The sequence below is a fragment of the Brachybacterium sp. sponge genome (assembly GCF_001613775.1).
Taxonomy (GTDB): domain Bacteria; phylum Actinomycetota; class Actinomycetes; order Actinomycetales; family Dermabacteraceae; genus Brachybacterium; species Brachybacterium conglomeratum.
This window is the reverse complement of the sequence record NZ_LRMP01000005.1, coordinates 1-55712: the sequence shown is the minus strand read 5'-3', so window position 1 is coordinate 55712 and position 55712 is coordinate 1. Positions and strand designations below refer to the sequence as shown.

The window sequence follows — 55712 nt, the reverse complement described above, 5'->3', positions numbered from 1 at the left end:
TCGACGCGAAGTCCGAGCGGCTCGAGGCCACCTCCGAGGCGCGCCATGCTGCGGCGCACCAGATCGCCGACGCCATCCCGTTCGGCCAGCCGATCCTGGTCGGCCACCACTCCGAGCGCCGAGCGCGACGGGACGCCGAGCGGATCCACAGCAACATGCGCGCCGCGATCGACGCGGACGCCGCCGCCCGCGAGACCTCGCGGCGGGCCGAGTCCGCACGGGCCAACACCCGCCCGGAGTCACCCGCCACGACCGCCAACCGGCTCGATAAGCTCCGAGCGGACCTCCGCCGCATCCAGCGTCACCGGGACGGGTACACGGTCGTCCAGGGCCGCACCGTGGTCGCCGAGGTCACCGGCGCCACCGGAGACCAGCACGACCGCTACGCCGCCGAGGCCGCCCACCTCGAGGAACAGATCGCCTACTGGGAACAGGTCCGCGAACAGCAGATCGCCGACGGCCGCACCGTCGACACCTCCACCGCCCGCGCCGGGGACCTCGTCCAGGTCCACGGCTCCGGCTGGTGGCGGATCAAGCGGGTCAACCCCAAGACCTTCACGGTCACCTCCGGCCACAGCGAGGTCCGCGTGCCCCACCACAACGTGACCGCCCTGCGAACCGCAGACAGCCCCCAGAACGACCGCTGACCACTCCCCCGGGGGTGAGCCCCACCGGCTCCCCCCGGGGCCCTCACAGCCCCCCAGGAGACCCCCATGGACGGATTCCTCGTCAAGATCACCCCCGACCGCTGCGCACACCTCGTCTCGTGCTCCGAGGTCCCCATCACCTTCACCCACCACGCCCGCCTACTCGGTGAGGACTTCGGCTGGATCGACCACCACCGCGGCGACGGACTCTCCGTCCTCGCCGACACCGCCGCCGACGAGCCCCGCAACGAATGGGCCAGCGCGTACACCGGCCGCACCGTCCACGGAGACGCCATCGTCACCGCTGAGGAGATGGGCGAGGACGTCCCCCTCGACCTCACCCAGGCCACCGCCGTCCTCTCCGAGGTTTTCCTGATCGGCGGGATCGCCACCGCCCTCCACTCAGCCGCGGCCATCGCCGCCCACCACCGACCCCAGGAGCACTCATGACCGGCTGCGCCGGCTGCTGCACCTGAGCGCCTCCCCACCCTGCGCCCCGGGCCCCCCGGGGCGCTTCCTTTTTATGTTGACAGTCTGGCCCATGTCTGGAATGCTCATAAGTGTCAGAGCGAAAGACCGAGAGAAGGAGCATCCATGACCGGCCACATCCTCACCATCACCCCCGACGGCGTGATCACCCCCGCCCGCTACAACCCCGCCGATCCCGACCAAATCGCGAACCTCATCGGCACCGACGTCACGCACCACAGCGGACATCCCCGCGGGATCGAGGAGATCGAGATCATCACCGACGACATGGGGCACCTGCACGACCGCAACAGCGCACCCAACCCCATCGCCACCCTCTACAGCGGCCACCCCGTCACGGGCCGCGCCGTCATCGCCGCCCACAACCCCGACACCGCCGAGAACACCGGCATGTCTCGCGAGGTCCTCGCCGCCGTGGGCCGCGAGATCGAGGCCCTCATCGACCTGCACGCCCACACCGGCCCGGGGGCCACCTGCACCGGCTGCACCTCCTGCTACACCTGACCCCTCCGCCAGCGCCCCGGACACTCCGTCCGGGGCGCTTCCTTGTGTGTGTTGACACTGCGGCTCATGTCTGGAATACTCATAAGCGTCAGGACGAAAGACCGAGAGAAGGAGAATCCCATGGTCACCATCACCACCACCGCCGACCGGCTGCGCCGGGCCCTCGAGGGCACGATCCCGTTCGCGAGCGCGGACACCACGCTGCCCGTGCTGAACACCGTGCACGTCAAGGCCGAGGGGGACCGCGTCCAGTTCGCGGCGACCGACCGCTACACGCTGGGCACCTACCGCCTCCACCGCGGCGAGCGGGCCGAGGTCGAGGGCGAGGACGAGTTCACCGGACCCGACGAGCTCGAGGAGGGCGCACAGGCCGCCATGGTCCTCGCCGACGCGAAGGAGGTGCTCCGCACCGCGAAGCGGTACAAGAAGCGGGAGGCCCTGCTCGAGGTCAAGATCGAGATCCCCGCCGAGCCCGAGCGCGGCATCGCCTTCACCTTCCCGGACGGCTCGACCCTCAACGCCCGGTGCACGGACGGCGAGTACCCGCCCGTGGAGCGGCTCTTCCCCGCGGGGGAGCGCCTCGCCGGGAGTGATCAGTCCGAGGTGATCTTCAACGCGACCTTCGCCGCGAAGGTGAACAAGGCCGCCCACGCGATCACCGGCGACCGGCACGCGGGCGTGCACCTCCGCCTGAACACCGACGCCGTCAAGCCCGCCGTGTTCCGCACCGACGAGGACGACCGCTGGCGCTGCCTGCTCATGCCGATGCGCGGCCTCTGACCCCCACCGGCCGGGCACCCCGCGTGCCCGGCCCCACCCCCTACCTCCACGGAGGAACGATGACCCTGAACCTGTACGAAGCCGAGACCATGGGCGACCTCTCCCGCCAGTGCGACGCCCGCACCATCGCCCACCTCGCCCGCCTCACGCTGCGCACGTTCGCCACGCTGGGCGCTACCGCGGAATGGGGCGACCTGCCCGACCTCGCCGAGTCCCTCGCCCTCAGCGCCTCCAGGGTCGGCCTCACGGTCGACCAGCAGGACCAGGACTCCCTGGACCGCTGGCAGGCGATCAGCGAGACCTCATGGGACCCGCTGCCGGTGCTGCCCGCCCAGGACACCTTCGCCGTCACGGTCGCCGCGCTCAGAGTCGCGGACATCTTCCGTGACGGGATGCTCGGATACGACATCGGCCCGCGCCTGAACTGCGACGAGTCCGACGCGCTGGTCGCCCTGCTCGACGCCACCGGCGCTCACGACGCCGCGCAGCACCTGCGCCGCGGCCACGCCGAGAGTGACGAGGAGGGGGACGTGCACTACATGCCCACCGCCTGACCTCACCCCGGGACCGGCCACCATGTTTCCTCTTTGAGTGTTGACATGGTGGCTCGGGTCCCGTAGACTCAAGGCGTAGCAGGAAGGAGGAAGCGACCACCACCCACCCGCGGCAGCGCCGCCGCCCAAAACAACAGCACAAGTGTCCTGTAGCAGGACATGGGGGAGTCTGCCCCCCCCCACCCCCCCCCGCTTCCTCTTTAGTGTTGACACCATGGCTCATGTCTGGAATACTCATAAGTGTCAGGACGAAAGCTCACCACTAGGAGGAACCATGAGCCACCTGCTCAAGATCACCGCCGACCGCAAGGTCGAGGCCATCGCGTGGAACAACGAGGAGGACTCGCTCCCCCAGCTGTATCGGGCGCTGAGCACCGACTCCACCATCGTCAACATGGTCGAGCCCGCTCCCCACGACCGCGGTAACCACATCACGGTCTGGGCCGACGAGGACGGCTGGAGCCACAACTCCCCGCCGAACCTCTACGGCACCGCCTACACCGGCGGACTGCTGCGAGGCACCATCGCCGTCACCGCGTGGAACCCGCGCACCGGCGAGACCTTCGGCCTCACCGATGAGCAGCTCCGCAAGGAGGAGGACCACCTCATTTGGGCGGTCACCATGTTCATCGCCCGCTACCACGCGGCGTGACCTACCGGGCGGGCCCGACACCGGGCCCGCCCACCCTTCCCCCTCGACCTCAGGAGAATCTGATGCGCGCCGACTGCACCTACTGCGGCCACCATGAACCCCGCTGCCTCGCACTCAACACTGACCACGGCGAGCACCACTGCACCCGCCCGGACGGACACGACGGACTCCACATCGCATGCGGCAGCCGGCACGAGGCCTACGCGTGGGCCCCCGGCCTCGCCGACGCCGTCCTCGACCTCACCCTCCACGCCGCCCGCCTCCAGGCCGCGATCACCCGCTGCCGGGCGCGACTCACGGCCTACGCCCGACAGCCCCACGAGGATCACTGCGACGGCGACACCCCCTGCACCCGAGACGTCGCCGAGGAGGCCCTCGCCGCCCTCGTGACCCCCTGACCATCACGCCGGAAGGGCCGGCCATCATGTTTCCTCTTTGAGTGTTGACATGGTGGCTCGGGTCCCGTAGACTCAAGGCGTAGCAGGAAGGAGGAAGCGACCACCACCCACCCGCGGCAGCGCCGCCGCCCAAAACAACAGCACAAGTGTCCTGTAGCAGGACATGGGGGAGTCTGCCCCCACCCCCCCCCCCGATTGTCTCTTGAGGCTTGTTTTACAGATCGTCCGGTTGTAAGTTGGCGTCACGTACTCATTCGCGACTCTCGGAGGTCCCCATGTCCGATCCCGATGCCCGCTATCCGCTGTCGATCCACGCAGTGGTCGCCCAATGCCACACCCGGAAGTTCCCCCTCACCGAGACGACGCTGCGCGCCTACGTCTCGAAGGGCCAGTTCCCGCAGCCCCGTCTCCACGTCGAGCGGCAACCGCTCTGGGATCGCGAAGAGGTCGAGCGGTTCCTCGCTCAGGACGAGCTGCCGATCGGACGGCGCCCTCGACGAGTCCGGCACCCCCGGGCCCTCGAGCTCCAGACGGAGTTCGAGCTGTCTGCCGGAGGCACGGATCAGCAGCGGGCCCTCTACGCGATCCAGAACCTCCCCGGCGAGATCGCCTATTTCGAAGGTCTCGCCGGGGACGCCCGCTCCGCTGCGCGCGCCGGGGAGGAAGAGCTCGCCGGCCTCCCGCCGGCGGACCCCGGAGCCTTCGCACGGCTGCTCAGCGCCTTCTCGAGCACCGAGCGGTTCCGGCGCGCCCGCGAACGGAGCCGCGAGGAGGCGCTACAGGCTGCCGCCGTGGCGGAGGCTGCTCGCGCCATTCGCCAGGCCGACCTCGAGGCGGCCCGCGCCTGGATGGAAGAGTTCCTGGCCTGGGCTCAGTGGGCTGACGCCGACCTCGAGCAGACCAAGGAATCCGCCGCATCCGCGCGCTGGCGGGACGAGGTCGACGAAGAGGCATCGAGGCTCGCGGGTGAGCGCGTCGATGCCCTGGCCTGGGTCGTCGATGATCCGCGCCGCGTCGCCTTCGTGCACCCCGGAGGCGGCCTCAAGGGGGCAGCGTGGGAGGATCTGACCCGGAGTGAGCGAGAGGGCCTGAGCGCGGACGAGGTCACCCTCGCCGGGCTCGACCTCGGCTATCACTGGGAGGTCCCGGGCACTCCCGGTCAGTGGCGGATGAGCTGGGTCGAGTCGACCGGCGATCTGTACCTCGAGCACCGGACCCGTGCAGCCGGCGTCGACCGGCTGAACCTTCCTCGTACGGTCATCCCGCTCGCCAAGACCACCCCTCGCCTCTTCCCGAAGCAGCTCATCGCGTGGGCTCGCCCCTTCGAGGCCTGTGCCGACGCCGAGATCCGCGGCGCCCTCGGACTCCTGGTCCGCGAGATCCGCCTCCAGGAGCGGATCTCATGGCACTCCCTGAGCCCGCTCGAGGCCGTCCCGTCGACCTGACCCTCACCGCGCAGCCCACGAGGGCCGGCGCGGCGCTAGACGGTCGTCGCGCCGGCCTGCACAGACTTCTGCCGCTTCGACGAGGCTGCCTTCTTCGCCTGACCCGTTCCCCGGGAGCCGGCCTTCGTCGGCTTCTGCTGCCGCGGTGCGGCCACCTTCTTGACCCGGACCACGACCAGGGAGCCGACCACGGACGTACCCGCGCGCAGCGGGATATCCGCAAGCGACTTCTTCAAACGGTTGTTGAGCTCGTAGGCGAGGTTCTGCGCCACCGCTTTCCGATCCGACGTGTACAGGGCCACGTCCCGTCTCGCTCCGACGGGGAGGCTTCGCAGCAGCTCTCTCACCTCTCCGCCGGCGACCGGCCTGTCGCCGGCGGCAGTGAGGAGGCCGAGCTCGGCGTTGGTGAGCTTGTCCTCGACCGGCTGCGCCTTGAGGTCACGCAGGTATCGCCCGCTGTGCCCACGGCCGTCCATCTTCTTCACCGCCGCGATGAGGGCCGGCACGTCCTCAACGGGGACTTCGGTCGCCGTCCAGTCCGCGTCGTTGGTGTCGAGCTGGATCTCGAGCCGGGCGCTGTGGTGCCAGAGCTTCGTGTTGGCGACGAAGAAGTACACCCGATCCTGATGATCGACAGCCACGACTGGCGAGCCCTGCGGGTCGCTGTCCTTGGTGAACGTGTAGAACGTGGTCATCATGTACCTCCTTCGCTTCTAGTATACGCCTTTTTCCTGATCGGAACACCCCTCACCTGTCCTTTCGCTCCACCATCGTCCTCACTGCCCGCCGGGAAGTACCTCGCCAGCCCCGGCGGGGTGCCCACGGCCTTGGAAGCCTCGATGCATCGCCGGCCGGCAGCGCGGCGCTCGGCGCGAGATCGAGACTGGTCCCGCGCGATCTCGTAGTCGACGTGGATCTCCTCTTTGAGCTCGATCGACTGCTCGGAATGGACCTGGACCTCGACCGTGCGACCCAGCGGCGTGCAGGCGATGATGTGCAGACCCTTGTAGGAGTTGCCACTGAGGTAGGAGTCCTTGACCTCGACCGGCTCCCACCCCTGAGCTCGGAGGCCTTCGATGGTGCGCTCGAGCCCTGTCGGCAGCTCGACGTGCTTCTCAATGGCGACGGTGTAGCGCAAAGCGTCATCGGCCTCGCTTCGAGCGATGCCCTCGGCGTCGATCGGCCCGCCTGCCTGACTGTCGGCAGCCTCCATCTCGTTCTCGAGCTTGCGCGCGAGCGAGTCCGGCGACTTCATGCGGAAGGCCAGCCCGTAGCACCTCCCTCCCGCAGCATCTGCGGCTGATCGGACCGCGGAGGTGACGGCCGGCTCTTCCTCGCGAACCTCCTCGAGCAGGGTCAGCGACCAGCACGCAGCCTCCTTGCGGTACCCCTTGGTCCGCTCCATCGCCTCGCCGTCGCCCCTCCAGGCAACGTCATCGACACCTTCCCTCGGCGCCGGCGCGAAGTGGGCGACGTCATGAGAGGTCAGCCGGTCGAAGTCCAGGCAACGCCGGCCCCCCTCGGCCAGGGAGTCACACATCGCTGCCCCCGAGCAGGAGCTGAACCGATCGGGCGTACTTCACTCCCAGACGCTCCTGTGTCCTGGCATCGAGTTTCCTGATCCGGGCAGGGTCCGTGTTGTCGATCAGATCCGCAAGCTTCACTGCCCTCGCCAGCGGGTTCTCGCGGATCCGGGAGAAGTACTGCTCGGCAGACTGTCCGTCGATCTTCGTCACGAGGTCGACGGCATCGAGCACCCTCGGCGGGATCCCGGCAGCGGCTAGATCGTCGAGAGTGAGGGTCGTGTCCTCGACGACGTCATGCAGCCACGCGGCAGCAGCGGCTGCCTCCCGTAGATCAGGGCCTGCCAGAACGGAAGCTCGCTCCGCCACACGCCGGGGATGCTCGATGTACGGCTCCCCCGCCTTGTCGACCTGCCCCTCGTGAGCTCGCCGTGCGATCTCCTCCGCCACCTGCACCAGCTGACTATCCACAGCCGCCCCTCCGTTCTTGTGCCCTGCATTCTCCATTGGTAGACCTGCCCGGATGAACACCGCTGAATCCGACTCTCCCACGTTGCGCCGGCGCTTCGTCCCCCTCGATGCGGTCGCGGAGATGTTCTCGATCTCGCAGGCGCAGGCCTACGCCCTGGTGCGTTCCGGAGAACTCCGGGCGATCAAAGTCGGTGGTCGTGGCCAGTGGAGGATCGAGACGGACGAGATCGAGTCGTACATCGAACGCTCCTACGCGAACGCAGCAAGCGAGACGGAAACTGTTGACACCTCGGACTCTGCGAACTAGTCTGTCAACAGATAGACGAAACCTGCTGGAAGGAGCCATCCCCCGCCCACCCCCTCTTCCTTTCTCGAATCGATCGCCCGCGCGGTGTCACAACAGCGACTCCCGGGACCGGTATAGAGGTGAACACTCCCCCGACGAAGGGACACCCCTCATGGAACCGATCCTGACCATCTACGGCAGGAAGGACTGCCGACTCCGGTGCCCGGCCGTTGTCCGTCGAGCGATCCGCAAGGGGGTCCCGTACGAGTACGTGGACCTCGACGAGAACCCCGAGATCGCCAAGCAGCTGCGGAAGCGCCTGAACGGCGAAGCCGAGCTGCCGATCTGCACCTACGGCGACGACCTCTGGACCGGAGTGCACTTCGACAAGATCGACGCGATCTCCCCCACCCAACTGAAGACTGCTTCCTGACCTGTACTCTTGAGGAGCCCACCCTCCCCGGTCTTCGTTCTGACAAATGGATTCCTCCGGGAGGGTGGGCTTCTTCGTGCCATCAAGGAGATGACCATGGAAGAGCTCACGATGAGCGAGATCGGTGCCAACCTCGGCATCGACCCGCAGCTGCTGCGCAAGCACTCGCGCCAGCCCGGGTTCCCTGCCCCGACAGGAAAGCGAGGCAACGCCCGCCTGTACAGCCTCGAGGCTGTCCAGCACTGGGAGACCGACCGGAACAACCCGGCCACCACTCCCGAGGACGGCAACGATCGCCTGGTGACGCTCCAGGAGGCTGCGGACGAGCTGGGACTGTCCTACGGCTCGATGCGGACCTACCTGGGACGTCACGAGACGTTCCCCAAGCCCATACGCCGAGTCTCGGGCCGGCCCTACTTCCGCCTCCAGGAGATCCACGCCTGGAACGCGCGACGAGGGCGCCAGGTGGCCGCTCCCACCGACAGCGAGGTGACGGAGATCGACGGGCTGCTGACCCGCGCCGGCGTCGCAGCCGAACTCGGCATCGAGCCCAACTCGGTGACGAGGTACGCGGCCGGCGGTATCGACCGGCTCAGACCGTTCCCTGCGCCGGTGCGCAAGATCGGCCGCACTCGCCTGTGGGACCGCGACGAGATCCGCGAGTGGGGCGCTCAACGCTCCTGAGCACGGCGGCCGACGGTGCCGCGGACCACGGAAACACCGATCACCAGGACTCCCACCCCGATCAGGATGCGCGGCAGATCCAGCCCGACTCCCGTCGTCGGCACCTCGAAGAGCGCGTCCGGAGCGGGGACCACCACCTGATAGGCGAGCAGCTTCTCCACGATCCACTCCCGGACCCTGGGAAGCACGATCGGCAGCGCCACCATCGCAATCACCGGCGCCGCCAAGATCAGGATGATCCGGTCCCACTCGTTGTCCATCACTCCGCGCTCCCTTCGCACGCCTCGAGCTCATCCTCGAGGACGTCCTTCTCCTTCTCGGTGATCGTGAGCTCGTAGGAGCTCTTCACATCGATCCACTGGATGACGTACGCGCAGCGCCCCGCCTCGGGGAGCCACTCCTCCGGACCGCTGTCCCCCTTGGACCGGTTCGCCGAGGCGTCGACGGCGAGCAGGTTCGAGGCCGTGTTCGCGAACTCTTCGCGGCGCTCTTCATCCCACTCGGCAGCGCCCTGCTGCCAGGCCCGAGACAGGGGGACGATGTGGTCGATGTCGACCGTGCTCTCACCCTTGACGAAGGCGATCTCGCGGCCGGTGTAGGGGTCATCGATCGTTGCTTCCAGGACGACGCACCCGTGCGTTCCCGGCTTCGTGGTCACTTCGCTCGCTCCGGCACGGAGAGTGTCGTTGCGTTGATCGCACCCGTTGCGGTCGATGTCAGCCCATCGCTGACCGAACTCGTCGCGCTCGTACCCGGGGGCGGCGTCGAGCTCGGCGACGTCGAGTCCCTCCAGTTGGGTTGATCCGGCCTCGAGATCGCTGGCGGCCACCTGGTCTCGGATGTCCGCAGCCGTCGATGTGCTGCCGGTGGGGAGATCCTCGAGCAGCGCGTCGACGTCGCCTCGGGAGACGAAGTAGGCGCCGACGACAAGTACCACGATGGCGAGACTGCCCACCGTCCTGCGATGTGCTCGGCTCATCGTTCCGCTCCCATCAGGCTGTCCCACCAGCGCACGGTCCACAACGCGTCACCCATCGCCGTGTGCGCGACGTTCTTCTGCGGAGGCTCGGCGCCGGCCCTCCGCGAGAGGTCGTAGGACGAGGACGGGATCTGCACGTGCTCGCCACGCCCGTGCAGTACGGGGTAGGTCAGCGTGACGAGGTTGATCGTGTGGTGGCGCCACCGCGGTCGCAGACCGTGCTCGCGCAGCAGCCAGTCCAGCGCGCGAGCATCGAAGTCCGGATTGGAGCCGACGAGCTGCGTGCCCGCCGTGAACAGCTCGACCGCCACCGCCGCATCTCGCCCCTCCATCAGCGTCGGGCCGTCCTGATCCGCGGCCGGGCTCCACAGCGGATGCCGCTCGTAGAACCGGTTCACGCACAGTGCGTCCGGGGAGGCATCGGAGAGATCCGGGTCGCGCAGCATGATGTGGAGCTGCTCCTCCTCGACCTCGCCTCCCCGTTTGATCAAGGCGATCTCCCACGGCTTCGGTAACGGCTCCAGCTGGGTCGTCTCGGTGTCGACGAACACCAGCGGCTGCGTGAGCTCGTAGGTCATGAGTCCTCCTCGTCGGGATGCTCCGCGGCGCGGCGCACGGTCAGTGTCTCGTCGGCATCCAGGGCGATCTCGCCGGCATCGTCGTCGTCGGTGCGCCAGGAGATCGAGATCATCCCCTCGTCCTCGAGGTCGGCGATCGCGGACTCGACGACAACCCACTCGTCATCCAGAAGCACCAGATCCCCTTCCTGGAGACGATCAGAGGTCGTGATGGTGCTGGGCTCGTAGCCGTCGTCCTCGTCCTCTTCCTCGGCGGTGACCAGGCGCAAGTGGCGATCCGCCCGTGCCGCCGTCGGCTGCTCTGCCGGCGTGTCCTCCTGCCCCGTTTCCTGATCGTCGGGGGTGGTGTCGAGGTCGATGATCTCGTCGGCCTGCGCGGAGGTTCGGAAGTGGGCCTCGACGATCGCCGCCCAGGCGGTGTAGGTCGACTTGCCGTTCTCGTCGATCCATGTGGCGGCGTCCTCGTCGTCGATGAGGATGTCGAACCGCGGGTGGGTGACCTCGGCGGGCAGGAGGCTGCGCAGGATGTCCAGGTCCCCCTCCTTTCGGTCCCGCAGGGCCCGGCGCGGGTCCGGAGTCCAGTAGGACTGGGACTCGACTGGGTCGCCGTCGGCGTCCATGGCGATGCCGCGGCCGGGGATCTTCCGGGGGACGCTGGTGCCGATGTAGGGCGCTCCCCACATCATGCGGGCGCCTTCGGGGGAGAGGCGGCCGAGGCTGTGGCGGAAGCCGAGGTTGTCTCGGACCTCGCCGGAGAGGATCTCGGCGTCGGGGCGCTGGAGGCCGAACAAGAGGTGGATCTTCGCGCTGCGGGCCTTCCGGGCGAGGGAGCCGATCATCCCGAAGATGGGGCACTTCGCCGGACCGCCCTTGGGCTTGTTCTCAGCCCACCAGTGGGTGATGGCGCTGCGCAGGTCCGTGTACTCGTCGAGCACCAGGAGCAGCGGCTCGAAGTCACGCTCGTCCGCGCCGGCGACGATCTGGGCGTAACGCTGCTCCATGAGGTTCCAGGCACGCACGATCAGTGCCATCTGCTCCTCGACCGTGACGGCGATCGCTTGCACATTGGGCCACTTCCGCATACCGATGAACTCGATCTGCTTGGGGTCGGCGATCCATGCAGCCCAGGACCGGCAGGTCCATTCCATGACGATTCCCAGGATGTCGACGGTCTTTCCTGTTCCCGTCTTCCCTGTCGTGAGACCGTGAGGAACAGTCGATTTCAGATCCCAGACAGTGGTCTCGCCGTCCTCGGTAACACCTGTCGGGATGAGATAGCGATTCTCATCGGTGATTACCGGCGGGGGATGAACCACGCCGCCTTCCGGAATGGACGGCCTGATCTCGAAGTGAGCACGCGCCGGAGTGCTCTCGATATCCCACCGTGCTCGCCACCGTCCCGGCAGCATCGCGGTGATGACTCGTTCAATCTGCTGACGCTTCATTCTGCTGTGGAGCTTCACGGCGATCTCATCGGGAATCGTGACGTCAATCCCCTCCAGTTCCTCGCCGCTCCATTGGTATGCAGCCTGCGACTGCTTCCCCAGCGTCTCGGTCACGGTCACAGCAGCGCGCTGTTGCAGCTGCGCCTTCGGCGAGTCGTCGAGCTCGTCTTCCTCTTGCTCCTTGGTGCTGAGCACGATCACCTTGCGTTCGCTGCGGTGGAACTCCACGGCGTACTCGACCCCGACACGCGCGTCCACCGTCGCCAGAAGCTGCCGGAGCCACTTGGGGTCGAAGTCCCGGGCGCCGGCCGAGTAGGTGATCTTGATTCGCCGGGGCCGAGGATGGATGAACGCCCTCGCCTCCCACCTCGAGCACTTCACCGTGAGCGCGGATCCGAGGAGCGGGGTGAGCGACTCCTCCAGGTCTTCACGGACGGCACGGCGCTTCGCCGATCTCCATCGGGAGAACCCGACCAGAACCAAGGGCGGCACGGTGCAGGCGGCGATACCTGCTGTAGGGACGTCCGGGAGCATGAGTGCTCCGCCGCTGACGATTCCTCCCCCTGCGAGCACCCCGCTCATGGGGATGCCGCGTCGTGCGGTGCTCGGGCCGCGCCGCTGCGCGACGGCTGCTTGTGCCATCAGACGTCTCTCCGTTCAGGGTCGGTGCTCACCCCTATATCGGCGTCCGGAGAGTCCCGTTGTGACATCACGAAGCTCGTTGGACTGCGCAGCGAGCGAGGATCCGGAGTCTCGGTCATCCGGGTTCTCGTGCTGTCGCGGTTCCGCACTCCCGTGCTCTCGGCCTCTCGGTTCCTCGTAGATTCGTACTTCCGTTTGGTCGCATGTGATAGGGTCAGCGTGCGCAGCCCGGACGAAGGAGGAGCGGAGCACGCTGTACCTTCCACAGCTCCCGCACTCCAGATACTCCCCGCTGTAGGTTCTCGGCCAACTTGGCCAGTTCTCACCTTCTTGGCCGGCGCGTGTCAGGTTCCTCGCCGGTCTGTCAGACGGGCACGAAAACCCTGGGCGGACACGAAGTGCTCCTCTGGGTGCTGCACTGCCGCCGGAGCAGCAACTCAGGTCAAGCTAGGCTCGCTTCATGATGAGTGGCGAGTTCGGAATCTTCCTCAACGGCTCGTACGGGGTGGGCAAGTCCTCAACGCTTGAGCACCTCGCGGACCTCTTCGCCGAGGCCAAGCTGCCGTTCAGCCTCTTCGACGCCGACTGGTTCCACCGCTCATGGCCTCCGGCCTCCACGGACCCTCAGAACGTCCTGACCGAGGCTGACAACATTCGCGCAGTGTGGAGGAACTACCGCCAGACCGGGCCACGAACGCCGATCATCGCAGGAGTGATCACCCAGGCCGACGACTTGGAACGCTACGAACAGTGTTTCGAGCTCCCCCTGCGGATCGTGCACCTCACTGCGTCGTCGGACGTGGCAGAACACCGACTACGGGGCCGATACACCCCGCACCAACATCGTGCGTTGGCTTGGCACCTCGACGACCACCAACGCTTAACGCGAGAGCTCCACCAGTTCACTTCTTACGACCTGGTCCTCGACACTGACCACTCCACACCTGCCGAGGTCGCCACGCTCGTCTTCGAGGAGTTCGCGCCGCAGCTGCACGGCTGAACCGCCGCCCAGCCGCCTTACCCGCAGCTTCGTGCCAACAGCCGAGCCATCGCAGTTAACTCGACGGCGCTCCCGAGGATTGGGACAACTTAGCGAGAATCCGGGCACCTTGCCCGTGTCTCGCGCCACAGGTCACAGAGCTGTGCTTCTGACAGATCGCACGAGAACCTACACCCGCCCGGTGGGCAACGTAGCCCCTGGCGAGGTTGAGAGTCCCGATGCACGGAGTGTGAGGCCGTAGCGGACCAGGACCCTCGAGCTCGGGCCGGAGTCGTCCGCGGGAAGTGCGAACACTTCTTCGGCTGCGGGTCAGTCAGTTGTGATGGCCGTGGTCGCCCACGAGCCTTGCTCGTCACTGCGAGTCACCGTCAACGTGAGGGGACCAGCGTCGGTCGGGATCACGACGGTGGCGGTAGTCATGGTCGCCTGCTCAACAGCAGGCTCCCCCTTCACCGCAGTCGCCTCGACGCGGTACCCCCAGACTCGGCCGTCGTAGGCCGGCTGTGCGACCGGAGCGAGAGTGTGGAGCAGCTGCTCGTTCCATGCAGCCTGCTCAAGAGTCTTGCCCTGTACCCAGATCTCCGCGGTAGCAAGCGCCGCGGCGGCCGCATCGTCCTTCGCTCGCTGGTCTGCGGGTGCGTTCTCGAGCGAGTCGTCATGGCCCTCTTCTTGCCCCACCTCTTCCTCCTGGTCAGAAGGAGTTACGTAGAGCTCGGGCTCCTCTGGGGGAGCCTCGGAGCCGGCCGCGGCTGGAGCCGTCTGTCGACCGGTCGCCTCAGGTTCTTCTCCGCCCCCATCGCGGCCGGCGAACACGGCGAACCCGGCGATCGCCACAACCACCACAACCGCGAGGAGGACGGAGCGCACGCTTCGGTTCATGCCTCTCCTCCAGCTGCCTTCACCGTGGGCCGTGCGATGCCGACGAACTGCGCACCGTCGAGCCGGGCGCTGCTGGTCGTCGGACCGTTCTGCGACCGCGAGGACTCCACCATCTGCCCGTCCCCGATGTACATCGTGACGTGAGAGATCGAGTTGGGGTCTCCCACCGGCCCCCGGCGACCCCATGCTTCGAAGATGAGATCTCCCGGCTGGATCTCCTCTACCGTCACGCGGGAGGCGGCCAGGTTGTTCCACTGGTCCTGCGCGCTGCGCCCAATGTCCACCCCGGCGCCGCTCTTCCAGGCGTAGGAGGTGAAGGCCGAGCAGTCGATCGCCCCGCCGCTGGGACCGTTCTGGTCCCCGGATCCGAGCCCGTAGTTGAGGCCCTGCGGGATGAGTTCCTCTGCGGCCTCGATAACGGCCTCGACGTTTCCGTTCACGGCACCACCGTCCCCGCAGCCGCCAGCGGTATCGGTGGCAGAGAGCTCGACATCACTTCCGGACAGTGCATTCAGGAGACGATTTGCATCTTCCGTGTGCTTTGCGTACTCGCCACGGTACTCCTCGGCAGGACGCTGAACTTCTGCGGCAGCAATGGTCGGAGTCATTGCTTCCCATCCTTGAATGTCCTTCAACCCCGGTATGTGACCGTAACCGCTACCCCCGCCGACAGAGCCATAGTCTCCCGGCTTTTTGGCAGTGACACCTTCGTAGAAAGCCGTGGCGGCGTATGCGGTGTCGTTGATCATTTCGAGATTGCCGTACCATCCGTCGTACGTCCGCTGCTGGAATACTCCCGCATCTCCATCGCCATTCGGGAGCTTGGAGCGTGGATCATCGCCGAGCTGGCTCTCCTGCATTGCCGTGATGATGCCGATGAGCTGCGCCCGCCGATCAAGCCCTGCGTCCTCTGCGACCTGGGCGATGATCGCCCCGTTCTCCACCTGAGTTCTCGAGAAGCCTTCGACAGCCGGAACGCCGCCTACGGTGACCGCCGGCGCGGAGCCCGACGCGCAGGTCTCCCCTGAGGCCGGCGAGGATGATGCCTCCTGTACGGAGATCCCGGCGAAGTGCATGAACATCACCGCTGTGCCGCCGGCGACGCCGACGAGCAACAGCATGCCCACGACGAGGACTGCCACGACCGTCTTCTTCACCTTGTTGCTCCTCCCCAGGACTTCTCAGCGCCCCGCTCGATCACGCGGCGCCCTTCCCCGCTGCGCGCGCACGGGCACGGCTCTGCAACGGGCGCGAGGCCGTGCGAGGGCGAGGCGACGCCGACGTTCCGCGACGCGCACGCATTTTCGCGTTGAGCCGTTCTCCGGTGGTCCGAGCAGCGGGGCCCGTAGACGTTGGCTGCCGGCCGGTCCCACTCGGCCCGGAGCCGGCCTTCCCTGATCTCGTCGGCCGCGACGTCGTTCCCTCGGCTGTGGCTCCGGGGCGGCGCGCTGCCGGTCTCGCGGCGGCGGACCGCGGAGTGGGCGTGCGTCGATCCTGCGACGGGCTGGGGCGACGGGAGCGCCTCGACGAGGTCTGCTGCTCCTGTCCCGGGACCTGGGACTGGGGGTCTCGCCTCTGAGGGCGACGTCCCTGACGCGAGGGTGCTGCCTCCACCCCAGAGCGTTCTGCGGCCCGCTGCTCCGCATTTCGCGTAGCGCCGCTCCAGGTCCAGAACCGACCGCGCTCGCGTCGCTCTGCACGCTGCTCCCTACGCTGCTCGCGGCGCGCTTCCTTCTTCCTCCACTTCCGCTCTCCCATCCCGTACGCGATGCCGTGCATCACCTTGTGGCTGCGCTTGTCATGGATTCCCGAGCGGTGGAGCATCCCACTCCCCAGCCGTGCGCCCATGAACCCCGGGCGAGAGACACTGCGGGTCGCGGCGCGGACCGGGGCGGTGGCGACATTTCCCGCACCTCGGCCGAGTGTGACAGCGCCCTGCTTGAGGCGAGAGCCCGCCCGGCCGGCTCCTTGCGCGAGCTTGCTGCCGGCGCTGGTGGCTGCTCCCGCCGCCAGTCCGCCGCCGATGTGATGACGGGCCCCGAGCTGCTTGGGCACAGGCACGTTGTTCGACTTCGCACGAGCGCGCTCACGCATCCGATTCAGAGCCTTGCGCAGCTTCCTGCGCTGCTGGAAGATCACCGCGATCACGACGATCAGGACGAGGTCGACGATGAGGAAGAGGACGATCATGTTCGTCTCCCACGTCGTGAAGAAGTACTGGACCGTGGCGAGGTAGAGCCCGCTGATCAGGACGACAGCCATCAGCGCGAGGAACGACTCCAGGAGGTTGATCGCGATTCCGATGAACCCTCGGTAGGAGCCGCCCGGACCGATCCCGCGGAAGAGCTCCCACACAGCCATCACGCCAGCGATCAGCATGTTGAGGATCTCGTAGATGATGATCATGGAGCAGATGACGGCGATGGCGAGCAGCACCCCGATGCCGATCAGGATGATCAAGGTCGTCACGAGGGTCACGGACGAAGGGTTCTTGATCGTCGCCCCAAGGTCGGACGAGCAGGAGAGCATCGCGTTGGCCAGATCCTCACCTGACTTCCGCAGGTTCTCGTTATAGGTGCTTTCACACCCTCCGCCGTCGACGAGGCCTCCGTAGGCGATGTACTGGTGCGGCGCGCGTACGAAGATCGACACGAGCTGCTGCCCCATCGTGCCGGAGGCTTCCGTCGCATCGACCTCGCCGATCGCAGCGTCAGGGTTCACCAGCTGAGCACTGAACTGCTGGGCTGCCTCCTGCGTCCGGGTGAGGAGCCCGGTCGGTCCGGTCAGCCAGGTCACGGGGTTGGTGATGATCGCTGCGCTGAGTCCCCAGATCACGAAGCTGCCGAACATGTCGGTGAGGCCGCGAGCCTGCTGGCCGATGTACATGCGGGAGATCCCGACGACGCAGGCGAGGAAGATCAGGAGCTCCCGGACCATCGGGAGCTGATCGAGGACCCGATCGAGCACCTCGGCGGTCTGCTCGATCGGATAGATCAGGTAGGTGAGCCATCCGAACCCCAACGTCAGGTCGATCAGCAGCGCGACCCCGCCCACCCCGTAGCGGCACAGGTCCCACAGGAACCCGACGATCCCCGCCGTCATGGACTGGATCGGGTACTTCACGTTGAGCACGTCGAGGAGGAACTCGATGTTGTAGTTGCTGATCGCGTACCCGGTCCCGTCTGTGCGATCCAGCGCCTCGAGCGGATTGGGCGGTGCCGCCAGCGCTGGGGGCGCCGACACGAACATCAGCAGGTACGTGACGAGGCCGATCTCCAGCCACATCACCAAGCGTGGGCGAGCGAGGATCGCCGTCACCAGGTTCGGCAGGTGGCGGGGGAAGAAGGCGCGCAGGATCCGCGCCTGCACCTCACACATCGGAGGCTCCCGCGTGGGGGGTGGTGCTGGCCGCTTCCCGCGAGGCAGCTCCGGCCGGCATCAAGGTGCGGATGCGGCCGATCGTGCCGGTCGCATCCCTCATCCACGCCTCACCGCGACGTTCCGGCGGCACTTCGCCACCGATCTGGGGCGAAGTGTTGGTCTGGAGCTCCTTAACGAGCTCCTCGTCCTCGGCGTCCATGCCCAACCAGCGCAGTGACCGCTTGGCGAGGGCCTCGTCCGTCTGGGCGTGAACGATGCGGATCGGAATCAGTCCTCGCATCGTCTCGTCACCGAAATCGTTCTCGGGATCGTGGCTGCCGAGGACCAGCGCGGCGTTGTGCTTGCGCCCGTCACGGATGAACAGGGTCAGGTCGGCAACGGAGAGCTGATTCGAGGTGACCATGTGGGCCTCGTCCTCGAAGTACGCGGCGAACCGGCCCTGGTCGTCGAAGCAGATCATCCTCGCCAGGCTCGAGATCAGCGTGTAGATCGCGCGACCGAAGCGCTTCTCGATCCGCATGACCTTGTAGAGATGGGCGTTCTCGAGCTCCGTGGTCTTGGGGACCTCGATGCGGTTGGTGCGGATCACGATCGCCGACGATGTCTTCCACGGCAGCGGCGGCAGCTCGTCGTCGAACAGGGCGCGTGCGAAGTCCTTCTTGGCATAGACGGACATCTGGCCCGACAGCTTCTTGGCCTCATCCTGCTCGGGCTGCTTCCCGAGTTGCGACAGGTGCTCGAGCAGAGCTCCCATCCCCGAGATGTCGTGGTCGTGGAGGTACTCCGGGGTGAGCACCTCACCGAGCAGGACACCCTCGCCCGACGTGGGGTCGAGATCCAGCAGCGTGATCAGGAAGTTGGAAGCGATCGTCGCCCCGCGAGCTGCATCGAAAGCGCGCAGCGGGTCCAGAGAGAACTCTGGCTCGGTCATGTCGATGACGGTGGGGCTCGTCAGGGTCTTCACGAAGGTGACCCACTCCCCCATCTCGGAGCGATCTGTGGCGATGACCTGTCCGCCGTCTCGATCGACGATCGACTTCATGAGGATCTTCATGGTCATCGACTTGCCGTAGCCGAGCTCCCCGGTGACGCCCACGCACGCGGATTTGTTGCGCAGCTTCGGCATGTTCGGCAAGTCGAGATGGACGTAGGAGAGCAGCGCACTGGTCTGGTTCTCGGCGAAGAGAGCGCCGGTTGAGTCTCCCAGCGTCGAGGCCGTGAGAGGGACGAGTCCTGCCAGGTCCCGGCTGGTGAGGATCTGCGCGTACTCGTTGACCTTCGCGGTCAGCGCGGCGCCGGGGACGAAGGACCACCACATCTCCTCCTGGTATCCCGCGGGGAACCCGACAGAGAACCCTTCGTCCTGGAGGATCTTCACGGCCGTGCGCGATCGCTGGACGACATCCTCAGCGTCGTCCGAGCAGACCGCGAAGATGATGACGGGCTGGATCTCCACCTCATTGGGATCGGAGGCGAGGACCTGGTCGTACGCGGTGACGGCCTCCACCGCGGCATCGAGATCATGCAGGCCGGTTCCGACCTCGTGCTCTCGCTGATCGAGCTGGTCGTTGATCCGACTCATGGCGGTCGCATTGGCGCGCTTAGCGTTGTCCGAGGACCGCGTGCGCATCCGCATCACCCAGTCGGCGCCGGGGACGAAGTTGTCGATGTCCCCGAGGATCTCCGAGCCCGGCCAGAGCAGCCCACCTTCGGGCATGTCGGTCAGAGCGAACATCGCCTGATAGGAGGTCATCTCATCGGCGAACATTTGCTCGTCGCCGATCTTGATGTAGCGGTGCGCGAACGGGTTCAGCTTCGCGACTCGCCCCTTCTCATCGGACTGGCCTCCCTCGTCGATGATCGGCTCTCCGATGTGGCGCACCTGCGTCAGGGTCTCGAGGTCGTCCCGGGAGTACGCGGTTGCGTCGAAACCGCGGCACATCAGGTGGTAGTCGAGCCACACCTGCTGCGCCACGCTCACTCGCTGCGGTGCGAAGGTCCGCGGAATCATCGCCTCGATGCGTGCGGCCTGATTCCCCCGATACTTCATCTCGTCGTTCGAGACGCCGTGGTGGGGGAGCCCCAGCTTCACCTTCGCCTGCTGCACGCCGGCCTGAACCGGCAGCGTGAGCCTGCGAAGCCCAGAGTTCGGCAGGGGGACGGCGAGGAAGTACAGGCGGTCCCCCGCCTCGGTGCCTTCGAGATCGTCCAGCCTGGCCTCGGCTTCGACTGCCCACGCCTCCCGGTCCTCGAGGTCGACCCCGTCGATCATCCGCTGCACCACAGAGACAGGGTCCTGCGCGACGACGACGCTGAGGATCATCGCTTCCCCGGTGAGTACTCGGAACATGGCCTGGTGGGCCAGCCGCGCAGCGTTCTTCTCCCGCTGGGGACGTCTGCCGTAGCTCATGCCCTTGAGCTGCCAGATCGCCCAGCAGGTGCCCTGACGGGTCCACATGAGATGCCCAGATCGGATAGATGCGGGGTGAAGCATCGAGTTACCTCCGTTGTGCGGATGCTGCGAGGATCTGCTGCACCTCGGTCAGCTGGTGAGGAGTCGGCTGCTCGCTCGGCGCTTCCTCGACCGAGACATCACGCTGACGGGCAGAAGCGTCAGAAAGTGCTGGAGCCGAATCGACGTCGACCGCTGGAGGCGCCATCTCCTCGGCCAAGTTCTCATCGGATGCGCGGATGGCGGGATCTCCCGCGGCACTTGTCGGTGCCGAGCAGCGGTACCTGACCCTGTGCTGCCCTCTCAGCGCGATGCGTGATCCCCCCTGAGTGCCCCAGCGAGGGGCCGTCCCGTAGCCGATGACTCCGGCCGCGAGCATCAGCGGGTTGCGGCCCTTGAACGGGATGCGTCCCGCTCCCACAGCGCACCCAGCCGCGACCGCGAGGAGGACCAGCCACGCGAGGAGCGGCACCCAGCCGCGAGCCCAGAGCCACATCGTCTCGCTGCCGATCCAGGCTGCTGCGACGAACACGACTCCCTGGGTGAGGGTGTAGGGCCCGAAGGGGATCTTGAAGTCGCCCAACTTCCCGAGCATGAAGGGGATCTTCCGTGCTCGGGTGTAGAAGCGGACGACGACCTGCTGCTCAGCCATGACGTCAGCTCAGGAGCTCATCGTCCGGCATCTCCGTCTCGAGGGATGCGCCGGCATCGTTGAGACCTTCGAAGGTGTCGCCGAACATCTCCTTGACCGAGGGCACCTGGCCGAGGAAGCCCAGCGCGACGCAGACCATCAGAATGCTGACGATGAGCGACGCGGTGGAGAACTTCGACCTGACGTAGTTGACCAGGGCACCGACGAAGATGATGCCGCTGATCACGGAGAGGGTCGTGGATTTGGCGTCGGCAGCGAGGCCGTTGGCGGCGTCGAAGATGCCTTTGGCCTGGAGGGTGCCATCGGTGTAGATGGTGCCGGCGGCGATGATGAGGTCGTTCATGACTGCTCTCCTTCGGTGGTGGGTGTGCTGGTGGTCGGGTTGATCGCTGAGACCTCCCAGCGATCGCGCCAGCGCAGATCGACCGTGTAGCCGAGCTGGGTTGTGCCGCCTTCCGCCGTGGTGGCAGAGACGGTGATCTGAGTGCGCACGATGTCTCCGTCGGCCGGGGCGGCGGGGATCTCCTGGCTCGTGCGGACCGAGGGGACAGTCACCTCGGCGTAGGGGGCCGGGGTGACCGCCGAGATCGCCGTGTCGGGAGCGGTCAGGGGGGCGATCTCTCCCTGCCCAGCCAGATACGCCTCCGCGAACGCGCTGACGGTGTCCGTCACGTCCGAATCGGAGACCTCGTCACCGGCTACGACCGCCAGGTCGCCACGTGCCGGGGACGCCACTCTCGAGGGAAGTCCCGCGGCGGCGATCGCCCCTGTCTCGTCGGTGATCACCGGGAGCTGCCAGGTCTGCGAGGTGGGAGGCTGCTCGTCCGTCGCCTGCTGCTCAACGCTGACCGTGACGACCCAGGTGGTCTCGTCGATCTGGACGGCTTCGCCGGGGGTCACGGTCCCGATCTCGGTCGGCTCGGAGGGAAGGGAGATCGTGGTATCGACCCCATTTGCAAGTAGTGCAGTGATCTGGTCTTCCTGTTCCCTCGACCCACCCAGATACAGGTCCACGAAACCTGCCGCGAATGCGGAAACCCTCTGCGATTCCCCCGCGTCCTGGACTTCAATGGGAGCCGTCTCTGTTTCGGAACCACTTCCAAGAATGGTCGCTCCGAGAGAAAGGACTCCTGCACCACAGAAGATCCATATGAGTCCCGACGCTGCGGCCGACTTGAATCTCTCGCCCGCAGTCCAGGGGTTGGCGATGTCTGGCTCGGCATCCTTCTGCTTGCGTGACTTCCGCGCGGGCGGAGTCACCGCATCGGAAACGTCGGAGCCCTCAGAAGCTGCCTCGGGCGGCTCTGCCTCAGCGGAGGTGCGGTGACGGCGCGGGATGAGGGTCAGCACGGGTCCTCCTCAGCGGTGAAGGGGGCGCGGGGGGAGCCACCCAAGCCGACCCCCGCACCCCCGCTCTGGGCCACCTCGGTCAGGAGCGCGATGTCAGCGCGCATCGCCTGCTCCTCGTCAGGGCTGATCCCTGCGCGCGCTGCTGCCCACGCCGTCTCGTCCAGCGGGTCCGCCAGCAACATGGCAAGCAGCGTGCGCAGCTTCCGTTGGCGGCGGCAGACCGCTCCCACGGCGCTCACGGCCGCACGAGAGGCATCGAGCTCGAGCGTGGCGGTCATCGGGATCTCCTCTACATCGGTGGTCACCCCTATATCGCTGGGCCGGACCCCGGTTTGTGACAGCGCCTCTCAAACTTTTTCTGCCCCCTATGAATCATCCAGACAGACACCCCTCTGACCTGCACTGATACCGGGGGCAAGAACTTCGTTGTTCTCGCACCCCACAGGGGCAAGATTCAGGGCAAGAGCCCCTCGCCAGCGTGAAGGCACCTGTTCACCTCACCGCAGGAGCCACCATGACTGCCGACCCCACGCTGGACGACATCACCTCTGGTCTCGCAGACGACTTCGCTGCGATGCTCGACGAGCCGCTCACCGCTCCCATCGATTCGGCACGCACCGTCCGGGACCTCTTCAACCTCCTGGAGCGGCGTGATTACGCGACCAACGACCGCGTGCTGCACACGCTGCTCTCCCGCCTGGACGAGGGACCGCAGGCCCGCCGGCTGCTGCTGCACGCCATGCGCCCTGCGCTCTGCTCTCTGGCCCTCAAGCGCTTCCACGCGAGTGCGCTCCCCATGTCCACTGCCGACGCGTTCTGCGCCGTCGTGGACGCGTTCTACGACGTGCTCGACCGCCCCCACATCCGCGCCCGGACAGAGCGCGTGGCGGTCCGCATCGTCAGCCAGCTCAGCGACGAGCTCCGACGTCCCACCGCGCTCGACTTCCACCGCAGCACCGACTCCTGGGACAACATGATCGTCCTCGAAGACGCAATGCATGCGGAACAGTCCCATGCACCCGAGATGAAGACTGCACATCGCAGTCAGCTCGACCTTCTGGAGGGTCTCGCTTGGGCTCGGGACAATGAAGTGATCACGCTCGAGGAAGCACGATTCCTTATCTCGGTGTATTCCCCCGAGACCGGCCTGGACGAAACCGGAAACCGTGCCCCCGCTGCCATTCGACAGCGAGCGCGACGACTGGCCAAGCGGATCGCCGAAGCCTTCATCCAGGACGCCGATCTCCTGCCCGAGCTCTCCAGCGAGGTGGCCTGATGCCCGCCCACGGCACGAGGGCTCGCTACCAGGCCGGCTGCCGGTGCCCCTCGTGCCGAGCAGCGAACGCTGCCTACGATCGCGAGCTGCGACAAGGAGGGCGCTCACACGGCACGGCGAAGACCTACCGCGACGGCTGCCTCTGCGACGACTGCTCGACGGCGTACGCGCGGTGGGCGGGGAAACAGCCCGACGCGAAGCGGATCCCTGCCGGCGAAGTCAGCTACCGCCTCGGCGAGCTCGAGCACCTGATCGCCGGCGGAGTCTGGCCACCGACTGCGGCGCGGCGAGTCGGCTGGTCGGTCGAGAACGCCGAGCGAGCAGCTGCCCGACACGGCCGGCACAAGCTCGCCGTGCGGATCGGTTCCGCCCGGCGCAAGCCCCTCACCCCCACCGCATAGAGGAGAACGCCATGCCCGACACGACCACGAGCAACCACTCCGACGAGGAGCATCCCCGCTCACGCCAGGCCGGCACCGATGCTCTCCACCCCGACCCCGACCGTCCTCATCCCGAACAGCTCGACCTGCTCGACCTCCTGGAAGGAACTGCACGATGACGCGACAGCGACTGGACCTCTCCCCCAACGACACCGACACCGCCGTGCTGATCACCCCCGCAGGACGACGGCAAGAGCCTCGCTGGGCCCTCGTCTCCCGTGGCTCCGCGGCCGAGGTGATCCATGACGAGCACCAGTTCCAGCGGGCCAGAGACAGGAAGCTCGTACGTCACGGGCTGGCCCTCCTCTCCGTCGCGGTCCTCCTTCTCGCCGTGATCGCCGTGCTGCACGGGCTGGGCTACGACGTCCCTTACCTCCTGACGGCGGGGATCATCCTTGGCACCGCCTTCCTGTTCTACCTTGCCGTCGTCAAGGCCTCAGACGAGCCGCCCACCGCTGACGATGAACCGCAGCTCCGTCGCTTGCTCTCGAGTCCCAACACCCTCGCATCGTGCTCCGTGGACGTCGCTCGTCACCTCTCCCCGTCCCAGCGAAACGCACTCACCGTGGCTGACTCGTACGGGCTCACGCAGGAGGTGCTGGGTCTCCTCGAGGAGCGGGTCCATGCCCCGCAGCGTGAGAAGCGGCGGCGTGCCAAGGAGGAGCGTCGCGAGCAGGCCCTCGCAATCGTCGACGAGCAGCGCGCCCCCGCACCGACCTACCGGGATGTTTCCTGAGATTCGTATTTTCGTTTTCTCGTCCTTCCGGTATGCTCCAGACTGTCAACACCCGACGAAGGAGCCACCCATGCCTTCCAGAGCCACCCGGCCCAAGACCTCAGCCGAACCACGCGTGATCAGCGTCGTCAACGAGAAAGGCGGCGTCGGCAAGACCACGACCGTGGCTGAGCTGGCTGCCGTCCTCGCCACCGCAGGCAAGCGCGTCCTGGTCATCGACACCGACCCCCAGAAGACCCTGCGAGATTGGGTCGATCAGGTCGGCCTGGACTCCACCCCCTTCGACGTCGCCAGCATCGAGCACCCTGACGAGCTCGGTGCAGTTCAGGACGTCGCCTCCGACTACGACTTCGTGTTCATCGATACCCCAGGCACTCGAGCGGTGAGGGACCTGGTCGCGCAGTACATCGCCATCAGCGACTTCCTCATCGTCGTCTCCGAGGTCGACGGGATGGCGCTGCACCCTGCTGACCGGTACATCGACGAGCTCGTGATCCCCTCCAATAAGCCGTACGCGGTGCTCCTGACCAGATGGGACTCCCGGCGACCACAGAAGCTCACCCGCGCTCAGGAGTTCTTCGAGGGCGTCGACAAGCCGATCTTCACGTCGGTGATCCGGTCCTACTCCCTGTTCGCCGATGCCTACGAGGACGGCGTCTACGTGACCACCAGCCCCCGACGCGGCGAAGCCGCACACAAAGCAGCGGGGGACTACGAGCGCGCTGCGCTCGAGCTGATGTCCACGATCGCCACCCTCTGAGCCCGAAACCAGGAGCCACCCACCATGTCTGCCAAGGAAGTCAACCTCCGAGCGAAGCTCGGCCGCAACGCCGCCTCCTCAAAGCCCACCACCCGCGCATCGGTCCCGGCATCACCGGCGCCGATCCCGCCGGTCGACGAAGACGATCTCGTTCGCAAGGAGGTCCGGGTCCGGCCCGACCAGGTCACCCGCCTGGCCAACCTCCGCCGCCGGATCAACAAGGCCCGCACCGCAGCTGAGAAGGGCCTCGACGCCAGCGAGAAGAGCCCCTCGATGACCGACCGCATCCTCGCTCGGGTCGCCCTGGACTATCTCCTCGAGCACGAGGACGACCTCCAGGGGTGGACCGAGCAGGACCTTCTGACCAGCCTGCGGAACGCCAAGGACTGACCCTCGAAAGGACCCCTCGCATGCCCCTCCTCGACAAGATCAAGAAGAAGGCGGACGACTCCGCCGCCACGGAACAAGAGCAGCCGGCCATCCCCACCGCCGCGACAACTGCCCCCATCCGTCAGCGCCGGCGTCCCGCGTTCATCGCCCTCGGCGTCGCGTTGATCATCGTCTGCGCGCTGGGAGCGCTCTGGCTCGTCGACCGGCTTTCCACCACGACGCCGGTCGTGGTGGCCGCCGCGGATGTCCCCGAGGGGCAGCGGCTGACCGCCGAAGACCTCACCGTCACCGACGTCACCGTTCCCAGCGGCGTTGCCACTGTCCCCGGCAGCGACCTGGACACCCTCATCGGTCAGCGAGCCGTCGGACCTCTCGAGGAGGGAGCCCTCCTCGCACCGGGGGATGTCAGCGGAGAGCAGTTCCCCGCCTCCGGCACTGCCGTCGTCGGTGTCCGCGTCAGCAGCGGACAGATCCCCACCAACGACGTGGACCCCGGAGACCCGATCCAGATCATCGGCACGCCCCGAGAGGGTGATGACCCGCCCACCGGCGACGCTCCGGTGATCACCGGCACCGTGCAGGCCATCAGCACCCCCAGTGCGGAAGGAGAGGTCGTCGTCGACGTCCTCGTCTCCACCGACCAGTCCGCCACCCTCGCCGCTCTGTCAGCGACCGGGCGCATCAGCGTCGTCCTCGTCCCCGAGGAGGAGTGACATGCTGATCTCCCTCGCCTCCGCCTCCGGGTCCCCCGGTGTCTCCACCACTGCCCTCGGACTGGCACTGGTCTGGCCCCGCGACGTCATCCTGCTCGAGGCCGACACCGCCGGAGCCTCCGCGGCCCTCGCAGGGTTCTTCGCGGGCTCACTCCACCCCCGTTCGACCATCCTCGACATCACGCCAGGAGCGGACTTCGAGGAACAGCTCATGTCCCGCTCCATCGCACTCTCCGATGACCAGGCGCCGATCCGCCGCCTTGTCCCTGGCATCAGCAACCCGCTGCACGGGCCACAGCTCTCGACACGATGGGATGCACTGGCGCTGGCACTGTCCGATCTTGAGCGTGCGGGCATCGACGTCCTCGTCGACATCGGGCGGATCCACTCGCCGCACCTCGCCGCGCCGATACTCCAGACCTCGGACATCACCGCCCTCGTGCTCCGTCCGACGATCACCGCGACTCTGACTGCGCGCACGACCATCAAGAACCGGCGTCTGGCCGAGGAGGAGGGCCTCTCCGCCCCCGCTTTCCACGTGGTCACCATCTCCGCTCCCGACACGTACTCCGCTGGCGAGGCGAGCAAGGCACTCCACCAGCCCGTGCTGGGGTCCCTGCCCTGGGCGCCGAAGCACGCCGCCGTCTTCGCTCACGGCAAGCCCCGCCCCCGAGGGTTCGACACCAGCGGTTACGCACGCTCCCTGCGCTCCCTGTCCGGAGCGATCAGCACCGCCGGGCAGAAGCGCCGCGACGCCATCCAGACTCTGCGAGGAGTGACCCGATGACCCCCCAGCAGCCCCAAGACCTCCCCGATTTCGAGAGCCTCGCCATCCTCGACCTCGAGGACAGCGCCGTCAGCACCACGCCCCTGACACCTCTGGCCCAGCAGCCCGATGCCCGCCGTGACGCCGCGCCGGCAGCTCCGGCAGCCGATCAGGGCTCCTCCCCGTCGACACGGTTCACCGACTGGTCGATCATCACCAGGATCCGCGCAGACGTCGCCAACGCACTGGCCGAGGAGGCCATGCCGGGCAGCGACGCCGACGATCAGCGCGCCCGAGCTGCCTCCCTCGTCGGCTCCTTCATCGACGACGAGGAATCCCGGCGACTCGACTCCGGGCTCGTGCGATGGACCAATGCGGAGCGTCGCGCCATCACCCAGGCCGTCCTGGAGTCCCTGTTCGGCTTCGGCCGACTCCAGCCACTGCTGGACGACCCGAGCATCGAGAACATCGAGATCTACGGCTACGACGACGTTCTCATCCAGCGCACCGGCAATGCCTTCGAGCAGGCCGATCCGATCGCCGAGTCCGATGCGGACCTCCTGTCCACGCTGAGCTTCCACGCCGCTCAGCAGAGCAAGTCGTTCGACCCCGCCCACCCGCGGCTGCACATGAGTCTTGGTCCCACCGCCCGCCTCTACGCCACCGGGTGGGTCGTCCCGAAGCCGATCGCCACGATCCGCGTCCACCGCCTCGTCGACGTCACCCTCGACGATCTCGTCGACCTGGATCTGATGCCCCCCGAGCTCGCGCAGTTCCTCCGCGCCGCCGTCCGCGCGAAGAAGAGCATCATGGTCGCCGGCGCCCAGGGCGCCGGGAAGACCACGCTGCTGCGCGGACTGATCAACGAGATCGACCCCTGGGAGAAGCTCGCGATCCTGGAGAGTGTCGCCGAGCTGCACCTCGAGCAGCTCGGCAAGGAGCGGCACCGTCGCCTCGTCCCCCTCGAAGCGGTGCCCGGCAGCGATGAGAAGGATGCCAACGGCCACCCGATCGGCGAGATCACCATGGACGACTGGGCGCGCGACACCTTCCGCATGAACCTCGACCGGATGATCGTCGGCGAGATTCTGGGGCCCGAGGTGATCGCCATGTTCGAGGCGATGCAGACCGGTGCCGGCAGTCTCTCCACCATCCATGCCAAGAGCTCGGCTGCGGTCCCCGAGCGCGTCGTCACCCTCGCACGGAAGGACGGGCGCGTGACCGAGGACTTCGCACGCAGGCAGGTCTCCGAGAACATCGACCTGGCCGTCTACGTCGACCTCGTCAAGACCCGGAACCCCTGGACCGGGGAATCCTCCCTGAACCGCCGCATCACCGACGTCACCTCCTACACCCCCGGCGAGAACGGCCAGGTCGCTTCTACTCAGCTCTGGGGGCTCCAGGACGGGCAGATTATCTCCAAGATGGCACCGGAGTGGATGGACGACCTCCGTCCCTACCTCGACGAGGAGGCGGCCTGACCATGAACGCGATCCTCGCCGCCCTCCTCGTCGTCACTGCCGGCGTGGCCATCTGGCTGCTGATCGCCGGCCTGCGTCCCGTTGCCGCACCCTCAACCCCGCGCCACCGCCAGCTGACGCGCTCCCAGCGCAAGCAGCTCCAGCTCCTCGCAGCCGGACTCGCCATCGGCCTGCTGCTGTGGATCATCACCGGGTACATCGCGGCGGTGATCGCCGCACCCGTCCTCGCGCTCCTCGCTCCGCAGCTCATCCCTCACTCCACAGGGAAGACCACGATCGAGCGCCTGACCGCGATGGAGGAGTGGACCAGATCGTTGGTCGGCCTGCTGGGGGCGAGCGCCGCCATCGAGCAAGCGATCATCGCCTCCCGCAGCTCCGCCCCCGAAGCGCTCAAGGAGGAGATCGGGATGCTGGCCGCGCGCCTCCAGAACGGCATCCCCATCGAACAGGCCCTCACCCAGTTCGGCGACGACCTCGACGACACCACCGGGGACCTCCTCACCGGATCTCTCCTCCTCGGAACCCGACGACGCGGATCCGGTCTCGCCCGGCTGCTGGAGGGCACAGCGGAGACGATCGCTGACGACGTCGCCGCGCGGCGCCAGATCGAGGCCGACCGCGCCAAACCTCGCGCCAACGCCCGATTCATCACGGTCATCGCGGTCGCGGTGATCGCCATCGAGTTCCTCTTCAACCCCGCCTACGTAGAGCCCTACCGCACCGGGCTCGGCCAGGTGATCCTCATCGGCCTGGTCGCCCTGTTCCTCGCCGCACTGTGGTGGATGAACATCGTCGCCCGCGACCCCAAGAGCCAGCGGCTCCTGCGACCCACTGGAGATGCGTCATGACCTCCCTAGTCCTCCTACTCGGTGGCGGAATCGGTGCCGGCCTGTACCTCATCGTCCGAGCCCTCACCCCCTCGCAGCCGGCCCTGCCCGCTGCGATCTCACGCCTCACCGCCACCTCGAGTGACCAGACCTCTTCTGTGCCTCCCGCAGATCTCCAGGAGCGTCTGGGCATGTGGGCGGAGCGAGTCGTCGCGCAGCTGCCGATGATCGTCACCCCCGACCGGGACCTCGCACTCATCGGGTGGTCCTCCCGCAAGTTCTACGGGCAGAAGGCCCTTGCGGCGCTGGTCGGGTTCGCATTCCCCGCCGTCATGTCGCTCGCTGCCTACCTCGCTCAGATCTCCCTCCCGATTCCCATGACTCTCGGAGTCATGCTGATCCTCGCCGTGCTGTTCTTCTTCCTCCCGGACATCGAGGTTCGCCAGCGGGCTGCGGCCCAGCGCACCCACTACCGGCGCATCATCGCCGCCTACGTCGACTTCGTCGCCCTCTCCCGTATCGCTGGCGCCTCCGCGACCCAGGCGATGAGCGACGCCGCCCGCGTCGGCGACAACGAGCTGTTCGTGCGGATCCAGCAGATGATCGAACGGTCCCGCCTTCGCGGCACCTCCGCGTGGGGTGACCTGCGCGAGCTCGGGGACGAGATCGGAGTGAAGGAGCTTCACGAGATCGCGGACATCGTCCGCCTGTCCGGAGAGGAAGGAGCCTCCATCTGGGAGAACCTCCGCTCCCACGCCCACTCGATGCGCAACGCTCAGCTGCGCACCGAGCAGGGAGCTGCCAACGCTCGCTCCGAGTCGATGACGATCCCGTTGACCGTGCTCGTGTTCGCGTTCGTCGGAATGCTCCTGACCCCATCCCTCCTGAACCTGGTCTCCTCCTGACCCCGCACCGCATGACCGGCGCCAACACCTAGCGCAGCACCGCCTGCAAGAATGTTGAATGGGTCATGTCACAAGGGGGGCCCCGCAGCACCGATATAGGGGTGACTCCACCCATCTCACCGAAAGGACCACCGCCGTGAACGCCATCCTGAGGATCATCCTCGAGTCCCTGCTCAGCTTCACCCGCGAGCACCTCCAGCGTGCCCGCCAGACCTCCTCGTTCGGCGCCAGCACCGTCGAGTACATCCTCATCGTCCTCGGAGGCATCGCGATCGCGGGGATCGTCGTCGGCGCCATCACCCTGTTCGTCAACGGAAAGATCTCCCTGCTGGGCTGACGGGGATCATGAAGCGAACCGAGGCGGTAATGCTCGGCCTCGGCGTGCTGCTGCTCGCCGAGGCGATCATCGGCGTCCTGACGATCGGACTCACCAAGACTCTCTGGGTCCTGGTCTTCACGGTCGGCGTACCCATTTCTCTCGGCTTCATCGCCTTCCTCGTGCTGACCGCGGTCGACGCCCTCCGCACCCGTGCGACGAGGACGTCGGCACACTCTCTCGGTGGCCTTGAGCGCGGTCACGCCAGCGAAGCCGTCCTCGTCATCCCCCTCATCCTCGGAGTGATCTTCGTGATCATCCAGGTCGGCATCTGGGCTCACGCCCGGAACATCGCCGTGTACTCCGCTCGTGAGGGGGCGACCGCAGCTGCCGCGTACCAGTCAGGACAGTCCCCCGAGGCAGCCACCCAGGCGGCGCTAGCGGGCAACGCCGACGGCGTCCTGCGCTCCTACTCGGTGACCTCATCGCACGGCGAGGACTCGATCACTGTGACCGTGCGCGGTCAGTCCCTGTCTCTGATCCCGATGGTGCAGCTGCCGCCCATCGAACAGAGCGTGTCCGTCCCCGTCGAGACCTACGTTCCCTGACGGGGTTCACAACTCACGAGACATGATCTAAGCTGTCAACAGTTTCGCTTTTGGAGGTGAGGACAGATGACACGCAAGGATCTCGAGCACGGCGCCTCGAGTGTGGAGGCGGCGATCCTCGCCCCCACCCTGATCCTGCTGCTCGCCCTCGTCGCCGCTGTCGGCAGTGCCGCCCTCGGCGAGCAGAGCGTCACCACCGCCGCGCACTCCGCCTCCCGCGCCGCATCCCTCGCGACCAGCCAGGATGACGCCGCCGCTCGTGTCAGCGACGCGTTCACCGCCGAGCTCTCCCAGCAGGGGAAGAAATGCACGAGCCTGTCGGTCGACGTCGACGCCGACGCTTTCAGCACACCTCCCGGCGAAGTGGCAGTGGTCAGCGCGACCATTACCTGCACCGTCCCCTACGCGCAGCTGATGCCCATCTCGGGCCTGCCCGGCACCAAGACGATCACCGTGAGCACCACCAGCCCCCTGGACACCTACCGGGAGCGCTCATGAACACCGTGCGCAGCCGCCTCGAACGCGGCGAAGTCTCCGAACTCGTCCTCGTCGTGTTCGTCGCCCTCGTCCTCATCATCGGACTCGTCGTCGACGGCGGGGCGAAGATGACCGCGGCCAGTGAGGCGTCCTCCATCGCTCAACAGGCCGCCCGTGTCGGGGGCCAGCCACTGGACTCGCTCCCCGCTGACGGAGAGACCGCACACCTGGACGCGGGCAGCGCCGCAGCCGCCGCACAGGACTACCTCGACCAGGCCGGCGTCGCCGGCTCAGTGCGCATCGTCAACAGCTCCACCCTCGAGGTCACCGTCACCAGCACCGAGGACACCACATTCCTCGGACTCATCGGAATCAACACGGTCTCCGCGACCCGCACCGCACGCGTAGACCTCATCCACGGACAGGCAGAGGTGATCCCATGATCAAGCCACTCAAGGCGCTCGGGGCGCTGCTCGCTCTACTCGCCCTGCTCGTCGGGATCCCCGCCGGACTGCTCGTCTTCTACGGCAACCCGATCCCGACCTCGCTGCCCTCCGGCAGCGACATCGCGACGTTACTCACCAGCCGCAACACCATCGGCGCGCTGCTGTTCGTCATCGTGTGGATCGGATGGATCGCCTGGGCGACCTTCGCCGTGTCCGTGATCATCGAGCTGATCGCCCGCGTCCGCCACATCCCGGCCCCGCAGATCCGTGGACTCGGCGCCCAGCAGGGAGCGGCAGCGCTGCTGATCGCCACGATCGCCGGAGGCGTCGGGGCACCCGCAGCCATGGCCTCCCCCGCCCCGGCCGAGCAAGCACCCGCCGTGCAGACGGAGACTCTCACCATGCCCACCGAGACCCCGGCGACCGAGGACAACACGGCCGCGGACTCCACCGACGAAGAGGCCGCCAGCGAGGATCTCCTCATCACCGTGCAGGCCGGCGACACCGCCTGGGACCTGGCGGAGAAGCACCTCGGCGACGGCCTCCAGTACAAGAAGATCATCGCCGCGAACGACGGCCGGACGCAGCCGGATGGGTCCACGATCCACATCGGCCACGACCTCTGGCTCGAGGAGGGATGGGAGCTGGTGATCCCCGGCGCCGCGCCCACCGAGACCGCGGACTCCGAGCAGCAGGGGAAGACCGTCACCGTGCAGGAAGGCGACACACTCTCCTCGATCGCTCAGGAGCACCTCGGCGCCTCTGACCGGTGGCCCGAGATCCTCGACTCCTCCGCCGACATCACCCAGCCTGGGGGACACACCCTCCAGGACCCCGACCAGATCGACGTCGGCTGGACCCTACAGATCCCGGGAACCGCGTCTCAGACGGCCGCTGAGGCCCCGCAGGACGCCCAGCAGTCCTCGCCCGAGCCCCACGACCGTGAGGCATCCGGCGACGCCGTCACTGCCGCTACAGACGCTGCCAAGGTAGCGGCTGCGGCCACAGGCTCCAGTGCCGACGAGACCACCGAAGAGGCCCCGGCTGCCGAAGAGTCGCCCGCCCCGACGGCGCCGGCCGACACCCCCGCCCCGGAGAGCACCCCCTCCACCGAGGCGGAAGATTCGGCCACCGTTCCGTGGGCCGGGGTCGGGTCGATCCTCGCCGCGAGCATCCTCAGTGCCGTCCTCGCCCGACGCCTCTACACGCAGCGCAAGCGTCGCGCGGATCAGAAGATCCCCGCCGCAGCGACCGTCGACCTCGACCAGATCCGACTCACCCGGATCGAGGACCCCACCGCCCTCGGCTTCGTCGACCGCGCGCTGCGCACGCTCTCCGCGCTCCAGCTGCGCGACGGCCAGACCCTCCCCGACGTGCGCCTGGCACGCCTGACCGACAGCCACCTCGAGCTCTACGCCGCGGACGGCCACGATCTGCCCGCACCGTTCGAGAAGACCGAGGACCCCGCCACGTGGCTGCTGCCCCGCACCGCCCCGCTGGCAGAGGACGAGACGATCGCCGACATCATCGCCCCCTACCCAGCTCTCGTGACCATCGGCACCGACCACGACGGCCACCAGATCCTCGTCGATCTCGAACACCTGGCCGCCCTCGGCATCCACGCCAGCGCCAGCACGTCCATGCCGGTCATGCGAGCCCTCACCGTCTCCCTCGCGACCTCCCAGTGGGCCGACGACCTCGCCATCACCACCGTCGGCGTCTGCCCCGAGCTCGAGGAAGCACTCGGCTCCGGCCGCATCTCCTACCGCGACACCGTCACTGACCTCCTGGACTCGCTCGAGGCGAAGCTCCTCCGCGACCAGGAGACCCTGAGCGAGCTCGGCCACGACTCCGCCCAGCACGCACGCCAGGCCCAGGACGCCACCGACCTGTGGGCGCCCGAGATCATCATCATCGGTGCCGACCTCTCCCTCACCGAGAAGAGCCGGCTCCAGCGGATCGTGGACGCGCAGCCCCAGATCGCCGTCGCCGTGATCTCCAGCGACCAGCACACCGACCTCTCCGAATGGCGGATGCACATCGAGTCCCTCGAGGCAGCCCGCCTCGAACCCCTCGGCCTCAAGCTCACCCCTCAGCACCTCACCGACACCGACTACGAAAGAGTCCTGCGAGCCCTGAACGCAGCCAGCAGCGTCGAGCCCGCCACCCCGGCAGATCAGCCGGTCGACGACGTCAATGAGCCCGCTTCCGTGGACGCCGAGCCGCAACTGCGATCCGTCCCTTCCCTCCGCACCGCCGCGGCGATCCTCACCGCCGAGCAGCGCAACACGGAGCCGGTCCTTCCCACCGAACACCCCTACGTCCGGGTGCTCGGCCCCGTCGAGGTACTCGGCGCCACCGGCCCTCTCGAGGAGAAGCGCCTGGCCCAGCTGACCGAGGCCACCAGCTACATCCACCTCAACCCCGGCCGCTCCTCCCACAATTTCATCGCCGACCTCTGGCCCACCAGGCGCCCCGCCGACAGCGCGCGCCACCAATTGATCTCACGACTGCGCAAGTGGCTCGGCACCACCACCGAGGGAGACCCGTACATCCCCCGCGCCGCCGGCGACGCCGGCGGGTACATGCTCGAGCACATCACCTCCGACTGGAACACCGTCGAGACGATCGCAGCAGACCCCGCCGGCACGAGCACCGAGGATCTCGCGGAGGCCCTCAAGCTCGTCCGGGGCCACCCCTTCGAAGGCGGCGGCCGCCGCTACAGCTGGACCGTCACCCTCCAATTCACGATGATGAACGCCGTCCTGGACATCGCCCACGAGCTCGCCCGACGCGCCCTCGAGGCCAGCGACACCGACACCGCCCTCTGGGCCACCCAACAGGGCCTGCTCGTCGAGTCCCTCCACGAGCAGCTCTGGCGCGACCGCCTCCAAGCCGCCTCTCACGATCCCGAACTCCACCAGAAGGTCACGCACGAGCTCGAGGCAGCGATCGCCGCCCTCGACGACGACTACGACCTCCTCCCCGAGACCGAAGCGCTGATGTACACCCCGACCACCCACCGCATCGCGATCTGAGGCAGTCATGGCCACCCCCGAACTCGCACTCAAGCGCCGCTCCTACGAGCTGCACCCACCCCTGTTAGTCGGGCGACCGATCCGAACGACCGACTCCGTCCTCGTCGACCTCACAGCTCCCCAGTTCCACGCACACAGCACGACCGTCTCAACGGTCAATCCACCAAACCCCCTGGGCGCCCACACCACCCCCGACCCCGAGGAGACCTCCCGATGATCCGACAGCGCACCCTCACCGCGATCGCGGCAGCCGCCCTCCTCGCGCTCCCCCTCGCCGCCTGCACCGACAGCGGTGCCGAGGAAGACCCGACCACCACCCAGGACGCCCCTCCCACCGCCGACCCCTCCGACGCGACCCCCCAGGAGCGAATCACGGCTTCATTCGAGGCCTCGGATGCAGCTGCGGCCAATGGTTGGAAGGACACCAGCTACGTCAACGATTTCTTCGTTCCCGAGCTGGCGGAGAAGCAGCGAGCCGACGACGAAGAACGAGCCAGTAGTGGCGCAGTAATCACGGGGGACCGAGCCCTCTCCGACTGGACCACAGTCGAGGAGACGGATACGACCGCGGTCGTGGAGTTCTGCGACGACACCAGCGCTCTAGAAGCGACGAAGGACGGGGAGCCTGTGGAGATCACCAACCAACGAGGGGAGAGCGTCGGTCGCTTCACGCTGGTGAAGGAATCTGATTCTGAGCCGTGGATGATCAAGGAGCAGGGCTACTACGACGAGGGGACGACATGCGACGCTCACTTCGCGGGCTGATCGCTATCGGCGCGACCACCAGCATTCTCCTGGCCACGAGCCCCTCGTGGGCAGATGGAGAGGACGAAGGTGGCGTCACTGTCCACGGTGGAGGGGGAGGCGCTGCAACGGTTGAGGTTGGCGCTTCCTCCGGCGGCGGAGGCGGCGGAAATTCCTCTGGTGGGGGCGGTGACAAGTCCTCAGGCGGGGGCGGCAGCTCATCCAGTGGGGGGAATTCGGCCGGAGGCAAGGGCGGAGGTGGGACGACCTCCGTGAGTAACGGCGGGCGCACGAGCGTCGGGAACTACGACTCAGGCAGCTCAACGTCCGTTTCTATCCCTGCCTGGGAGCAGAGCGGCGCATCGAACTCCGACCGAGCTGAGGCCCTCGCTGCGGGCGTGGATTCCTTCACAGATCAGAACGGTGCCGACTGGAGCAACCTGACCGACGGCCTGACCACTACAAATGCCGACGGATGGAACCAGGCAATGCAGGTCGATGCCCCAGGCACACCGGACGCTCCTGCCGCTGACGAGCCCTCGCCGGAGGCTGAGCCGGAGCCCCAGGTCGATCCCGCCGAGCTCGCGCAGACCGCGGTCTCCCAGATGGACCTCGAGGCCCCAGAGATCGCCTCTACCCCGAACAACCCCGACACCCTCGGTGCCGTGGGACTGCCGGTGTGGTTCTGGGTGGCCAACCCCGGCGAGAAGACCACCGGCCCAGCCAGCACCAGCACGTCCGCAGGTGCTGTCACCGTGAACGCAACGGCCACGTTTGACGGAATGACGATCACGACCGGTGATGGCTCCACCATCGAATGCGCCGGCCCCGGCACCGAGTACCCCGGCAAGGGGATCGAGGAGTCGCCCGACTGCGGCCACGTTTACGAGCAGATGAGTGACGACCAGCCTGACGGCCTCTACACCGTTGACATCACGGCGCACTGGACTGTCGATTGGGACAGCAACGTCGGTGCCTCCGGTGAGATCCCCGTGGACCTCAGCACCAGCAAGCAGCTCCGCATCGGCTCCTATCAAACCGTCGTCACCGGCGTCTCCTGACCGTCCTGGCCCCGCGCACTTCCCCTCCCCCGGCAGCGTGGGGTCAGGACTTCTCTCCCAAGGCGGTCCGGCTCGTCCCCGGAGATAATGACCGTGCCCGCCCACCGCGACCCGCGCGGCTGCACCTCTATGCCACTCGCACCGAGGGATAGCTGAGCTCACCCTCGGCGGATCGGTAAGGGAGCGGTTCCGCCCCGGCTGGCTCTGCCTCGTCCAGTAGCTCTCGGAGCGTGGCTGCGAGGCGCCGCCGTCGGGAGTGGCCGGCGCCGCGCTCCACTTGGGCGATCTCGAGCTCCCGAGCGAGATGAGCAATCACCTGGCCCTCCGACGGGTGATCGTCGTAGTGGCGATCGATCAGGTGTGCCAGTTGGCGCAGTTCCGCCGCCTTGTCGAGATGCCCCGCATCGTCAAGAGGGTCCCCTGTCATCGCTGAATCCCAGGCCCACGCCTGTTCGGAATGGGCAGCCCTGAGGATGACGCGACAGACGACGCCCGCGTCGGAGGTGTCGACGAGGTCGTAGATCGCGGCGCCCTCCAGGCTCTTCTCCCTAGCGGTCCGTACAGCACGGGCCGCCCGCTCGCGATGGCGAGCAGAGGGCCGCCACTGCGGATCCAACTCGACGAGGTCCGGAGCGATCAGCCGCGCAGTACGCACGCTCTCTTCTGACGCGAACTCTTCGCGCAGCACCTCGCACAGAAGGGTGGCATCGCGTTGGGTAAGGCGGTATGTCATGGTTCCTCCAAGCTGTCGATACTCTCGACGCTATCCAGCTAACTGTTGAAACTCCAGCATTCTGCTGAATCAGTACTGGGGGAATGCCCAGGGGAAACGTACTTCGTTCTGTACGCTGAACGCACCACCACTACCCTGGAGGAACACATGGCACGGAAGACCCAGGTCACGCTCGTCGATGACATCGATGGCTCGGAGGCCACGACCACGATCGGTTTCGCTCTCGACGGCGTCAGCTATGAGATCGACCTGAACGAAGAGAACGCGTCGAGGCTGCGCGACGGCTTCGCACAGTGGATCGAGCACGGCCGGCGCACGGGTGGCCGCGCCCGTCGAGGTGCTGCCGTCAGCCGAAACCCTGAGACCAAGCGAATCAGGGAATGGGCTCGCGAGAACGGCCTCGAGGTCTCCGACCGCGGCCGCATCTCCGCCGAAGTTCGAGAGGCCTACGCTCTCGTGAACAAGACGAGCTGAGCTCGCTACACCTCGCAGGATCCACCGCCAGGGGCTGCTCTCCAGTCCCGGGGCACCTGAGGGCCTCCGCTGCCGCGCTACCGCACGTACACAGCCCCAGAGGCACCCTCGGCGCCGCTCCCCTCCCCCGCTCCGCGGCTTCGCCGCGCAGCTCATGAAGTTGGGCTGCACCTGTGCCGCAAGAGCGCCGACTCCCCGCGCTGCCCTGCGCCTCGAGTGCCACCTCGATGACCGCGGCCCCCTGCATCGATGCCGCCCACAACAGACCCTTGCCACTGCGCTCGACTGCCGGCCGCCACGCCCGGGATGCGTGGGGTGACCCCGGGTTCTGGTGAGACGTCGGAACCGCTCCGTAGGCTGACCCGCCCCATGGGAGGAGGTGAGTGGACAGATCGGAGAGGCGCTGCTCATGGTGATGGCACTGGTGACAGCGCTGCTGAACCTGACAGCAGGGGTGCTGCGGGTAAGGGAGTCGCTGGGCAGGCGTGAGCGCCGGGTCGTCGGCGGGCGGCACCGGCGATGAGCCGTCGAGAGGGGGCGACCGTGACGGTCGGCCCCTCTCGTGCTCCCAGACGAACACGTCAAGAAGGGCAGACTGTCCTTCCCCGAGCGCACACTGAGGCCATGAGCGAGCACCACACCCCCTACCCCGGGACTACCGCCGGGCAGTCGAGAGCGGTGCTACGCCCGAAGCATCCGAGGTACTTCGCCCACCAGGATCTGCTCGCTGCGGCAGAGTCGGTCGTCACCGGCTACAACCGCTCGGTCACCGGTGGGACCCCGGTGTCCATGACCCACAGCTGGCGGGATCCCAGCCTCCCCGACGAGGCCGTCCAGATCACCGTCGGCGACGAGCATCTCCTCCTCACCGTCGACGAGTGGCTGGGCCGCACCGAGCTCGCCGAGGACTACGTGATGACCTGGGTCTCCTCCCGAGTTCGCCTCGAGGGTGCCAAGGCCGCCAAGAGCCGCGGACGCGGAGAACCGACCTGGCACGACGCGATCCGCCGCGCGAACCCGGGCCGCCGCTGAGCGCAGTACCGAAGCGCGGCCCTAGAGTCTGAGCAGCATCGCTATAGCTAGATCAAATTACTAGTGCTATGGTCCTCGCATTGCTAGCGCCGAGTGTGAGGACACCCCATGAGCAACCCCTTCGATCCAGTCGTCGACGCGATTCGCCGCATCTTTCCCGAGCCTCCCTTGACCTCCGCGGCTGCTGCACGCGAGCTCGGCGTGAAGCCGGCGCGGGTGCACCAGCTCGTCGAAGCTGGGGAGCTCCAGCGTGCCAACGTCGGTGGACGCGACCTGTTCGTGACCACGGCCAGCGTGCGACGGCGGAAGAAGCGCACCGAACACCGCGGCGGCGAGGAGATCACCACCCTGTCGCTCAAGGAGATCCCGGAGGTCGACACCCCTCGCCCCCTCATCTACGACCGACTCGCGGAAGGCTTCCGCCACCCCTCCGGCTCACTTCGGCAACGCCGCGTCCACCTCCGTGCGTGGGGCGGCGAGGACGGCTACACCGTGGTCCTGGTCGCCGGCACCTCGGACCATGACATCGCCCTGCTGAACGCGCCCGCCGAGGAGACCGCCGGAGCCGCCAGCACCCTCCTTCCCCAGATCGACCTGTCCAAGACCGCTTTCGTCGCACTCGATCGGAACGTCCTTCACGGGGACGACGCCTACACACTCATGGATGCGACGTTCACCGTGCGCAACGCCACCGAGCCCCACCGGCGAAGCTTCGCCGGCCGGATCTTCACGGAGCCGGTGTGGTCGCACTACGACGACGTCGCCGAGATCGTCCCCCACATCGGCCAGAGGCCCGTGATCTTCCACCGCTCTGCCTACACCGAGGCCTCGGTCGAGCAGCACCAACGCACAGGGCGCCCCGTCACTGTTCCGTGGGACCCGGACGGCTATCTGCGGCGCGAGGGCCAGCTGCGTCTGCTCGAAGGCCGCGAGGGGCCGGTGTTCGATCTTCTCCGCGCCCTGCTGCTGGACGAGACGCGTCTCTTCATGAACCGTCCGGTGGTGTCGATGTATCCCGCATCGGAGCAGCGCGAGATCGACGACCTCACGTATCCCTGGGCCCCACAGGGCAGCATCCTCCGACGCACGCACGCCTCCCCCGCCGTCGCAGAGTCCGTGGACGAGAGGTTCGCCGACTCCCCCGAGGGACTGCGGTTCACGCCCCAGGAGACCGAAGCTGCCTGGGCGCTGTTGACGGACCTCGCCGTGGAGAGCGGAGAGTTCCGCAGCGCGCCCGACCCCGAGATCGAGAACCTCGCCTCCGGAGCACGCCAAGGCCTACTTCCCCGCACCGACTTCGAGACCAACGCCGTCGAGGAATGGAGCCGGCTCTCTGCTCGCCTCGAGGAGGAGCACCCGCTGCACCCAATCGTCGTGCGCTACATCGACATCGACGCCCGAGACGAGGTCATGGCCACCTACCTCGAGGGATTCGTCGCTCATGAGGGAGCGAGTGATCTGGCGAGCTACGAGCGCACGCACCTCACACATCTGCGCCGGCTCGAGGAAGTCGAGGCCGTCGGCCGCGACATGTTCGGGCGCCCAGCGCTGCTGAGCAGGCCTCGCGGGCTCCCGGAGTTGACCATCCTCGAAGATCTCCGGGAGGTCCCGAAGCTGCGCGAGGACGACGAGATCATCGGCGGCATCCAGTCACAGTCGGACACCCCGCTGTTCGTCCGTCGTGACGGACGGTTGATCGGCATGATCCCGCTGCACGACCACCTCAGCGGTGGCCATGCCTTCGGGTACGGCGGCACCGGACCCGGAGACGCCGCAACATCCATCGCTCGAGCCCTGACTCGCTCCGGGTTCGACGAGTCGCGCTTCCATCGGGTCGCTATCAACGACCTCACCTCGGCCGAACCTCTGCGCAAGGGTGCCCGGTTCTACTCCACCGTCCGGGACCTCCTCGAGCGAGGGTGAGGGGCGATGTACTTCGTCACGCCCGCGCTTTGGCCCGCCCTCGTCGCGTTCGTCGCGCTCGCGGGTCCCCTGCTCATCACCGATGCACGCAGCTTCCGGCTGCCACTCCCTCTGAATCTGGGGCTGCTCGCTGCCGCAATCGTTCTCCTCCCCATCGCTTCGATCTGGCTTGGCGTCAGCCACCTCGTGATGGCCATGATCACTGCCTCGATCCTCACGCTGCTGTTGCTCGTGGTGTTCGTGATCGCCCGGGGCGGGCTCGGCTTCGGTGACGTCATCCTCATCGCCGGACTCGGACTGTACGGCGGGTACGTCTCCCCCCTCCTTTTCCTGATCGGCCTGTGGCTCGGCACTCTCGGCACTCTCATCTGGGCCCTGGTGCGCCGTCGTCGCGGAAATCCCGGACACACTCCCTTCGGTCCCGGACTGATCCTGGGCACCGCGGCCGTCATGCTCATCCCGCTGCCGACTGCCGCGTGAGGTGCGATGTCCATCCGCTGACAGCCTCCGGCCCGACTATCGGCTTCTCGTTCTTCCGCTGTTTCGTGTTTTCGTATTTTCGTGTTCCCGCACGTCGCTCAACGAAGCGCCTGAGCGTCGACGAGGACTAGGTGTATGAGGGCCAGACGTTGGTGACGCGAGCACGGAGCCGAGATGCTGGGGGATGTCCGCCCGCTCCACTGTGGGGGCGGTGGTAGTTGTAGTGGATATTCCAGATTTCGATCGCGGCGTCGCGGGCTTCTTCGCTCTTGAACTCTCGGGCGTATAGCAGTTCCTCGGCCAAGATTCGCTGGTAGCGCTCCACCTTCCCGTTGTGTCGGGGCGTGTAGGGCCTGGTCTTCTGGTGTCGCGTGCGGTTGCCGACGATTCGAGCGAAGTCGGCCGAGCGGTAGCACGCACCGTTATCGGTGATGATGCGGTGGATGTGCGAGATCCCGTGAGCGGCGAACCAGGCCTTAGCTCGGGCGAGGAACGCTGCCGCCGTGAGTCCCTTCTCGTCGGTCAGCGGCTCGGTGTACGAGAGTCGGGAGAATCCGTCGACGGCGGAGTGCAGGTAGGTGTACCCCCGCTTCGCCCCAGCTGACTTCGCGCGACCCGCGGTCCTAGCCTGGTCGCTGTTGCGCCCATGAATGCGCCAGCCGCCGCCGTCAGGGATTCGGCCGACCTTCTTCACGTCGAGGTGCACCATATGGCCGGGCCAGCGGGCGGTGATCTTCCCTGGCTTGCGATTGGTGTCGCCGCCAGGGTCGATGAATCGGCGTCGGCCAAGGCCGAGCCGGCTCAGGTGTCGGCTGACGGTACGCCGGTTGATCCTGACGTCCAGCTCGGCGAGCTCGTAGGCAATGCGCTGGGCGGACCACTTGTGCTCTCGCCGCCAGACCTCGATCTGTTGGATGACACAGGCTGCTGTCGCGGTACTGCTGTGGTGGGGCGTCGAAGCACGGTCTTGGAGCCCGGCTTCGCCATGGCGTCTCCACCGGTTGACCCACTTCGAAGCGCACGCGCGTGAGATGCCCATCTCGGCAGCTACGTGCGCGATCGGCCGGGTCAGGCACCGATTCACGAGCCGGCGTCGACCTTCAAGGCTCAACGGAGCATTAGCGTGCGTCACTTGGCAGCCTCCACATTCCGTACCCGCGGGGCGATGATGCGCAGCGTAGGCAGCATCACGAGGAGTGCGAGAGCGGTCAGCGCGGTCGCTGCCCACACGGGACCAAGGTTGCTCGAGCTCTCGAGCGCTACCGCTCCGAGCGCCGGACCAGCAGCGGCCCCGATGTTGAGAGCGGCAGTCGCGTAGGAACCACCCATGGTGGGCGCTTCCGATGCTGCGTAGAGCACTCGAGCGATCATGGTGCTTCCCACAGCGAATGCCAGCATTCCCAGCAGGAACACCAGGACGAGCAGCGGCACGGAGTGCCCAGCAAGCACCGCGAGCAACAGCCACCCAACTAACAGGAGCGGCGCGGCCACAACGAGGAGCATTCGCGGGTGCTGGTCAGACAGTCGCCCGGCAATGCTGACTCCCATGAAGGACCCGATGCCGAACAACACCAGAGCCACCGGTACCCACACCTGGCCCAGACCCGCTGTCCCGGTCACGACCGGCGCGAGGAACGTAAACGCGGCGAAAGTCCCGCCATTGACCAGCGCAGCGAGCAGCATCGCCGTGAAAAGACGGGGCACGCGGAGCTGCGCCAACTCGAAGGCGAGAGACGGGCCATCGTTGGCTTCGTCCTGCGTGGCTCTCGGCTGTGGACGGATCCCGGTGAGGATGCCGATTGCAGCAGGAACGCACAGGAAGGCTACCGCCCAGAACGTGGCCCGCCATCCCAGCGCCGTGCCAAGTAGAGCCCCCGCGGGAACACCGGCGACCATGGCGATCGTGGTGCCCGAGAGGAGGATGGCAAGAGCGCGGCCCTTCCGGCTGGGGGCCACGAGGCGGGTCGCGGTGCTGAGTGCAACGGCCAGGAAACCGGCGTTGGCAACCGCGGCAACCACACGAGTTGCGAACAGCACGGAGAAGGTCTCGGCAGTGGCGGCGACGACGTGACAGGCAGCGAAGATGACCACGCACCCGAGCAAGGTGGTCCGGGCGGGCCACCGACGGGTGAGAGCTGCCATGGCGGGCGCACCGAGAATCATCCCGACCGCAAAGGCAGAGGTGAGTAACCCAGCTGTGCCGACAGAGACACCGACACTGGCGGCGATGTCTGGCACGAGGCCAGCAAGCATGAACTCAGATGTGCCCATGGCAAAGACAGCCAGGGCAAGCAGGTAGAGGGCGAAGGGCATGGAGGGCTCCGAGGAACGAGAACGAAAAGGGGGAAACGTCTCGTCACCACGGCCAGCGCCCAGGGAGCTGCCCAAGAGCCCGCTCAGCGCACAGGCGCAGGCGGCGGGTTAAGGACTCAGGAGGTCTGGGGGCTGACGGTGTGACCGAAAGCCCCCTGAGTGTCTGATTCAGGGCACGCCATGCTCTTCACCCTACCGACGCTCCCTCGACACTGCACATCCTTTGCGCGCGCCGCGGCATGGTCATCAACGTCCTGCCCCGCAACAACTAGGCCTTCTCCGACCGTGCAGAACGGCGAGACTCCAGCCCGATGACGCCGGGGACCTGCCCAGCAGCGGCCCGGAGGGCCAGATCGGTCCGATCCTCCTCGAGGCGAGCCAGGTGTCGCTGAAACCTGCTGTACGACCAGCCCAGGGCTCTTGCGAGGTGGGTGCGTGGACTGCCGGCGTCCACGAGCTCGAGGATCAGGTCATCCCGGACTCGAACGCAGATCTGTCGGGCGCCGGCCACTGAGAGCCACAGACCCCAGATCTCCTCGGCGCGGATCAGCGGATTCGCCGGGCAGGTCCCGAGCACTCCGCTCACCCAGCGGGCAGCATCGGTACTGACGTCGACCGGCTGCCCGTCGCGGTGCAGCCGGCGGATCCATTGCTCGTCCTCGCGTAGCGCCTCCGCTGTCGCCTCCAGTCCTCCCTCAGACACTGCGGCCATGACCTCGGCCGCGTGCGCGTCCCATACAACCTGCTGCGACCGAACGATGCGCTTCTCCAGCTCCGCCAGTTCCCCCAGGTCCCCAAGCGTCGTCGCCTCGGTCCGGCCGCCGTGCGCGCCGTAGAGCTGCTCGCAATACGCGCTGGTCACGCGGAAATGACGCCCGGTAGGCGCATGATGGCTGCGGTGTCGCTCGAACTCTGCGCGCCAGCCCTCGAAGCGCTGCGACGCCGTCCGCGGCCAAGGCTTCCTCATGCCCTCATGATCTCGGAGCCCCACCCCGAGAGGCAGAAGCGAAACACCGAGAAGCCGAGGAGACGAGACACCGAGTAACCGAAAATACGAAAGTACGAACCTAGACTTGCTCCCTATATTCGTATTTTCGTTGTCTCGTACTTTCGCTCTTCCGTTAATCCGCGCGCATGCTGCTCGACTCCAGGTCGCCGCCAGACTCATGCCACCCCAAGGCGAACGGCTGCTCGCATGACAGCGCGCCGGGGGAGGGGGCGCTCGAAGAAGGTCCGGCCACCCTCCTTCCCGCCCTCTGGACTGTCGAGCTCACGGGGCTCAAACCTCGCCGCCCCCGGACCGAGCGGTGCATCCCCTCCAAGCGTCCCCACGACCCCTCGGATCACCTGCTCCGAGGCGAGGGGAGGCGCGTGTCTTTTGCGGTGCTCGCACCGCGCTCGCACCCCTTCTCGCACCGCGCTCGCACCCCCTAGTGCGAGCAGGATTCTGGTCCTGACCAGGGTGCTAATCACGTCTCGCACCGCTCGCACCATCTGGGCCGCATTAGGGGTCGGGTGTGTGCGCCTACGCGTACGCGCGCGAGAGCATCACAGGAACCCGAAAGTACGAATACTTGCTCTGGTGTCACAACAGGGGGGTCCTGGCGCCGATAGAGAGACATGAAGGATCTCCGGGACGCCCGCCGCATCACCGACACGCCCAAGCTGAACCTTGTTCCGATTGGGAGTTACACGGCTGTAGTTTGGTCCCCACAGGCACTGCGAGCAGACGAGGAGATGCCATGCCCCAGCCGCACCGAGGCGACCGCAAGCCGGTCAGCTTCCTCACGCCGAGTTCCATCCGTGACGAGGTCGATCGCCGTGCGCACCGCGAGGGGCTCACTCGTGGCGACTACCTCACCCGTCTCCTGGCACTCGAACTCGAGCTCCCGGTTCCTTCGTACATCCCCGGCGGGCAGCCGGGTGACGCCCAGCTGCGCCTTCCTGATTCGGAGGCCCAGATGTCTGCCTGACATGCAGGAAGCCCCTCACCTGCCAGTGAGGGGCTTCCAGAGCTTGGGTCCTCCGTAGCTTGCCGGCGAAGAGGACCGATGACCTTCCAAGTACAAGCCGAACCGGTTCCGCTGAGGACCAGTCCCGCTTGACGATCACTTTGAGGATACTCCATGACCCTCTCCCTGCAAGGACCCGCGGGCGGTGACACGCCGCAGCCGCAGGCGTCACTGCACCGTGTGCGCGACGCTCTCGCGCAGCGAGGCGACCCGATGAAGGGGTCCCACGCGGACTTCAAGGCGCGGTGCCCGATCCATGACGACAACGAAGCATCGCTGCACGTCAGCTATACCCCGGGCGATGACGGCCGGGTCCTGCTGACCTGCTTCGGCTGCCACGGGGACGTCCGCGACATCGCCGCGGCTCTGGGCCTGACCATGGCCGACCTCTTCGACCGCCCGCTGCCCCCGCGCGAGCAGCGTGTCGGCCGCTCCGTGAACCGTCGCACGACGGGTCGACGGTGGGGCCGGATCGGTCCGCTGCCGGCTCCGATCGCCGCTGAGGAGCGCGAGTCCGAGCCCGAGGAGCAGCTGTCGTGGAAGGTCACTGCGACCTACGACTACGCGAGGCCTGACGGCGAGATCGTTCAGCAGGTCATCCGCAAGGAGGCCACCACCAGCAGCGGGAAGCGCAAGAAGACGTTCACCCAGGCGTACTTCGGTCCCCAGGGGAAGGTCTCGAAGAAGCCCTCCGGGTTCGAGCCGACTTGGTACCAGGCGCCCGAGCTCGTCGATGCCCTGACCGATGACGAGACCGTCTGGATCCTCGAAGGAGAGAAGGACGTCCAGACCGCGGTGGAACTCGACGTCGTGGCCGCGACCAATGCCGGCGGCGCCGGATCGCTCACCAACGAGATGCTCGACATGCTCGAGGGCGGCACCATCCGTGTCGTCGTCGACCGTGACGGTGCTGGCTATCAGCGCGGCGTGCAGCTGCTCGAGGCGCTCGACGGGCGGGCCGATGTGCAGGCCTTCCTTCCTCAGACCCTCGAGGATCACAGCGATCTCACCGACCACGTCGAAGCCGGGGGAGCGCTGGATGATCTGATCCCTGTGACGCTGGCCGAGCTGCATGCCTGGGCCGCAGCCTCGAAGCTCGAGGGGCAGCTCAAGCGGGTCGAGGAGACTCGGCGGGAAGTTCGAGCTCACCTCGAGCAGGCCGAGCAGCGTCAGGAGACCGCTCCGAAGGCGGCCGAGACACACCGCAAGCGAGCGACTCGCTGGACGATCGAGTCCGAGGTCCGAGTCGACGCACTGCTGGAGACCGCGACCACGGTCGAGCGCGCAGCGTCGGTGGCGAAGACACCGTGGGCAGCCGAGGCTGCCCACCTCGCTGAGCAGAGCCGCGACCAGGGCATCCAGATCTCACGAGAGCTGCACGAGCTCACCGGCCGCGACATCCCCCCGATCCTCCAGGTCGGGGAGGAGAAGGTCCCCGCCCCGCAGCCTGAGTCCCGGGGAGAGGAGACGTCCCCGCTGGAGCCGGCTCCGGAGGTGCCGTCGGCGCCCCCCGCATCGCGACTCCGCGCGATCGGCGGGGACCACCCCGCTGATGTCAACGCCCCTCGCTACGTGCTCGAGTATGGGCACATCTGCAAGGAGGAGTGGAAGCCGGCAAAGGGCTCCGAGGACGGATCCACTCGACACCTCAAGTCGGTCCTGAGCCTCGACGCACGGATCATCTCCCGCGACTCCAACGAGCTGCTCGGCGAGGACGACTACGTCGACGAGCCCCCGCTGGTGGAGCAGACCGACACCACCCCCGACTCGGTGCAGGCCAAGGCCACGAAGCTCGGTGGAGTCCGCCGCTTCACGATCGCCTACACCCACCCTCGCTCCGGCGAGCAGATGATCATCACCGTCTCCGCGGACGATGCCGTCTCCAGCAAGTGGCTCGAGCAGCTCGACTTCCCTGTCGACTATCTGGCCACGACCAACGGCCGCGCCGAGGTGTGGCGCGCCATCAACCAGGTCTCGGCCGGTCAGGACAACCGCACCGTCTACCAGTCCACCGGTTGGCGGAAGAGCCCCGAGGGGTGGCTGTACGTCCACGCCGGTGGAGTGATCACCAAGGACGGTCACCAGGAAGCCCCCGTGGACCTCTCAGGGCCGCTGACCCGCATCAACCTCCCCGCTCCCAGCACCGACGTTGAGGAGCTGCGCGAGGCCTTCGCGAACATCGAGCAGATGCTCGATCAGATCCCGCAGCGCGTGATGCTCCCGCTGCTCGGCCACATGATGCGCGCCGTGATCGGCCACAACCCGATGGTGCCGATCATCGTCGGCGTCCCCGGCACCCTCAAGTCCTCGATCGCCTCCTGGTTCATGGGCTTGTACGGACCGAAGTGGAAGCGAAACCGGCCGGGCATGTCCCTGGCCGGCACCGGTGCGACCCTCAACGCCGCCCGCATCCTCATGGCCCACTGCAAGGACGCCGTCTTCTGGCTGGACGACGCCGCCCCCGACGCCGGCGTCTCCAACGCACAGCGGATCATCAAGCAGGTCACCCGCATGATCGCCGAGCGGATCGGCCGCGACCGCGCCGAGCGCGATGGCATCGGCACCGTCGCCGGACCCCAGCCGATCGCCTCCGGCCTGATCACCTCCGAGCTCGCCCCCGAGGCTGGGTCCGGGCAGCAGCGCACCTTCCCGATCCCGCTGCGCAAGGGGGAGATCCCCGTCGACCTCATGCGTGAGCAGTCCCGCCCCGCACAGCGCATGCAGCGCAGCCTGCTCATGGCGAGCTTCGTCCGCTGGGTCGCCGAGAACGACCCCGCCGAGCTGCGCCAGCAGGCCGACGAGGACGCCGACGTCTACCTCCACAAGCTCTTCGACTCCTACCTCGACGCGCGCCTGGACGAGCGGCCCGGCGCGGCGCTCTCCCACATGTGGGTCGGCGCCAAGCTGTTCTTCGAGTTCCTCCTCGACGTCGGCGTCCTCGATCAGCAGGGCGCAGACACTTGGATGAAGACCCTCGACGACTCCCTGTTCGAAGCGTGGCAGGCCACCGTCGACCCCGACATCCCCACCTCCACCGGTGGCCGTGTCCGCGAGCTGCTCCAGTACGCGCTGCACGACGGCCTCGGCTACATCTCCGACGTCCGCGACGACTCCACCCCCGACGACGGGCCCCTCGCCACCCGACTGGGCTGGAAGCGACTGCCCGGCCTTGGCCGCGACGGCGTCGAACGCCTCGAGGCACGCGGCAATCACCTGGGATGGATCAACCTCGACGCCGTCGGGGAGCCCGAGCTGTACCTCGACCGCAACGCCCTCACGGGCGTCCTGCGGCAGGCCAAGTCCGCACTGGACAGCTCGATCGAGCTCGACACCGCCACCGCCACCCGCGCGCTCTACGACGAGGGGATCCTCAGCTGCGACGAGCCCGCCCCCGGCAAGGCCCCGAAGATGACCAAGACTCGGCGTCTGCCCTGCAACAACGTCAGCAAGCGGGTCCTCGTGATCCCCTTCTCGAAGCTGTTCCCCGACGAGGGTGACGACGGCGACTCGCGACTGCTGGGCAAGTCCGCCCCGAAGGGGCCGACCCCGCTGACTCGCCGCTCGGGATCTCCCAGCTCGCCGGCGACCCCGGCGCCGGCCCCGCAGCCGACCTCGGCGCCGGCAGCCGCAGTCGTGCAGGCCCCCCAGGCCGTCACGATCGCTCCCCAGCAGGCTCCTGTCGTCCCGCAGACCGCAACGGCTCCCGCGGTGCAGGCCCCCGCCCCCGCTCCCGCACCGCAGCCGCAGCGCACCGTGCAGGCTGCTCCCGCGGCGGAGCTGATCGGGCCGGCTGCGGTCCTCGACGTCGATGCGATCTACACCCCTGACGGGAAGCGTCATGCTCTGCCCGAGTTCGAGCACCTCGGGCAGATTGCCGAGCTCGCCCCCACACTCGGCATCGGGTACCTCAACGGCCGCAGGGCCGAGCCCGGCCACCTGTGGCTCACGCACGCCTTCGCTCTCAAGATCGGCATCCCCGTCGACCAGCTCGGCGACAACCCCTCCAAGGCCCGAGACCAGCTCGTCAAGGCCACCACCGACCACGAGCTGATCACTCGCGCCGAGGCCGCCGGCTACCGCGTGGGAGGCACCAAGGGACGTGCCATGAACGCCTGGACCCGGCTGTTCCGCGGCGAGGACCGCGAGCCCATCGCCCTGCTCGGCCTGATGTCCGCCCAGGCCGAGGGCTACCCGCTGATCAGCGACAACCCCACACCCTCCGAGCTGCTCGAGCGGATCTCCCTGATGACCAAGGTGCTCGGCCGACCGCTGAGCTTCCACCCCGGCCAGTACGGGATCGACCTCATGGTCAGCCTCAGGGTCCAGCAGAAGGGGAAGACGGCCCTCGAGGAGTTCCAGGCCGTCGACATGGTCGAGCCCGCCCGCAATCGCTTCACCGAGATCGACATGAACTGGTCGAGGAAGCCCAGCGCGGATGAGCGCAAGCTCAAGTACATCCACGCCTACGACCGCGGCGGCAGCTACCTCGCCGGCGTCGGCTCCCTCGAGGTCGGCCTCGGCCGGCCCGTGCACCGCACCAGCGATCTCACGTTCGACCCCAAGGCCTACGGCTACTGGAAGATCGTCGTGCCGCCCAGCGACAACGTCCTCATGCCCAACCCCTTCGTGCCCGACGGGCAGAAGCAGCCCGAGGACCCGATCTGGGTGACCACCCAGCGACTCGCCCTGGCCTACGAGCTCGGCGGGGAGTGCGAGATCCTCGAGGCCTACCTCTGGCCCGCCTCCCGCCGCGGCGTGATGCAGAAGTGGTACGAGCGGATGCGAGACGCACTGGCCACCCTCCGCGCGATGGAGGCCGAGGACCGTCTCCAGCAGCCGAGGGACGAGGCCGACATCATCGACCTCACCAACGTCCAGGCCGTCCTCGCCGCGGTCAAGGCGATCTACACGCAGTCGATCGGCATGATGGGCTCCGAGCTGCACATGGACGGTCGCCAGGGCTTCGCTCCCGACCGCCGACACCACATCATGGCCCGGGCCAACGCGAACATCACCCGGAAGATCGCCAAGATCGCCGAGGAGACCGGACGCTACCCCGTCGCGGTCAACGCGGACACGATCTGCTACCTCTCCGACGACCCGGACCCGATCAGCGCCTGGCCCGGCGCTCCCGAGGATCTCGGGCGCGCGGTCAGCAAGCTCCGCCCCGAGGGGTCCGCCCCACTGACCGAACACCTCGAGTACCTCCAGGGGCACGGCTGGCTCGGAAAGACCAAGCTGACCGATCCCGCCGACTGGACTCCCACGAAGGAGCGATGACCCATGGCCAACCTCAGCCTGTTCCAGGGACTCACCGGCCGCCAGGGGACCCCCACCGGCGGCAGCGTCCGCGACATGATCGTCGCCGCCTTCGGCACCACCAAGCGCGGAGGCCCGAACACGCGAGCCGCGGCCGAGCAGCTCGGCGTCTCCCAGCGCAGTGTCCAGCGGTGGATCGCGGGGGAGAACCGGCAGCAACGCAACAAGCCCCGCGCCGACCACCTCTCCAACCTGCGCACGAAGGCACGCCAGTCCGCCACGACGAAGAAGGGACGCAAGGCGGCACTGGACTCATCTCGCTCACGGTTCTCCAACAGGAAGAGCGCCCGCCTGACCACTCACGGGATGCAGGGCCCCGAGGGTGGAGGAAAGGGCTACTCCCGCCAGCGCGCCGTCACGATCGAGCTCAGTGGAGACGACATCGACGCGATGTTCGACGCCTACGAACAACGCGGTGATGCCGGCGTCACCGCATGGCTCGAGCGTCACCACTCCGAGCACTACGTGCCCGGCTGGACCTTCGAGAACATCGACCGGATCGGACTCGAATGAACAAGGAACATCCCGAAGGCGCCAGCGAGGAGCCCGAGGACACGGACGGCGAGGGGTACAGCCACGAGTACTGGAACGAGCGTCTCCGGAAGATCCTCAACCCCCGTCTGAATCTCAACGGGAACCTCCACCGCCTGCTGCGGACCACCGACATGTCTCGGTTCTTCCGCTCCTCCTCGATCGATCTGACCGCCATCACCTCGATGAGCGCGATGTTCCCCACCCCCAGCACCCTCGCTTACCTGGAGCACATCGCCCCGGTGTCTTCGACGATCGCGGGGATCACAAGGAGCGCGGTCGCGGACCTGTTTGAGCAGCGGTGGCTCTCGGCCGCCAACCCTCTAGGCTCCTTCGTCACGGACTGGCTCAGCCACCTCGAGCTCCCCGACTTCCGGGAGATCCTTGAGGCGCTCGAGCGGCGAGTCATCCCGGACAACCTCGCCGAACTGGGCATCACCGAAGAGGATCTGGAGAGCATCGCCGAGGTTCTCCACGATGGCATCCCCCTGTTCTGGGTTCCTCGAGCACGCATTGCAGCACGCCTCATCGCGGCGCAGACAACAGCGGCCCGGCGCACCATCATCGGCCGAGAACTGCCCGCCATCGTAGAAGACTGCCTCGAGACCCTAGAGCTGATCAGTAACGAGGCGTACCTCTACGAAGCTGACCGGCTTCGGGAGGCTGCGGAACTCCTCCTCTCCCATCCCGCCGCGGCCCAGGCTCTGTCAACCGCCACCCTGGACTCGCTCATGTACCGCATTCTGAGAGAGACCAAGGAGGTCTTCAACCTGGTCACCAGTGATGGAGGACGCTCCAAGGCGGGCCACGAGGAGACGGCCCGCGAGCAAATCAAGCACAAGCTGGGCAAGCGCGGGAGCCTCGTACTCGCGCCGGTCAGGCCGATCTACCAGCAGTTCAAACCCAAAGGCACCGAGACTCCCCGAGCGTTGAACAAGCACGCCTCGTTCCACCGTGTGCACCCGTTCCAGTACAGCAAGCGCAACGCGGCGATCTCGCTGATGCTCGGCACCAGCGTGCTGCTCTACATGAGCCGTTGGTTCGACGATGAACTCAAGCAGGCTGGGCAGCGGGCGGAGCGCGCTGCCTAGCCTGCACTCCGCAGCAGGAACGTCAGCAGCCGGCGGTTGACGCTGCGCGCATGCTCGTCGTCCTCCGTGAACCAGGCACCCAGCTCGGTGACAAGCTCCTGAGCCGTGACCAGCCGGACGAGGCCGTCACCGTTGTCATTGGACAGCCTCAGCGGCTCTACCTGGGACTTGGGGTGCACCACGATGTAGCCACGCACGGCAACGCTGCGCAGCCGATGCTTGGCCAGGAGCGCCTGGTAGAGGCGGACCGCGGAAGGCATGTGCGCCGGGCGGTAGTCCCAGGCGCCGGAAGTGCCGACCCGGATAGCGTCCTGCCCGCTGACCATGGCGTACTGGCCTGGCTTCCAGGCCTTCGAGTCGATGAACGCGACCTTGTCCCCGCACACCACCGCGTGGTCGACGTCTGCTCCGCTTCTTGCTCCCGGAAACTCGATGCTGTTGACGAGCCGGACTCCCGGGATTGCCCCAAGGAACCATGCGATCTCCGCCGCGGTGAGCCGTTCCCCCTCGATCCCGTCGATGGTGGCGTCCAGACTGAACCTGCCCTGGCCATCGGTGAGGTTCTGCCCGGGTTCACCCCACGAGAAGCCCCCTGGGATGTCCCGCCGGCGTGCCCGCAGCGGCTCGCGTACGGCGAGGTCGTAGACCGCCCACAAGGCCACGAAGATGCCCAGCAGCGACCCGACGGAACCCAGCGCGGGCCATTGCCACGGCTGGCCCTGAACTACTGCCACGAGGGTGGTCGCAGCCCCGCTCAGCACCGCCCAGGACAGCAGCAGCACGCAGACGATCTCGGGGACTCGGCGGATCCACCAGATGCGCAGGGCGGCCCAGAGGAGGCCCGGGAGGAGCAGCAGGGCAAGCGGGGACAGCAGGTAGGACACCAGCAGCAGGACCAGTCCGCCGGCGCCCATCAGGGCGGTCTGCCACCAGCGCAGTCCAGCATGCGTGATCTTCGCGGAGGATCTCTCGACGCCCTCGAAGGTGCTCAGCCAGGGCATGCGGCTGATGTCGTGGCCTTCACGAGGGAGGGGCCCACCGTAGGCATCCTCCGGTATCCGCTCACCCCAGGCCCCCGGAGGTTCCTCGCCGGTCGGCTCCGCCTTCGCCTCGGGCTCCGGCGAAGGGGACGAGCTGTATGGCACCCCTCCACGCAGCGACCGGTCGTACTCCGCACGCCGACCGGGCTCGGAGAGCACTTCGTGAGCATGCTGGAGCAGGAGGAAGAACGAGGTCATCTCCTCCCCGGCCACATCCGGATGCATCTTCCGCGCGCGCCTCCGGAAGGCTGCCTTGATCTCCGCAGGATCGGCGTCTGACGCCACCCCCAGCACCTCATACAGGGTCGGTTCCGATGTCGCCATGATCAGCCCCCTCCTCGAGCCCCGAACCCGGGCATCGCCCCGGGTGGCCGCCTCATCGTTCCGGACTCCGCGCCGGACGCCCCATGGCAGGCCGGAGCTCGTCGTAGATCACCTCGAGCGGACGAAGGCGCGCACCAGAGACCCAACGCTCCGAACCACCCGCCGTGCCCGAGACTCTCACCCGCCATGGCGAGACCTCCCTCAGTACAGCGAGCTTCACCAGCTGCGCTTCGAAGCGATTTGCGGTGACCAGTGAACGGACCTCCCGTGCGCCAGGCTCTGGATGATCACGCCGTGTCCCCACACGAGTGAACCGCACCAGGGACATGCCGCTAACGCCTTCCTCGACCCACACCCTGTGCTCAGAGAGCCAGTTCTGCTCTCTCCAGGCTCCAAGTGGGACGCGGCGCGCCTTGAGGCGCGCGAGCGCTGCGAGGGCATTCACCTCCTGGAGCTCCTCCCGCTCCACGTCCTCTGCGGTTGGAGCTACCTCTCGAAGCAGCGCATCCAGACGTTCGGGAGGAATGGCCGCCGGCGCTCCCCTCCAACCACCTCGGCGCCGCAGCCAACGGCGAACCGTCGAAGGATGCACACCCAGGCCGGCCGCGAGCTCCTTCCTCGAGCGAGCCAACGCACCCCGGTGCATGCACACGGCCCGCAGGAGTACCTCGAGGCGCTCCGGCGTCCAGACCGGCGGCCGGGTACTCACTTTCGCCCCTGCCGGAAGGTGCCGGCAGCCGCACCGGTGTCTGATTCCTTGACCGCGATCCATGCATCCAAGCGGTCCTGAGTCAGTCCCCAGCTGCGCCCAATACGCACCACAGGAGGGAAGGCGGGATCCCGGTACCGCCACCACCGGACGGTCTCCGCCTTCACGCCGAAGATCTCAGCGATCTCGGCTACTGGATACACCTTCACAGCACACCTTCCTTCTAACAGTTACGAACAGCATACGCCGGCCCACCAGTCCTCGCCACACGAATCGCCGGTATTACGAAAATACGAATACACGAAAGCACGAACACACGAAAGCACGAACGCTGAGCCACAGCCACGCGAGCCACCAAGGAATGCCGAAGTCACTCCAGGTCAGAGCCTGATCCCACGATGGCCGGCTGGAGTCACTTAGCGGCCACCCCGAGCGGCGAAGCCGCTCGCCGGCCGCGATGAGGTGGGGCCGTGGCCCCACCTGTGTGCCGGGGAGGGCGCAGCCTGAGCCACCCGGCCGCAGG

The 55712-nt window shown here is 67.3% G+C and carries 59 protein-coding genes (1 of these 59 running past the window's edge); 38 read left to right on the top strand and 21 right to left on the bottom strand.

Annotated elements, in window-relative coordinates:
• The 8 genes from A4A78_RS17260 to A4A78_RS17225 form a co-directional block, all read left to right on the top strand.
• A protein-coding gene (locus tag A4A78_RS17260; RefSeq protein WP_062951449.1) for a DUF3560 domain-containing protein crosses the window boundary here: on the top strand, positions 1-647 show its 3' portion. The gene continues 301 nt to the left of window position 1, outside the view; the window shows 647 of its 948 coding nt (coding positions 302-948); the start codon falls outside the window, past its left edge; it ends in the stop codon at positions 645-647.
• A 66-nt stretch (positions 648-713) separates the two neighbouring features.
• Positions 714-1097, top strand: coding sequence for a hypothetical protein (locus A4A78_RS17255; protein WP_062951448.1), 384 nt, complete (start codon positions 714-716; stop codon positions 1095-1097).
• A 144-nt stretch (positions 1098-1241) separates the two neighbouring features.
• Positions 1242-1640, top strand: a complete 399-nt coding sequence (locus tag A4A78_RS17250) for a hypothetical protein (protein WP_062951447.1) — start codon at positions 1242-1244, stop codon at positions 1638-1640.
• 120 nt (positions 1641-1760) lie between these two features.
• The gene (locus A4A78_RS17245) at positions 1761-2420 is read left to right on the top strand and encodes a hypothetical protein (protein ID WP_062951445.1); all 660 of its coding nucleotides are present in this window, start codon (positions 1761-1763) and stop codon (positions 2418-2420) included.
• A gap of 59 nt (positions 2421-2479) precedes the next feature.
• Positions 2480-2974, top strand: a complete 495-nt coding sequence (locus tag A4A78_RS17240) for a hypothetical protein (RefSeq protein ID WP_062951443.1) — start codon at positions 2480-2482, stop codon at positions 2972-2974.
• Positions 2975-3248: 274 nt separating this feature from the next.
• Positions 3249-3626: a hypothetical protein gene (locus tag A4A78_RS17235; RefSeq protein WP_062951441.1), complete on the top strand. Its 378-nt coding sequence runs from the start codon at positions 3249-3251 to the stop codon at positions 3624-3626.
• Between the two features lie 62 nt (positions 3627-3688).
• Positions 3689-4024 (top strand): hypothetical protein, encoded by a 336-nt coding sequence (locus A4A78_RS17230; protein WP_062951439.1) that lies wholly within the window; start codon positions 3689-3691, stop codon positions 4022-4024.
• Between the two features lie 275 nt (positions 4025-4299).
• A complete protein-coding gene (locus A4A78_RS17225; protein ID WP_062951438.1) occupies positions 4300-5469 on the top strand; it encodes an AlpA family transcriptional regulator in 1170 nt (389 codons plus the stop codon).
• A 35-nt stretch (positions 5470-5504) separates the two neighbouring features.
• Here A4A78_RS17225 and A4A78_RS17220 read toward each other — a convergent pair whose 3' ends face one another.
• The 3 genes from A4A78_RS17220 to A4A78_RS17210 are packed head-to-tail and all read right to left on the bottom strand — an operon-like array spanning position 5505 to position 7463.
• Entirely contained in the window at positions 5505-6167 is a 663-nt protein-coding gene (locus tag A4A78_RS17220) for a hypothetical protein (RefSeq protein WP_062951436.1), read from the bottom strand.
• Positions 6164-7009: a hypothetical protein gene (locus tag A4A78_RS17215; RefSeq protein WP_062951432.1), complete on the bottom strand. Its 846-nt coding sequence runs from the start codon at positions 7007-7009 to the stop codon at positions 6164-6166. The genes A4A78_RS17220 and A4A78_RS17215 overlap by 4 nt, the downstream gene beginning before the upstream one ends.
• Positions 7002-7463 (bottom strand): HD domain-containing protein, encoded by a 462-nt coding sequence (locus tag A4A78_RS17210; RefSeq protein WP_231881089.1) that lies wholly within the window; start codon positions 7461-7463, stop codon positions 7002-7004. The genes A4A78_RS17215 and A4A78_RS17210 overlap by 8 nt, the downstream gene beginning before the upstream one ends.
• Positions 7464-7515: 52 nt before the next feature.
• Between A4A78_RS17210 and A4A78_RS17205 the strand changes: the two genes are divergently transcribed.
• The 3 genes from A4A78_RS17205 to A4A78_RS17195 all read left to right on the top strand — a co-directional run bounded on the left by A4A78_RS17205 (position 7516) and on the right by A4A78_RS17195 (position 8866).
• Positions 7516-7770 (top strand): helix-turn-helix domain-containing protein, encoded by a 255-nt coding sequence (locus A4A78_RS17205; RefSeq protein WP_062951428.1) that lies wholly within the window; start codon positions 7516-7518, stop codon positions 7768-7770.
• A gap of 151 nt (positions 7771-7921) precedes the next feature.
• Positions 7922-8182 carry a glutaredoxin family protein gene (locus A4A78_RS17200; RefSeq protein WP_062951426.1) on the top strand — a complete coding sequence of 87 codons (261 nt, stop codon included), beginning with the start codon at positions 7922-7924 and terminating at the stop codon, positions 8180-8182.
• Positions 8183-8278: 96 nt separating this feature from the next.
• Positions 8279-8866 (top strand): AlpA family transcriptional regulator, encoded by a 588-nt coding sequence (locus tag A4A78_RS17195; RefSeq protein ID WP_062951424.1) that lies wholly within the window; start codon positions 8279-8281, stop codon positions 8864-8866.
• On the opposite strand, the gene A4A78_RS17190 is transcribed toward A4A78_RS17195, so the two are convergent.
• The 4 genes from A4A78_RS17190 to A4A78_RS17175 are packed head-to-tail and all read right to left on the bottom strand — an operon-like array spanning position 8854 to position 12510.
• A complete protein-coding gene (locus tag A4A78_RS17190; protein WP_062951423.1) occupies positions 8854-9126 on the bottom strand; it encodes a hypothetical protein in 273 nt (90 codons plus the stop codon). The two genes, A4A78_RS17195 and A4A78_RS17190, sit on opposite strands and share 13 nt — an antisense overlap.
• Entirely contained in the window at positions 9126-9887 is a 762-nt protein-coding gene (locus tag A4A78_RS17185; protein WP_231881088.1) for an HNH endonuclease family protein, read from the bottom strand. Before A4A78_RS17185 ends, A4A78_RS17190 begins: the two co-directional genes overlap by 1 nt.
• Positions 9842-10423, bottom strand: a complete 582-nt coding sequence (locus tag A4A78_RS17180) for an exonuclease domain-containing protein (RefSeq protein ID WP_062951421.1) — start codon at positions 10421-10423, stop codon at positions 9842-9844. The genes A4A78_RS17185 and A4A78_RS17180 overlap by 46 nt, the downstream gene beginning before the upstream one ends.
• Positions 10420-12510, bottom strand: a complete 2091-nt coding sequence (locus A4A78_RS17175; RefSeq protein ID WP_156488656.1) for a hypothetical protein — start codon at positions 12508-12510, stop codon at positions 10420-10422. The genes A4A78_RS17180 and A4A78_RS17175 overlap by 4 nt, the downstream gene beginning before the upstream one ends.
• Positions 12511-12970: 460 nt before the next feature.
• Here A4A78_RS17175 and A4A78_RS17170 point away from each other — a divergent pair, with 460 nt between their 5' ends.
• Entirely contained in the window at positions 12971-13510 is a 540-nt protein-coding gene (locus A4A78_RS17170) for a hypothetical protein (protein ID WP_062951419.1), read from the top strand.
• Positions 13511-13819: 309 nt separating this feature from the next.
• On the opposite strand, the gene A4A78_RS17165 is transcribed toward A4A78_RS17170, so the two are convergent.
• The 8 genes from A4A78_RS17165 to A4A78_RS17130 are packed head-to-tail and all read right to left on the bottom strand — an operon-like array spanning position 13820 to position 22502.
• Complete coding sequence (locus A4A78_RS17165; RefSeq protein ID WP_062951417.1) at positions 13820-14389, bottom strand: hypothetical protein; 570 nt, start codon at positions 14387-14389, stop codon at positions 13820-13822.
• Positions 14386-15546: a C40 family peptidase gene (locus tag A4A78_RS17160; RefSeq protein WP_062951415.1), complete on the bottom strand. Its 1161-nt coding sequence runs from the start codon at positions 15544-15546 to the stop codon at positions 14386-14388. Before A4A78_RS17160 ends, A4A78_RS17165 begins: the two co-directional genes overlap by 4 nt.
• 40 nt (positions 15547-15586) lie before the next feature.
• Entirely contained in the window at positions 15587-17767 is a 2181-nt protein-coding gene (locus A4A78_RS17155; protein ID WP_062951413.1) for a hypothetical protein, read from the bottom strand.
• Entirely contained in the window at positions 17760-20228 is a 2469-nt protein-coding gene (locus A4A78_RS17150; protein WP_062951410.1) for an ATP-binding protein, read from the bottom strand. Before A4A78_RS17150 ends, A4A78_RS17155 begins: the two co-directional genes overlap by 8 nt.
• A gap of 40 nt (positions 20229-20268) precedes the next feature.
• Positions 20269-20874 (bottom strand): hypothetical protein, encoded by a 606-nt coding sequence (locus tag A4A78_RS17145; RefSeq protein WP_062951402.1) that lies wholly within the window; start codon positions 20872-20874, stop codon positions 20269-20271.
• Positions 20875-20878: 4 nt separating this feature from the next.
• The gene (locus tag A4A78_RS17140; protein WP_062951401.1) at positions 20879-21217 is read right to left on the bottom strand and encodes a hypothetical protein; all 339 of its coding nucleotides are present in this window, start codon (positions 21215-21217) and stop codon (positions 20879-20881) included.
• Positions 21214-22224, bottom strand: coding sequence for a conjugal transfer protein (locus tag A4A78_RS17135; RefSeq protein WP_082835400.1), 1011 nt, complete (start codon positions 22222-22224; stop codon positions 21214-21216). Before A4A78_RS17135 ends, A4A78_RS17140 begins: the two co-directional genes overlap by 4 nt.
• Positions 22218-22502 carry a hypothetical protein gene (locus A4A78_RS17130; protein ID WP_062951399.1) on the bottom strand — a complete coding sequence of 95 codons (285 nt, stop codon included), beginning with the start codon at positions 22500-22502 and terminating at the stop codon, positions 22218-22220. The genes A4A78_RS17135 and A4A78_RS17130 overlap by 7 nt, the downstream gene beginning before the upstream one ends.
• A gap of 236 nt (positions 22503-22738) precedes the next feature.
• Between A4A78_RS17130 and A4A78_RS17125 the strand changes: the two genes are divergently transcribed.
• The 17 genes from A4A78_RS17125 (at position 22739) to A4A78_RS17050 (ending at position 37208) form a co-directional block, all read left to right on the top strand.
• Positions 22739-23500: a hypothetical protein gene (locus A4A78_RS17125; protein WP_062951397.1), complete on the top strand. Its 762-nt coding sequence runs from the start codon at positions 22739-22741 to the stop codon at positions 23498-23500.
• A 412-nt stretch (positions 23501-23912) separates the two neighbouring features.
• Positions 23913-24059, top strand: coding sequence for a hypothetical protein (locus tag A4A78_RS17865; RefSeq protein ID WP_156488655.1), 147 nt, complete (start codon positions 23913-23915; stop codon positions 24057-24059).
• A complete protein-coding gene (locus tag A4A78_RS17860; protein ID WP_062951395.1) occupies positions 24056-24676 on the top strand; it encodes a hypothetical protein in 621 nt (206 codons plus the stop codon). Before A4A78_RS17865 ends, A4A78_RS17860 begins: the two co-directional genes overlap by 4 nt.
• 70 nt (positions 24677-24746) lie before the next feature.
• Positions 24747-25436, top strand: a complete 690-nt coding sequence (locus tag A4A78_RS17630; protein WP_156488654.1) for a ParA family protein — start codon at positions 24747-24749, stop codon at positions 25434-25436.
• 24 nt (positions 25437-25460) lie between these two features.
• The gene (locus A4A78_RS17110; protein ID WP_062951393.1) at positions 25461-25826 is read left to right on the top strand and encodes a hypothetical protein; all 366 of its coding nucleotides are present in this window, start codon (positions 25461-25463) and stop codon (positions 25824-25826) included.
• 20 nt (positions 25827-25846) lie between these two features.
• The gene (locus tag A4A78_RS17105) at positions 25847-26539 is read left to right on the top strand and encodes an SAF domain-containing protein (RefSeq protein ID WP_062951392.1); all 693 of its coding nucleotides are present in this window, start codon (positions 25847-25849) and stop codon (positions 26537-26539) included.
• Between the two features lies 1 nt (position 26540).
• The gene (locus A4A78_RS17100; protein WP_062951391.1) at positions 26541-27326 is read left to right on the top strand and encodes a hypothetical protein; all 786 of its coding nucleotides are present in this window, start codon (positions 26541-26543) and stop codon (positions 27324-27326) included.
• Positions 27323-28786: a CpaF family protein gene (locus A4A78_RS17095; RefSeq protein ID WP_062951389.1), complete on the top strand. Its 1464-nt coding sequence runs from the start codon at positions 27323-27325 to the stop codon at positions 28784-28786. The genes A4A78_RS17100 and A4A78_RS17095 overlap by 4 nt, the downstream gene beginning before the upstream one ends.
• Positions 28787-28788: 2 nt before the next feature.
• Complete coding sequence (locus tag A4A78_RS17090) at positions 28789-29634, top strand: type II secretion system F family protein (RefSeq protein ID WP_062951387.1); 846 nt, start codon at positions 28789-28791, stop codon at positions 29632-29634.
• A gap of 170 nt (positions 29635-29804) precedes the next feature.
• Positions 29805-30518, top strand: coding sequence for a type II secretion system F family protein (locus A4A78_RS17085; protein ID WP_062951385.1), 714 nt, complete (start codon positions 29805-29807; stop codon positions 30516-30518).
• A gap of 136 nt (positions 30519-30654) precedes the next feature.
• Entirely contained in the window at positions 30655-30855 is a 201-nt protein-coding gene (locus A4A78_RS17080) for a hypothetical protein (RefSeq protein WP_062951384.1), read from the top strand.
• Between the two features lie 8 nt (positions 30856-30863).
• Positions 30864-31442 carry a TadE/TadG family type IV pilus assembly protein gene (locus A4A78_RS17075; RefSeq protein WP_082835397.1) on the top strand — a complete coding sequence of 193 codons (579 nt, stop codon included), beginning with the start codon at positions 30864-30866 and terminating at the stop codon, positions 31440-31442.
• 66 nt (positions 31443-31508) lie between these two features.
• The gene (locus tag A4A78_RS17070; protein WP_062951382.1) at positions 31509-31940 is read left to right on the top strand and encodes a TadE/TadG family type IV pilus assembly protein; all 432 of its coding nucleotides are present in this window, start codon (positions 31509-31511) and stop codon (positions 31938-31940) included.
• Positions 31937-32362: a pilus assembly protein TadG-related protein gene (locus A4A78_RS17065; RefSeq protein WP_062951380.1), complete on the top strand. Its 426-nt coding sequence runs from the start codon at positions 31937-31939 to the stop codon at positions 32360-32362. The genes A4A78_RS17070 and A4A78_RS17065 overlap by 4 nt, the downstream gene beginning before the upstream one ends.
• Positions 32359-35403 (top strand): LysM peptidoglycan-binding domain-containing protein, encoded by a 3045-nt coding sequence (locus A4A78_RS17060; RefSeq protein ID WP_062951379.1) that lies wholly within the window; start codon positions 32359-32361, stop codon positions 35401-35403. The genes A4A78_RS17065 and A4A78_RS17060 overlap by 4 nt, the downstream gene beginning before the upstream one ends.
• A gap of 213 nt (positions 35404-35616) precedes the next feature.
• Positions 35617-36168, top strand: coding sequence for a hypothetical protein (locus A4A78_RS17055; protein WP_062951378.1), 552 nt, complete (start codon positions 35617-35619; stop codon positions 36166-36168).
• A gap of 377 nt (positions 36169-36545) precedes the next feature.
• Positions 36546-37208 (top strand): ATP/GTP-binding protein, encoded by a 663-nt coding sequence (locus A4A78_RS17050; protein ID WP_156488652.1) that lies wholly within the window; start codon positions 36546-36548, stop codon positions 37206-37208.
• Positions 37209-37335: 127 nt separating this feature from the next.
• Here the strand turns inward: A4A78_RS17050 and A4A78_RS17045 are convergent, their stop codons facing one another.
• A complete protein-coding gene (locus A4A78_RS17045; protein WP_062951376.1) occupies positions 37336-37941 on the bottom strand; it encodes a hypothetical protein in 606 nt (201 codons plus the stop codon).
• Between the two features lie 147 nt (positions 37942-38088).
• On the opposite strand from A4A78_RS17045, the gene A4A78_RS17040 reads away from it, so the two are divergent.
• The 5 genes from A4A78_RS17040 to A4A78_RS17025 all read left to right on the top strand — a co-directional run bounded on the left by A4A78_RS17040 (position 38089) and on the right by A4A78_RS17025 (position 41850).
• Entirely contained in the window at positions 38089-38415 is a 327-nt protein-coding gene (locus A4A78_RS17040; RefSeq protein WP_062951375.1) for an Lsr2 family protein, read from the top strand.
• 379 nt (positions 38416-38794) lie between these two features.
• Complete coding sequence (locus A4A78_RS17855; protein WP_156488651.1) at positions 38795-38938, top strand: hypothetical protein; 144 nt, start codon at positions 38795-38797, stop codon at positions 38936-38938.
• 101 nt (positions 38939-39039) lie between these two features.
• Positions 39040-39447: a hypothetical protein gene (locus A4A78_RS17035; protein ID WP_156488650.1), complete on the top strand. Its 408-nt coding sequence runs from the start codon at positions 39040-39042 to the stop codon at positions 39445-39447.
• A 108-nt stretch (positions 39448-39555) separates the two neighbouring features.
• Positions 39556-41370, top strand: a complete 1815-nt coding sequence (locus A4A78_RS17030; protein WP_062951368.1) for a hypothetical protein — start codon at positions 39556-39558, stop codon at positions 41368-41370.
• Between the two features lie 6 nt (positions 41371-41376).
• On the top strand, positions 41377-41850 hold the full coding sequence (locus A4A78_RS17025) for a prepilin peptidase (RefSeq protein WP_062951367.1): 474 nt from the start codon (positions 41377-41379) through the stop codon (positions 41848-41850).
• 127 nt (positions 41851-41977) lie between these two features.
• Here the strand turns inward: A4A78_RS17025 and A4A78_RS17020 are convergent, their stop codons facing one another.
• The 3 genes from A4A78_RS17020 to A4A78_RS17010 all read right to left on the bottom strand — a co-directional run bounded on the left by A4A78_RS17020 (position 41978) and on the right by A4A78_RS17010 (position 45130).
• Positions 41978-42982 carry an IS481 family transposase gene (locus tag A4A78_RS17020; RefSeq protein WP_062951366.1) on the bottom strand — a complete coding sequence of 335 codons (1005 nt, stop codon included), beginning with the start codon at positions 42980-42982 and terminating at the stop codon, positions 41978-41980.
• Positions 42979-44163 (bottom strand): Cmx/CmrA family chloramphenicol efflux MFS transporter, encoded by a 1185-nt coding sequence (locus tag A4A78_RS17015; RefSeq protein WP_062951365.1) that lies wholly within the window; start codon positions 44161-44163, stop codon positions 42979-42981. The genes A4A78_RS17020 and A4A78_RS17015 overlap by 4 nt, the downstream gene beginning before the upstream one ends.
• A 268-nt stretch (positions 44164-44431) precedes the next feature.
• Positions 44432-45130, bottom strand: a complete 699-nt coding sequence (locus tag A4A78_RS17010) for a hypothetical protein (protein ID WP_062951363.1) — start codon at positions 45128-45130, stop codon at positions 44432-44434.
• A gap of 775 nt (positions 45131-45905) precedes the next feature.
• On the opposite strand from A4A78_RS17010, the gene A4A78_RS17005 reads away from it, so the two are divergent.
• From A4A78_RS17005 to A4A78_RS16990, 4 genes are all read left to right on the top strand, one after another.
• A complete protein-coding gene (locus tag A4A78_RS17005) occupies positions 45906-46136 on the top strand; it encodes a hypothetical protein (RefSeq protein ID WP_062951361.1) in 231 nt (76 codons plus the stop codon).
• A 252-nt stretch (positions 46137-46388) separates the two neighbouring features.
• Entirely contained in the window at positions 46389-51455 is a 5067-nt protein-coding gene (locus A4A78_RS17000) for a hypothetical protein (RefSeq protein ID WP_156488649.1), read from the top strand.
• Positions 51456-51458: 3 nt separating this feature from the next.
• Positions 51459-52007, top strand: coding sequence for a hypothetical protein (locus A4A78_RS16995; protein ID WP_062951357.1), 549 nt, complete (start codon positions 51459-51461; stop codon positions 52005-52007).
• The gene (locus tag A4A78_RS16990) at positions 52004-53116 is read left to right on the top strand and encodes a hypothetical protein (RefSeq protein WP_062951356.1); all 1113 of its coding nucleotides are present in this window, start codon (positions 52004-52006) and stop codon (positions 53114-53116) included. The genes A4A78_RS16995 and A4A78_RS16990 overlap by 4 nt, the downstream gene beginning before the upstream one ends.
• Here A4A78_RS16990 and A4A78_RS16985 read toward each other — a convergent pair.
• Together A4A78_RS16985 and A4A78_RS18390 are read right to left on the bottom strand one after the other, a co-directional pair.
• Positions 53113-54480: a DnaJ domain-containing protein gene (locus A4A78_RS16985; protein WP_062951355.1), complete on the bottom strand. Its 1368-nt coding sequence runs from the start codon at positions 54478-54480 to the stop codon at positions 53113-53115. The genes A4A78_RS16990 and A4A78_RS16985 overlap by 4 nt on opposite strands.
• A gap of 705 nt (positions 54481-55185) precedes the next feature.
• On the bottom strand, positions 55186-55392 hold the full coding sequence (locus A4A78_RS18390; RefSeq protein WP_369816768.1) for a helix-turn-helix transcriptional regulator: 207 nt from the start codon (positions 55390-55392) through the stop codon (positions 55186-55188).
• Between the last annotated feature and the right edge of the window lie 320 nt (positions 55393-55712).

Excerpts from the sequence above, each read along its gene's own strand:
- A4A78_RS17255 (WP_062951448.1), top strand. The coding sequence starts at position 714 with ATGGACGGATTCCTCGTCAAGATCACCCCCGACCGCTGCGCACACCTC.
- A4A78_RS17250 (WP_062951447.1), top strand. The coding sequence starts at position 1,242 with ATGACCGGCCACATCCTCACCATCACCCCCGACGGCGTGATCACCCCC.
- A4A78_RS17245 (WP_062951445.1), top strand. The coding sequence starts at position 1,761 with ATGGTCACCATCACCACCACCGCCGACCGGCTGCGCCGGGCCCTCGAG.
- A4A78_RS17240 (WP_062951443.1), top strand. The coding sequence starts at position 2,480 with ATGACCCTGAACCTGTACGAAGCCGAGACCATGGGCGACCTCTCCCGC.
- A4A78_RS17235 (WP_062951441.1), top strand. The coding sequence starts at position 3,249 with ATGAGCCACCTGCTCAAGATCACCGCCGACCGCAAGGTCGAGGCCATC.
- A4A78_RS17230 (WP_062951439.1), top strand. The coding sequence starts at position 3,689 with ATGCGCGCCGACTGCACCTACTGCGGCCACCATGAACCCCGCTGCCTC.
- A4A78_RS17225 (WP_062951438.1), top strand. The coding sequence starts at position 4,300 with ATGTCCGATCCCGATGCCCGCTATCCGCTGTCGATCCACGCAGTGGTC.
- A4A78_RS17220 (WP_062951436.1), bottom strand. The coding sequence starts at position 6,167 with ATGATGACCACGTTCTACACGTTCACCAAGGACAGCGACCCGCAGGGC.
- A4A78_RS17215 (WP_062951432.1), bottom strand. The coding sequence starts at position 7,009 with ATGTGTGACTCCCTGGCCGAGGGGGGCCGGCGTTGCCTGGACTTCGAC.
- A4A78_RS17205 (WP_062951428.1), top strand. The coding sequence starts at position 7,516 with ATGAACACCGCTGAATCCGACTCTCCCACGTTGCGCCGGCGCTTCGTC.
- A4A78_RS17200 (WP_062951426.1), top strand. The coding sequence starts at position 7,922 with ATGGAACCGATCCTGACCATCTACGGCAGGAAGGACTGCCGACTCCGG.
- A4A78_RS17195 (WP_062951424.1), top strand. The coding sequence starts at position 8,279 with ATGGAAGAGCTCACGATGAGCGAGATCGGTGCCAACCTCGGCATCGAC.
- A4A78_RS17190 (WP_062951423.1), bottom strand. The coding sequence starts at position 9,126 with ATGGACAACGAGTGGGACCGGATCATCCTGATCTTGGCGGCGCCGGTG.
- A4A78_RS17180 (WP_062951421.1), bottom strand. The coding sequence starts at position 10,423 with ATGACCTACGAGCTCACGCAGCCGCTGGTGTTCGTCGACACCGAGACG.
- A4A78_RS17175 (WP_156488656.1), bottom strand. The coding sequence starts at position 12,510 with ATGGCACAAGCAGCCGTCGCGCAGCGGCGCGGCCCGAGCACCGCACGA.
- A4A78_RS17170 (WP_062951419.1), top strand. The coding sequence starts at position 12,971 with ATGATGAGTGGCGAGTTCGGAATCTTCCTCAACGGCTCGTACGGGGTG.
- A4A78_RS17165 (WP_062951417.1), bottom strand. The coding sequence starts at position 14,389 with ATGAACCGAAGCGTGCGCTCCGTCCTCCTCGCGGTTGTGGTGGTTGTG.
- A4A78_RS17155 (WP_062951413.1), bottom strand. The coding sequence starts at position 17,767 with ATGTGTGAGGTGCAGGCGCGGATCCTGCGCGCCTTCTTCCCCCGCCAC.
- A4A78_RS17150 (WP_062951410.1), bottom strand. The coding sequence starts at position 20,228 with ATGTGGACCCGTCAGGGCACCTGCTGGGCGATCTGGCAGCTCAAGGGC.
- A4A78_RS17145 (WP_062951402.1), bottom strand. The coding sequence starts at position 20,874 with ATGGCTGAGCAGCAGGTCGTCGTCCGCTTCTACACCCGAGCACGGAAG.
- A4A78_RS17140 (WP_062951401.1), bottom strand. The coding sequence starts at position 21,217 with ATGAACGACCTCATCATCGCCGCCGGCACCATCTACACCGATGGCACC.
- A4A78_RS17130 (WP_062951399.1), bottom strand. The coding sequence starts at position 22,502 with ATGACCGCCACGCTCGAGCTCGATGCCTCTCGTGCGGCCGTGAGCGCC.
- A4A78_RS17125 (WP_062951397.1), top strand. The coding sequence starts at position 22,739 with ATGACTGCCGACCCCACGCTGGACGACATCACCTCTGGTCTCGCAGAC.
- A4A78_RS17865 (WP_156488655.1), top strand. The coding sequence starts at position 23,913 with ATGCCCGACACGACCACGAGCAACCACTCCGACGAGGAGCATCCCCGC.
- A4A78_RS17860 (WP_062951395.1), top strand. The coding sequence starts at position 24,056 with ATGACGCGACAGCGACTGGACCTCTCCCCCAACGACACCGACACCGCC.
- A4A78_RS17630 (WP_156488654.1), top strand. The coding sequence starts at position 24,747 with ATGCCTTCCAGAGCCACCCGGCCCAAGACCTCAGCCGAACCACGCGTG.
- A4A78_RS17110 (WP_062951393.1), top strand. The coding sequence starts at position 25,461 with ATGTCTGCCAAGGAAGTCAACCTCCGAGCGAAGCTCGGCCGCAACGCC.
- A4A78_RS17105 (WP_062951392.1), top strand. The coding sequence starts at position 25,847 with ATGCCCCTCCTCGACAAGATCAAGAAGAAGGCGGACGACTCCGCCGCC.
- A4A78_RS17100 (WP_062951391.1), top strand. The coding sequence starts at position 26,541 with ATGCTGATCTCCCTCGCCTCCGCCTCCGGGTCCCCCGGTGTCTCCACC.
- A4A78_RS17095 (WP_062951389.1), top strand. The coding sequence starts at position 27,323 with ATGACCCCCCAGCAGCCCCAAGACCTCCCCGATTTCGAGAGCCTCGCC.
- A4A78_RS17090 (WP_062951387.1), top strand. The coding sequence starts at position 28,789 with ATGAACGCGATCCTCGCCGCCCTCCTCGTCGTCACTGCCGGCGTGGCC.
- A4A78_RS17085 (WP_062951385.1), top strand. The coding sequence starts at position 29,805 with ATGTGGGCGGAGCGAGTCGTCGCGCAGCTGCCGATGATCGTCACCCCC.
- A4A78_RS17075 (WP_082835397.1), top strand. The coding sequence starts at position 30,864 with ATGAAGCGAACCGAGGCGGTAATGCTCGGCCTCGGCGTGCTGCTGCTC.
- A4A78_RS17070 (WP_062951382.1), top strand. The coding sequence starts at position 31,509 with ATGACACGCAAGGATCTCGAGCACGGCGCCTCGAGTGTGGAGGCGGCG.
- A4A78_RS17065 (WP_062951380.1), top strand. The coding sequence starts at position 31,937 with ATGAACACCGTGCGCAGCCGCCTCGAACGCGGCGAAGTCTCCGAACTC.
- A4A78_RS17060 (WP_062951379.1), top strand. The coding sequence starts at position 32,359 with ATGATCAAGCCACTCAAGGCGCTCGGGGCGCTGCTCGCTCTACTCGCC.
- A4A78_RS17055 (WP_062951378.1), top strand. The coding sequence starts at position 35,617 with ATGATCCGACAGCGCACCCTCACCGCGATCGCGGCAGCCGCCCTCCTC.
- A4A78_RS17045 (WP_062951376.1), bottom strand. The coding sequence starts at position 37,941 with ATGACATACCGCCTTACCCAACGCGATGCCACCCTTCTGTGCGAGGTG.
- A4A78_RS17040 (WP_062951375.1), top strand. The coding sequence starts at position 38,089 with ATGGCACGGAAGACCCAGGTCACGCTCGTCGATGACATCGATGGCTCG.
- A4A78_RS17035 (WP_156488650.1), top strand. The coding sequence starts at position 39,040 with ATGAGCGAGCACCACACCCCCTACCCCGGGACTACCGCCGGGCAGTCG.
- A4A78_RS17030 (WP_062951368.1), top strand. The coding sequence starts at position 39,556 with ATGAGCAACCCCTTCGATCCAGTCGTCGACGCGATTCGCCGCATCTTT.
- A4A78_RS17025 (WP_062951367.1), top strand. The coding sequence starts at position 41,377 with ATGTACTTCGTCACGCCCGCGCTTTGGCCCGCCCTCGTCGCGTTCGTC.
- A4A78_RS17015 (WP_062951365.1), bottom strand. The coding sequence starts at position 44,163 with ATGCCCTTCGCCCTCTACCTGCTTGCCCTGGCTGTCTTTGCCATGGGC.
- A4A78_RS17010 (WP_062951363.1), bottom strand. The coding sequence starts at position 45,130 with ATGAGGAAGCCTTGGCCGCGGACGGCGTCGCAGCGCTTCGAGGGCTGG.
- A4A78_RS17005 (WP_062951361.1), top strand. The coding sequence starts at position 45,906 with ATGCCCCAGCCGCACCGAGGCGACCGCAAGCCGGTCAGCTTCCTCACG.
- A4A78_RS17000 (WP_156488649.1), top strand. The coding sequence starts at position 46,389 with ATGAAGGGGTCCCACGCGGACTTCAAGGCGCGGTGCCCGATCCATGAC.
- A4A78_RS16995 (WP_062951357.1), top strand. The coding sequence starts at position 51,459 with ATGGCCAACCTCAGCCTGTTCCAGGGACTCACCGGCCGCCAGGGGACC.
- A4A78_RS16990 (WP_062951356.1), top strand. The coding sequence starts at position 52,004 with ATGAACAAGGAACATCCCGAAGGCGCCAGCGAGGAGCCCGAGGACACG.
- A4A78_RS16985 (WP_062951355.1), bottom strand. The coding sequence starts at position 54,480 with ATGGCGACATCGGAACCGACCCTGTATGAGGTGCTGGGGGTGGCGTCA.